Source organism: Pararobbsia silviterrae, from assembly GCF_003628125.1.
GTDB classification, from domain to species: Bacteria; Pseudomonadota; Gammaproteobacteria; order Burkholderiales; family Burkholderiaceae; genus Pararobbsia; species Pararobbsia silviterrae.
In genome coordinates this window covers 576,175-620,890 of the sequence record NZ_RBZU01000002.1, presented here as the reverse complement: position 1 = coordinate 620,890, position 44,716 = coordinate 576,175, and the positions used below count along the sequence as shown (strand labels likewise).

42 protein-coding genes (1 of these 42 cut by a window edge) are annotated in these 44,716 nt (G+C 62.7%); 14 read left to right on the top strand and 28 right to left on the bottom strand.

The features are described from left to right. Positions 1 to 2,083, bottom strand: a 2,083-nt coding sequence (locus D7S86_RS08020) for an autotransporter domain-containing protein (RefSeq protein WP_121085213.1), incomplete at its 3' end; no start/stop codon positions are given. A gap of 783 nt (positions 2,084 to 2,866) precedes the next feature. On the opposite strand from D7S86_RS08020, the gene D7S86_RS08015 reads away from it, so the two are divergent. Next, positions 2,867 to 3,139, top strand: a complete 273-nt coding sequence (locus D7S86_RS08015; protein WP_158601898.1) for a DUF4148 domain-containing protein — start codon at positions 2,867 to 2,869, stop codon at positions 3,137 to 3,139. A 154-nt stretch (positions 3,140 to 3,293) separates the two neighbouring features. On the opposite strand, the gene D7S86_RS08010 is transcribed toward D7S86_RS08015, so the two are convergent. Both D7S86_RS08010 and D7S86_RS08005 read right to left on the bottom strand, forming a co-directional pair. After that, positions 3,294 to 4,487, bottom strand: a complete 1,194-nt coding sequence (locus tag D7S86_RS08010; RefSeq protein ID WP_121085211.1) for an MFS transporter — start codon at positions 4,485 to 4,487, stop codon at positions 3,294 to 3,296. A gap of 142 nt (positions 4,488 to 4,629) precedes the next feature. Then, the gene (locus D7S86_RS08005; RefSeq protein WP_147432256.1) at positions 4,630 to 4,863 is read right to left on the bottom strand and encodes a hypothetical protein; all 234 of its coding nucleotides are present in this window, start codon (positions 4,861 to 4,863) and stop codon (positions 4,630 to 4,632) included. Between D7S86_RS08005 and D7S86_RS08000 the strand changes: the two genes are divergently transcribed. The 4 genes from D7S86_RS08000 to D7S86_RS07990 are packed head-to-tail and all read left to right on the top strand — an operon-like array spanning position 4,847 to position 8,558. After that, positions 4,847 to 5,752: an amidohydrolase family protein gene (locus D7S86_RS08000; RefSeq protein WP_158601897.1), complete on the top strand. Its 906-nt coding sequence runs from the start codon at positions 4,847 to 4,849 to the stop codon at positions 5,750 to 5,752. The genes D7S86_RS08005 and D7S86_RS08000 overlap by 17 nt on opposite strands. A 38-nt stretch (positions 5,753 to 5,790) precedes the next feature. Continuing rightward, positions 5,791 to 6,756, top strand: coding sequence for a VOC family protein (locus D7S86_RS29450; protein WP_158601896.1), 966 nt, complete (start codon positions 5,791 to 5,793; stop codon positions 6,754 to 6,756). Then, positions 6,740 to 8,026: a 3-isopropylmalate dehydratase large subunit gene (locus D7S86_RS07995; protein WP_158601895.1), complete on the top strand. Its 1,287-nt coding sequence runs from the start codon at positions 6,740 to 6,742 to the stop codon at positions 8,024 to 8,026. Before D7S86_RS29450 ends, D7S86_RS07995 begins: the two co-directional genes overlap by 17 nt. Then, on the top strand, positions 8,010 to 8,558 hold the full coding sequence (locus tag D7S86_RS07990; protein ID WP_147432255.1) for a 3-isopropylmalate dehydratase small subunit: 549 nt from the start codon (positions 8,010 to 8,012) through the stop codon (positions 8,556 to 8,558). The genes D7S86_RS07995 and D7S86_RS07990 overlap by 17 nt, the downstream gene beginning before the upstream one ends. A gap of 2 nt (positions 8,559 to 8,560) precedes the next feature. Here D7S86_RS07990 and D7S86_RS07985 read toward each other — a convergent pair whose 3' ends face one another. From D7S86_RS07985 to D7S86_RS07970, 4 genes are read right to left on the bottom strand one after another with little or no spacing between them, the layout of a single operon-like run. After that, the gene (locus D7S86_RS07985) at positions 8,561 to 9,070 is read right to left on the bottom strand and encodes a cupin domain-containing protein (protein WP_158601894.1); all 510 of its coding nucleotides are present in this window, start codon (positions 9,068 to 9,070) and stop codon (positions 8,561 to 8,563) included. Further along, entirely contained in the window at positions 9,045 to 10,028 is a 984-nt protein-coding gene (locus D7S86_RS07980) for an aldo/keto reductase (protein WP_121085205.1), read from the bottom strand. The genes D7S86_RS07985 and D7S86_RS07980 overlap by 26 nt, the downstream gene beginning before the upstream one ends. Further along, positions 10,025 to 10,990, bottom strand: coding sequence for an ABC transporter substrate-binding protein (locus D7S86_RS07975; protein WP_158601893.1), 966 nt, complete (start codon positions 10,988 to 10,990; stop codon positions 10,025 to 10,027). Before D7S86_RS07975 ends, D7S86_RS07980 begins: the two co-directional genes overlap by 4 nt. A gap of 41 nt (positions 10,991 to 11,031) precedes the next feature. Further along, complete coding sequence (locus D7S86_RS07970) at positions 11,032 to 11,889, bottom strand: amidohydrolase family protein (protein ID WP_121085203.1); 858 nt, start codon at positions 11,887 to 11,889, stop codon at positions 11,032 to 11,034. A gap of 366 nt (positions 11,890 to 12,255) precedes the next feature. On the opposite strand from D7S86_RS07970, the gene D7S86_RS07965 reads away from it, so the two are divergent. The 6 genes from D7S86_RS07965 (at position 12,256) to D7S86_RS07940 (ending at position 19,182) form a co-directional block, all read left to right on the top strand. Then, on the top strand, positions 12,256 to 13,083 hold the full coding sequence (locus D7S86_RS07965) for an amidohydrolase family protein (RefSeq protein ID WP_121085202.1): 828 nt from the start codon (positions 12,256 to 12,258) through the stop codon (positions 13,081 to 13,083). Positions 13,084 to 13,121: 38 nt separating this feature from the next. Further along, positions 13,122 to 14,531, top strand: coding sequence for an MFS transporter (locus D7S86_RS07960; protein ID WP_121085201.1), 1,410 nt, complete (start codon positions 13,122 to 13,124; stop codon positions 14,529 to 14,531). Between the two features lie 354 nt (positions 14,532 to 14,885). After that, positions 14,886 to 15,794, top strand: a complete 909-nt coding sequence (locus D7S86_RS07955) for a substrate-binding domain-containing protein (RefSeq protein WP_158601892.1) — start codon at positions 14,886 to 14,888, stop codon at positions 15,792 to 15,794. Positions 15,795 to 15,806: 12 nt separating this feature from the next. Continuing rightward, entirely contained in the window at positions 15,807 to 16,742 is a 936-nt protein-coding gene (locus D7S86_RS07950) for a VOC family protein (RefSeq protein WP_121085199.1), read from the top strand. Between the two features lie 57 nt (positions 16,743 to 16,799). After that, positions 16,800 to 17,528 (top strand): maleate cis-trans isomerase family protein, encoded by a 729-nt coding sequence (locus D7S86_RS07945; protein ID WP_121085198.1) that lies wholly within the window; start codon positions 16,800 to 16,802, stop codon positions 17,526 to 17,528. A gap of 508 nt (positions 17,529 to 18,036) precedes the next feature. Further along, positions 18,037 to 19,182: a porin gene (locus D7S86_RS07940; RefSeq protein ID WP_240648042.1), complete on the top strand. Its 1,146-nt coding sequence runs from the start codon at positions 18,037 to 18,039 to the stop codon at positions 19,180 to 19,182. 91 nt (positions 19,183 to 19,273) lie between these two features. Here the strand turns inward: D7S86_RS07940 and D7S86_RS07935 are convergent, their stop codons facing one another. From D7S86_RS07935 to D7S86_RS07905, 7 genes are all read right to left on the bottom strand, one after another. Further along, entirely contained in the window at positions 19,274 to 20,617 is a 1,344-nt protein-coding gene (locus D7S86_RS07935) for a LysR family transcriptional regulator (RefSeq protein ID WP_121085197.1), read from the bottom strand. A gap of 68 nt (positions 20,618 to 20,685) precedes the next feature. After that, entirely contained in the window at positions 20,686 to 21,543 is an 858-nt protein-coding gene (locus D7S86_RS07930) for a fumarylacetoacetate hydrolase family protein (RefSeq protein ID WP_121085196.1), read from the bottom strand. A gap of 43 nt (positions 21,544 to 21,586) precedes the next feature. After that, positions 21,587 to 22,366, bottom strand: coding sequence for an SDR family oxidoreductase (locus tag D7S86_RS07925; protein WP_121085195.1), 780 nt, complete (start codon positions 22,364 to 22,366; stop codon positions 21,587 to 21,589). Between the two features lie 27 nt (positions 22,367 to 22,393). Then, a complete protein-coding gene (locus tag D7S86_RS07920; protein WP_121085194.1) occupies positions 22,394 to 23,404 on the bottom strand; it encodes an amidohydrolase family protein in 1,011 nt (336 codons plus the stop codon). Between the two features lie 203 nt (positions 23,405 to 23,607). Continuing rightward, complete coding sequence (locus D7S86_RS07915; protein ID WP_121085193.1) at positions 23,608 to 24,549, bottom strand: ABC transporter substrate-binding protein; 942 nt, start codon at positions 24,547 to 24,549, stop codon at positions 23,608 to 23,610. A 26-nt stretch (positions 24,550 to 24,575) separates the two neighbouring features. Beyond that, positions 24,576 to 25,436, bottom strand: a complete 861-nt coding sequence (locus tag D7S86_RS07910; RefSeq protein ID WP_121085192.1) for an HpcH/HpaI aldolase family protein — start codon at positions 25,434 to 25,436, stop codon at positions 24,576 to 24,578. Between the two features lie 19 nt (positions 25,437 to 25,455). Then, positions 25,456 to 26,541: a sialidase family protein gene (locus tag D7S86_RS07905; protein WP_121085191.1), complete on the bottom strand. Its 1,086-nt coding sequence runs from the start codon at positions 26,539 to 26,541 to the stop codon at positions 25,456 to 25,458. Between the two features lie 243 nt (positions 26,542 to 26,784). Between D7S86_RS07905 and D7S86_RS07900 the strand changes: the two genes are divergently transcribed. From D7S86_RS07900 to D7S86_RS07890, 3 genes are all read left to right on the top strand, one after another. Continuing rightward, positions 26,785 to 27,021: a hypothetical protein gene (locus tag D7S86_RS07900; protein WP_121085190.1), complete on the top strand. Its 237-nt coding sequence runs from the start codon at positions 26,785 to 26,787 to the stop codon at positions 27,019 to 27,021. Between the two features lie 396 nt (positions 27,022 to 27,417). Further along, positions 27,418 to 29,412 (top strand): glycosyltransferase family 2 protein, encoded by a 1,995-nt coding sequence (locus D7S86_RS07895; protein ID WP_240648041.1) that lies wholly within the window; start codon positions 27,418 to 27,420, stop codon positions 29,410 to 29,412. A gap of 64 nt (positions 29,413 to 29,476) precedes the next feature. Further along, entirely contained in the window at positions 29,477 to 30,592 is a 1,116-nt protein-coding gene (locus D7S86_RS07890; protein ID WP_121085188.1) for an aromatic ring-hydroxylating dioxygenase subunit alpha, read from the top strand. Between the two features lie 90 nt (positions 30,593 to 30,682). On the opposite strand, the gene D7S86_RS07885 is transcribed toward D7S86_RS07890, so the two are convergent. From D7S86_RS07885 to D7S86_RS07820, 14 genes are all read right to left on the bottom strand, one after another. Further along, on the bottom strand, positions 30,683 to 32,107 hold the full coding sequence (locus tag D7S86_RS07885; RefSeq protein ID WP_240648040.1) for a Do family serine endopeptidase: 1,425 nt from the start codon (positions 32,105 to 32,107) through the stop codon (positions 30,683 to 30,685). 99 nt (positions 32,108 to 32,206) lie between these two features. Continuing rightward, positions 32,207 to 32,656: a hypothetical protein gene (locus D7S86_RS07880; RefSeq protein WP_121085187.1), complete on the bottom strand. Its 450-nt coding sequence runs from the start codon at positions 32,654 to 32,656 to the stop codon at positions 32,207 to 32,209. 45 nt (positions 32,657 to 32,701) lie between these two features. Then, positions 32,702 to 33,529: a hypothetical protein gene (locus D7S86_RS07875; RefSeq protein WP_147432254.1), complete on the bottom strand. Its 828-nt coding sequence runs from the start codon at positions 33,527 to 33,529 to the stop codon at positions 32,702 to 32,704. Between the two features lie 11 nt (positions 33,530 to 33,540). Beyond that, positions 33,541 to 34,446, bottom strand: coding sequence for a peptidylprolyl isomerase (locus D7S86_RS07870; protein WP_121085185.1), 906 nt, complete (start codon positions 34,444 to 34,446; stop codon positions 33,541 to 33,543). Positions 34,447 to 34,509: 63 nt separating this feature from the next. Continuing rightward, positions 34,510 to 35,031 carry a hypothetical protein gene (locus D7S86_RS07865; RefSeq protein WP_121085184.1) on the bottom strand — a complete coding sequence of 174 codons (522 nt, stop codon included), beginning with the start codon at positions 35,029 to 35,031 and terminating at the stop codon, positions 34,510 to 34,512. Further along, a complete protein-coding gene (locus D7S86_RS07860) occupies positions 35,028 to 35,666 on the bottom strand; it encodes a YbjN domain-containing protein (RefSeq protein WP_121085183.1) in 639 nt (212 codons plus the stop codon). The genes D7S86_RS07865 and D7S86_RS07860 overlap by 4 nt, the downstream gene beginning before the upstream one ends. Positions 35,667 to 35,696: 30 nt before the next feature. After that, on the bottom strand, positions 35,697 to 36,347 hold the full coding sequence (locus D7S86_RS07855) for a hypothetical protein (RefSeq protein ID WP_121085285.1): 651 nt from the start codon (positions 36,345 to 36,347) through the stop codon (positions 35,697 to 35,699). A gap of 43 nt (positions 36,348 to 36,390) precedes the next feature. Continuing rightward, positions 36,391 to 38,226 carry a putative porin gene (locus D7S86_RS07850; protein ID WP_121085284.1) on the bottom strand — a complete coding sequence of 612 codons (1,836 nt, stop codon included), beginning with the start codon at positions 38,224 to 38,226 and terminating at the stop codon, positions 36,391 to 36,393. Between the two features lie 129 nt (positions 38,227 to 38,355). Then, positions 38,356 to 39,066: an energy transducer TonB gene (locus tag D7S86_RS07845; protein WP_121085283.1), complete on the bottom strand. Its 711-nt coding sequence runs from the start codon at positions 39,064 to 39,066 to the stop codon at positions 38,356 to 38,358. Between the two features lie 9 nt (positions 39,067 to 39,075). Further along, entirely contained in the window at positions 39,076 to 39,486 is a 411-nt protein-coding gene (locus D7S86_RS07840; RefSeq protein ID WP_121085182.1) for an ExbD/TolR family protein, read from the bottom strand. Positions 39,487 to 39,496: 10 nt separating this feature from the next. Further along, entirely contained in the window at positions 39,497 to 41,347 is a 1,851-nt protein-coding gene (locus D7S86_RS07835) for a DUF2341 domain-containing protein (protein WP_121085181.1), read from the bottom strand. A gap of 32 nt (positions 41,348 to 41,379) precedes the next feature. After that, entirely contained in the window at positions 41,380 to 42,981 is a 1,602-nt protein-coding gene (locus D7S86_RS07830; protein WP_121085282.1) for a ShlB/FhaC/HecB family hemolysin secretion/activation protein, read from the bottom strand. Positions 42,982 to 43,236: 255 nt separating this feature from the next. After that, a complete protein-coding gene (gene cysC / locus D7S86_RS07825; protein WP_121085180.1) occupies positions 43,237 to 43,920 on the bottom strand; it encodes an adenylyl-sulfate kinase in 684 nt (227 codons plus the stop codon). After that, on the bottom strand, positions 43,901 to 44,716 hold the 3' portion of the coding sequence (locus tag D7S86_RS07820; protein WP_240648037.1) for a TIGR03032 family protein. 402 nt of this gene lie beyond the right edge of the window; 816 of the gene's 1,218 nt are visible here — the last part of the coding sequence; its start codon lies beyond the right edge, outside the window; it ends in the stop codon at positions 43,901 to 43,903. Before D7S86_RS07820 ends, cysC begins: the two co-directional genes overlap by 20 nt.

Sequence of the window (44,716 nt, the reverse complement as noted above, 5' to 3'; positions counted from 1 at the left end):
TCACACCACCCGACACGTTGACGTACCACGGTTGCCCCGTATAGCTCGCATAACCGAGCAGGCCGTAGGCGTTGACTTCCGTGCTGTCGCCTTCGGCGTCGTCGGTGTCGTTGATCTGCGTGTTGCTGTAGTTGAACACGCCGCCCACGCGCCAGTGGTCGTCGATCGCCTTGTCCGCGCCGAGCAAGAGGCCGCCGTAGTTCGCGTTATAGCCCGGCGTATCGCCGCGTTGACCCTGGCTCGCATGACCGCCGAAGGCCTGGCCCCACACGCCCCAGCCCGCCAGACTCTCGCCCGTCGAAATGCCGCTCGACTCGCCGCTGTCGTTGCCGTCGGCTTGCGCGAGGCGAAGGCTTTGCACGTGATCGGCCACGACGTTCAGCACATCGATCGTCGGCGCGGCCGCGGCTTGCGACGAATTGGCTTGCTGAATCGGGCTCAATTGCGCACCGGCCTTGTTGAGCTGTGCCGTCGTGCCCGTCGCTTCGAGCGCGTCGGCCGCGTCGAACAGGTTCAACAGCCCCGCGTTGCTGACGCCCGCATAGCGCGACAAACCGCCCAAGGACTGGATCGCGTTCGGCACCGTCGCGTTCGGCGTTCCTGTCGGCGACGACGAGCCCGTTGCGGTCGCGCTGTTGATCTGCAGCACCAGATCCGTATCGACGAGCTCGCCGTTATCGACCGTCATGCTCGACCCCGTGATCGAGCTCGTATAGCCCGCGATCGAGTAATTGAGCGCGCTCTCGTTGTAGTTCACGTTGATGCCCGTCGACTCGATGACGACAAAGCGCTGTCCCGCCGCGAACGCATAATTGCCCGTCGTGCTCTTGAGTTCGACACCCGTGCCCGCGGCGAGCGTCACGTCGCCGCTCACGATCAAGCGGCCATAGCCCGTATCGCTTTCGTTACCGGTGTGTGTCGCGCCGTCCCCGACGCCGATCACGAGCGTGCCGGCCGTCTGGTTGTAGCCGCCGGTGATCGTGACCGGGTTGTTGACTTGCAGCGTGGCACCCGTGTTGTTCACCGAAAAGCTGCCAGCATTGATATTGTCGTTGAGCAGCGTGTTGCCGCTCGCGAAGACGACGTTACCGCCCGTGTTCGTGATCTCGCCCTGCGACACGAAGTCGGCGCCCGTCAGCGTACCGAACCCCGTCGTGCCGCCTGCAAAGGTCAGATCCTGGGAGGCATCGTTCTCGATGTCGCCTCGGATGATGCCGGCATTGGTGACCGTGCCGAGCGTGGCGCCGCTTCCGTTGTAAATCGCGGTGGGGCCGCTGATGATCCCGGTACTCGTGTTGTTGATGGCGCCGATCGTGCCGTAGTTCGAAATCCCCTTGATCACCCCTTCGATCAAGCCGTCGTTGATCACCGTCGTGATGATCGTCGTGCCGGAAGCGTCGGGTTCGGGACCGGCACCGGCGTTGAAGATCCCGTAATACACGCCCCCGATGATGCCGGTCGACGTATTGTGCAGCGTGCCGATCACCGAGTCGGCCGCACCGCCGGTCGATTCATTGTTGATCCCCGAGGTGCTCGTGACCGTGCCTGCGGCATTGACGCCGAGTCGGCCCGAGTTGTTGAACGTCGTGACGGTACCGTAATTGGTGAGGCCGTAGGTCCCGTAGTTCGTGGCGATGACCCCGTTGTTGTCGATTTCTCCGATGGTGCCGAAGTTATCGAGGCCGCCCGCGCCGGTGATCGTGGCATTGTTGGTCATCGAGTCGATCGTGACGCCGCTTTCGACGATCGCAGCGTACTCGGTAGCCACCAGTGTCGCACCCGAGACGAACGTCGCGCTCTCGCCGTCCCAGGTCCAATCGGCGGTCCCCGCGCTCGGCGTGCCCACGTAGACGCCGGTACCGTTCAGCGAGACTTCGTAAGCGGTAGCGAATGCCGTGGCGGGACCGAAAACCGCACCGAGCGCGGCCATCGCCACGACGATCGCCTTGAGTGCCGGGCGATCCGGTTGGCTGCCGCTCGATACGCGATCGCATGACCCGCTGCCCGATGCGCGCGCAAGTTCAGACGCCGCCTGAAAGACGTTCAGGCTCCTGTTCCAAATGACTCGATAGACGTGATTCACAAAAATCCCCAGTTGACCGTTTTTTTTACGTTGGCGCACCCGGCGCCAGGTCGGACTAACGGCCAATTCAGGGAAAACTTCAATCATTCTGCGATGGCATTCACGCCCGCGTCATATCTGTGTGGCTGAGCGACCCCTTCCCGCGAGATCCCGCCGGTGACCGGCGCCATGCGGGCCTCGGGGCGTCGCGCCGCCGCATCCGACAGCGACAGGCTGCCTCAATCAAGCGCGCGATTCGTCGACATCCATCGGGCCGCACCAGGCCTTTTTGCGTATCAGAAAAACAGACACCCCGTAGCGCCATGACGCTACGGGGTGTCACCGCCATCCTCGTCTCGGCGCAGTCGCAGAAGATCGCGTCGGACATGCCGCGCCTACGGCACCCTTGCGTGACCTTCATGCCCGCATCGGCCTCCTTCAAAACGCCGATGACGGTTCTTCCACCCACCGCAATTGCTTCGTGACACGGTTTCTCCCGCGGCATCGCCGCTCACATTAGAGCGGGATACCTCGGCGCGGGATTAAGGTCACGCATCGTCCAATCGTCACAGCGTCCATTTGAAGACACGGTGAGCCGATTATTTCGCGAGCCGGCCCGAAAATAAAAAGTCCAATAAATAATTCGATTTTCTCATTTGATTTTGCTTAACTCGGGAATGTCTTTTGTCACTATTTATTGAGTGACGAATCGTTGCATTTAATGGTTTTCAGGTAAGTGATTTCCCTTATATAATCATTTCAACCTTCCGAAACACAACGATGTCTTCACCAAGCGAGCAAACCATGAAACAGACTCTTTTTCGTACCGGCGTGGCATTGATGATGACCTGCGGATTTGCCCTGCAGGCTCAGGCGCAAGAAGCGCCGACGCGTGCACAACGCGTCGCGGAACTCGCCAATCTTGAACAGGCCGGCTACAACCCGACCGAAAGCAGCCCGGCCTACCCGTCCGATCTTTCCGCCGCGGAACAGAAAGTGGCGGCGCGTAACGGCGTCACGCGTGTGGCCGATGGCGCGCCGGTCGGCACCCCCCCCTCCGGCACCGTCCAGCGTTGATCGCACGAATCAACGCGTCACGAGGTCTCAGGACACGAACGCGCTCTGCTGCGGATACGAGAAGGCGCCCTGCCGCGCCGCCGGCAAGCGGATCGTCCACGCCGTCCCGCCGGCGGGGCCCGGCAGACGCGTCCGTCGCCGGGCACTCGCCACGTCAGGCGACGCGCGAAGGCTCGCACGTCACACGCGAACGGGCTTCGGCAATCAGCGGAACGAGCAGCAGGATGGTCAGCAATGCAAACGGCAGGACGATCAGCATCGGATTCTCATGACGGATCGCGAAGAATGTCGGCGGACCGATCAGCACGCCGATGAACGAGCACTGCGTGACGAGGCCGGCGGTGGCGCCCGCAGCCTCGGGAGCCGGCACTGCAGCCGGAATCAGCGACCAGACCAGCGAGTTCGCGGCACCGATCGTCGCGGTGAAGATCATGATGCAGGCTAAGGTCGCCGGCAGCGCGCCAGTGAGCCCCGTGACGATGTTGTAGCCGAATACGGCTGCCACGACCGCCGTGACCGGCAAGGCCATCGCGGGGCTTTTGCGCACGCGAGTGCCGACGATCACCATCGAACCGCACCAGTTGGCCAGCATCGCCACGAGGATGGTGAGCGCCGACTGGGGTCCGGAAAAGCCATACCGCGATGCCAGGATCGACGGCAGCATGGTCATGACGCTGACCTGAAGCATGCCCGCCGCCAAGGCGCCCAGTCCGACCACATAGGGCGGAAGCGTGCTCAAAACCCGCCACGTGCCTGCCGACCGGCGCATATCGGTGCGGGAGCGCGCGTGCCGCAGCGCGAACAGCGTCAAACCGACGACCAGCGCGGCCAGCGCGTGCCCGACGAAGCTGAAGCGCCACGACAGGCCTGCGGCGACCAGTTGCGCGCCGATGAACACCGCTGCGGCGAAGCCGACCGGCGTATGCGCCGCCCAGAACGCCATCGCGGCGCGCCGCGTCTCGCCGGTCGTGGTGCGCTGGATGAAAGCCGGCCCCGCCACCGAAATGCACACGTAGCCCAACCCCTGGAACAAGCGGGCCGCGAACAGCAGCCAGAGCTCGGGCGCGAGGCAAACGCCGGCATCGCCCAGGATCACGAGCGCGATGCCCGCCAGCAGCAGCCGCACGTCTCCCGTGAGGTCGACAACCACGCCGAACGCCAACGCGCCGAGCGCACAGATCAGCGTGGGAAACGACACGATCCATCCGAGATTGGCGCCAGCGATGCCGAATTCCTTGCTGATCGGTCCCAAGATCGGCACCGTCAGCGGCACGAGCGCCGTGGCGATGCTTCCGGCCAGGAAGACGATGATCGTGTGAAGCCAGACCTTGTTGCTACGGATGCCCATCGTGTCTCCTTATATAAGTATCGCCCGGACATGGCCGGACCCCGCTCGCCGGATTATCGCCAGCGGCGGAAGTTGGCAAATAGTAGATCACTCGACGCCGGCACTCACCACGGGTAAGCAAAATCCGATGACTCCGTCATCTTTATTTATGGTGAAACCTGAATCGCAGAGGGATCGCGTCAATATCGAACGCCGCAACGGGCCATATCACTTCCGACTCAGCAAAAACAGATGATGCGTGCGCGGGTTTTATTTCAGGCTGTGCATAACGCAGTCCTAGAATCGCCTGATTAATCCGGCCAAACATCGCCGATCCATCATCGCGCCCCTCGCAGGACGCCATCATTTCGGGAGACACCGTGAGCAGGAGAATCATCGATACGCATCCCCACATCATTTCTCCGGACAAGGCGCGCTATCCGATCACGCCGCTGGGCGGCAAGCGTTCCGCCTGGTCGGAGCAGCGGCCCGTGGATTTCCCCGGACTCGTGAGGGAGATGGACGCCGCCGGCATCGCCAAGGCCGCCATCGTCCACTCCTCGACCACCTATGGCTATAACGCGGCCTACGTGGCGGATGCCATCGAAGGACAGCGCGACCGTTTCGCCGGCGTATTCTCGGTCGACGTGCTGCAGCCGGATGCGCCCGCGCAAATCCGTCATTGGGTCGATCGCGGCTTGTCCGGATTGCGTCTGTTCGCCGCGGGGAGCACGGTCAAGTCCGACCCGTCGTGGATCGCCGACCCGAGAACCTATCCCGCCTGGGAGCAGTGCCAGACGATGGACATCCCGGTGGCCTTGTCGATCCGACAGGAGGCGCTGCCGCATCTGCTCGACGTCATGTCGCGCTATCCCGGCGTACGGCTGATCCTCGATCATTTGCTGCTCTCGCCGATCGAGGACGGTGCGCCTTATGCGGCGTCGGCACCGATGTTCGCGCTTGCGCGCCATCCGCAGGTGTACCTGAAGCTGACCACCAACAACGTGCGCCGCGCGCACGATGGCCGAGCCACCGCCGAGACATTCTTCGGACAGCTCGTCGACCGCTTCGGCTCCTCCCGCATCATGTGGGGCTCCAACTTTCCCAACGAGCCCGGCCCGCTCGCGCAGCAGGTCGACGAGGCCAAGGCTGCACTGGCCTTTCTGCCGGAGAAGGATCAGGACAATATTTTCTGGCAGACGGCGGTCGCGCTCTATCCCTCGCTCGGCGAAGACGCCACACGCGCACCGCACGCATCGCACGCACCGCAAGCCAATAGGACGTAAGCCGCCATGTTCATTTCGTCAACCACGGGAGGTTCGCGATGACGCCGCGCGGCATCAAGATATCTGACATCGCCTACGTCAGGCTGCGCGCCCCCGATCTCGATACGATGGAGCAGTTCCTGCTCGACTTCGGCATGGTGCGGTCCGAACGGACGGCCAACCGGCTCTATATGCGAGGCACGGGGCCGGCGCATCACATCCACATCACCGAGAAGGGCGAATCCGCTTTCGTCAGCCTGGCCTATTACGCCGCCAGTGAGGAAGACCTGCATCGCGTCGCCGGATTTCCGGACGCGGTGTCCGGCGTGCACGACGTCGACGAGCCCGGCGGCGGCAAGCGGGTGCTGCTCAAGGAGCCGAACAACGGTTTCAACATCGAGATCGTCCACGGCATCCGGGCGCTGCCGGAGCTCCCCGTCGAATACCGCTCGCCGACATGGGACGAGGACGTGATGCGCACGGTGGGCAATCCCGGGCGGCTGCGCTTCGGTCCTGCCCACGTCAGGCGTCTGTCCCACGGCGTGATCTCGTCGCCGCACATGGAGCAGACGCTGGCCTGGTTCAGCCAATGGCTCGGATTGCTCTGCACCGACATCTTCTATATCGGCAGTCGTGACAATCCGGTCGGCGGCTTCTACCGACTGGACCGCGGCGAGGAGCTCGTCGATCACCATGTCCTCAATTGCTATCGCAATCCGCGTTCGGGCTTTCAGCACGCATCGTTCGTCGTGGAGGACGTCGAGGATCTGCTGATCGGTCACAGCCATCTGATGCGCACCGACAAATACACGCATATCCGTGGCGTCGGCTATCACCCGCCGGGCGGCCAGATCTACGACTACTGGCTGAATCCGTGGGGCACAATGCATGAACTGTACTTGCCGACGCAACGCTTCGACAGCACGGCGCCGGCGAACATCATGCCGGCACCGGGGGCGCACAACCCCACGTCCGATTTTGCCAATACGATCACGGAGGCGGCGGCCCATGGCATCGGTGATTGACAGCCCGCCGTCGCGCACGGCCGTGCAGAAGCTGCTGGCCCGAGCGGCCGGCCGCACGCACGTGGAGGTCGGTGAAGTGGTCTATCCGGAGCCGGATCTCGTCACGATTCACGACGGCTTCTCCGAAGGCGCCTACCGCGAGCTGAGCGCCCTGGGCTATCGCGCGCTGCGTCATCCCGAGCGGATCATGTTCGTGACGGACCACGAGGTGGCCTACAGTTCGCCCGCCGCCGTCTCGCGCGGCACGGTGATCCGCGATATCTCCAAGCGTTGGGATATCGGCCATTTCTTCGACGTGGGACGCGGCGGCCACGGCCATCTGTTTCCCATCGAGAACGGCATGGTGCGGCCGGGCATGGTCGTGTTCTCCTACGACATGCACTGCACCACCTTCGGCGCGGTCGGCGCGCTGGCCTTCGGCGTCGGGCCCGAAGTGACCACGGTGCTGGCCACGGGCACGCTGTGGACGCAAGTTCCCGCCACCATCCGCGTCGACCTCGTCGGGCGGCTGCCGCGCGGCAGCCATGCGCGGGACGTGGGCTTCGTGCTCACCAAGGGGCTTGCGGAAAACCGCTGGGCCGTCGATTACGACTACCGGGTCATCGAGTTCGGCGGTCCGGGTGCCGAGACGTTCGATCTCGCCGGGCGCGTGGCCTTGTGCAACTCCGTGACGGAGCTCGGCATTGCCAGCGTGCTGTTCGACGTTGCGCCGCCCGATGTCGAGCGCGCGCAGTTTGCGGCGTTCGCCAGCGATCCGCACGCGGCGTTCGAAGCCCGCATCGAAATCGATCTGGGACAGATCGAGCCCCAGGTCGCGTTGCCGGGCGGCCCCGAAAACGCGGTGCCCGTGGGCGACGCGAAGGGCCGCCCGATACAGCATGCATTCATCGGCTCCTGCGGATCCGGCATGTACGAGGACTTCGCCGACGCGGCAGCGCTGCTGCGCGGCCGTCGCATCGCGGACGGCGTGCGCATGTTCATCGTGCCGGGCTCGGTGCAGACGGCGCAGCGCCTCGCCGGAGACGGTCTGAGCCAGATCTTCATGGAAGCCGGGGCGATGCTGCTGCCCTCCGGATGCGGACCCTGCGCCAACGGACTGATGGCGCCGCTCGGTACCGGCGAAGTATCGATCTCCACGGCGGCCATCAATCACAGCGGACGCTTCGGCGCGCCCGGTGGCGAACCTTATCTAGGCAGCCCGCTCACTGTCGCCGCCTCGGCGCTGGCGGGCCGCATCGTTGATCCGAGGGATTATGTCGACACCATCTGAAACCACCGCGAACCTCGTGCGGCGCGGCATCTGCCATGTTCTTCCCGATGAGGTCTCGCTCGACGACGGCATCATTCCGGCGCGCTTCGCGGCGCAACGTGTCATGGACCCGTCGGTGTTGCGCGCGCACCTGTTCGAGACGATCGATCCGGAACTGGCGCAGCGCATCGCCCCGGGCGACATCGTCATCGCCGGCAAGCACTTCGCATGCGGCAAGCCGCGGCTGCAGGGCTTCATCGCCATGGCGGCGCTCGATCTGTCGATCATCTGCACGTCGATGCCGTACAAGATGCTGCGCCGTGCCGTCGCGCGCGCGATTCCGGTGATCACGGGCGCACCCACGCCGCACGGCATGGCCGACCCCGGCGACGAGATCGAAATGGATTTCTCGACCGGGGTACTGCGCAACTTCACGCGCGGTGTCGATCTGACCATTCCGGCGATGCCGCCCGTGCTGAGCACCATCGTCAGCACCGGCGGCACGCAGGCCGCCCTCGAGGATTGGCTCGCCCGGCATCCCGAGCAGGCCTAGCGTCAGACGGCGGCAGCGCCGTCTTCAAACACGATCGGCAACGCATCGATCAGCACGAAAGCAACGGTGCACGCTTCGTCGCCACGATTGGACCATCGATGGATCGTGCCGCGCTGCACGAGCACATCGCCGGCGGCTAACGCGACTTCGACGCCATCATCGAGCTCCAGTACGATCGCGCCGGCGACCACCAGCCCATAATCGAGCGTCTGCGTGCGATGCATGCGCCCGGAACAGCCGGCGTCATAGCGCACGATGCGGAAGCTCGCGCCGTTGGCAATGCGTGCCTCCGTCGAGCGCGTCGCCCCGTCCGCCGGGTCGAGATTGTCGGCGGGCACGCAATCGCTGGCCCAGACGACGCAGACTTCCTGGCCGGGCCGGGAAATCGTCGCGGCCATCGTCGCGTCGTCGACGACCACGGCTTTCAGCGACGCATCGTGTCCGGTGATCACGCGCCTTATGTTCAAGCCCATGTGATCCCCTCCTTCACGCGTGCGCGCCGGCCGGCGCATACGCACTGGCGCGATCCAGCAGCGCCAGCGCGTCCGCATCGAGCGATAGCCGAGCGGCGACCAGCAAGCTGTCGATCTGCGGGATCGACGTCGCACTCGCGATGGGTGCGGTGATCCCGCTCTGGGCCGCAGTCCACGCGATCGCCACCTGCGCCGGCGTCACGTCGTTGCGTTCGGCGACGGCGTCGAGCGCGTCGAGAATGCGAAAGCCACGCGCGTTCATGTAGGCCTGATTGCTGGCTTTGCGGCGGCTCGCACTCACATCGTCCGCGGTGCGGTACTTGCCGCTCAGGAAGCCGTTGGCCAGCGCCTTGAAACTGATGACACCGATATCCTCGGCGCAGCACAGCGGCGCGAAGATCTGCTCGAACTCGCGCCGATCATAGAGGTTGTACAGCGGCTGCAGCACCTCATAGCGCGGCAATCCGCGCGCTCGGCTGACCTCCATGGCCGCCTTCAGGCGATCCGGGTCATGGTTGGAAACGCCGATCGCGCGCACCTTGCCCGCCTTGATCAAGTCGTCAAACGCGCCGAGCGTTTCCTCGAACGCCACCGTGTCGTCGTTGTAGTGCGCCTGGTAGAGATCGATGTAGTCGGTCTGAAGCCGCTTCAGCGAACCCTCGACGGCAGTCTTGATGTGTTGGGCGGAGAGCCCTTTCTGCCCAGGATGCAGCTCACCGCCGACCTTGGTCGCCACGAGCAGCCGCTCTCGTCCACCGCGCGCTTTCAGCCAGTTGCCGATGATCGTCTCCGATTCGCCACCGGTGTTGCCGGGGACCCACTTCGAATACACATCGGCCGTGTCGACGAGCGAGAAGCCCGCGTCGACGAAGCGGTCGAGGATGGCGTGAGACATCTGCTGATCCGCGGTCCAGCCGAAGACATTGCCGCCGAGCGCAAGCGGCAGCGTCGTCAGACCGGAGCGCCCGAGCGGGCGCGGATTCGGGGTCGCGTTCATGATGCGGCTTTCTCCTGGTTGTGCGGTTCCATTGCGTCGAGCAGCCGCAGCGCGTCGCGCGCCATGGACATGTCGGCGACAACCTCGAACGGCAACGCACTGCGCTGCAAGTGCATGCTGATGTTGAGTTCCTGCAGGTAGCGCAACTGCACCTCCGGCAACAACAGATCCTCCGCGAACGGATGATTGTCCTGATAGAACCGCCATTGACTGCGGCCTTCCTCGATGCCGGAATCAGGAAGCGCCGTGGTCCAGGCCGCCGCGTAGGCGTCCCACGAGGCCGGGCTATGCAGCCGCCGGTAAAGCAGCGCATAGGCGGCCAGCGTGCGCGTCAGCGCGTCGCGCTTCTCGCGGATCACCGCGCAGGGGGCGAACGAAGCCTGGTTCGGGAAGTCGGGCAATTCGCGCCAAAGGACGCCGTCTTCGAGCGCGTGCACGCCGTAGTGCTGCTGATTGTCGAACACCTCGGTCTCGCCGAAGCCGGCATCGACTTCGCCTCTGAGCAGGGCTTTGAAGATCGTGCCGCTGTTGCCGATCGAGACGAACCGGACGCTCGCCGGATCGATATCATGCTTGCGCAACGCGGCGAAGATGAGCTGGTGCGTCAACGCCCCGAGCTTGCCGACACCGACGGTGCGGCCGGCGAGATCCTCGAGACGGCGGATGTCGGGCTTGCGAGAGTAGACCGCGTGCACGGTGAGCAAGTTCGAAGCCGCCACGACCCGCAGCGGCGCCTCCTTGGCAATCGCGGTCAGCGCCGGGCCGAAGCCCGCCTGCACCGCGATATCCGCCTTGCCCGCGAGCAGCAAATCGACCGCCTCCGCGCCGTTGGTCACATAGGTCCGCCGGATATCGACGCCCAGGCGCTGCGCATAGCCTTCTGCGCGCATCAGTTCGACCGTGGCCAGCTCGTGCGTCCCGCCGACGTCGATGACACGGACCGGAATCAGACCCGCGTTCATCCTCGGAGCCTGTCCGGCAGACGCCGAATTCAAGTCCGCCATTATTTATCCGCCAGGGCGGGATACAGCGTCGCCGCGGTGCGCCAGAAGATGTTTTCCTGATCTTCCTGCGGCAGGAAGGCCAGTGTCGCCTTGCCGTGCGCGACGATCTCCGGAAGGGATTGCTCCACAGCGGGGTAATTCGAACCCCATGCGATGCGTTGCGAGCCGAAGGCGCCGAGCAACTTTTCGAAGAATGACTCCGGCGTGGCGCTGCCCTCCTGGGTACGGCGGATGATGGCGCTCGTCAGCTTCAGATAAATGTTCGGATAGTGCGCCATCTCGAACATCGGCGTCGCTGCGGCGTAGGCCGGACCATCGCTGATCGGCGCATGCAGCAGATGGTCGAGGACGATGCGCACCGAGGGATAACGCTTCGCGATCTGTGTCAGATGCGGCAACCCTTCCTGGCGCATCGAAATCGCGACCGCAATGCCATGCTGCTCGCAATATTCCCAGGCCGGATAGCTCGCCGGATCGGCGATCCACGATTGATCGGTCTTGACCGTGCTGCCCGCCGCGAACAAGCGCAAGCCGGACAGTCCGCGATCGAGCCAGTAGCGGATGCGCTGGGGCGCGTCGGCGGCTCGGACATCGACCGAAAACACGCCCGTGAAGCGTTGCTGATGCTCGGCGATCGAATCGGCGAGATAGGAATTGTCGTAACCGTAGGTGGTGGAAGAATGGACGATCGCCGCCTTGGTGATCCCGGCCTCGTCCATGCCGGCGACGAGTTGTTCGAAGTCGACCGGTCGATGTGTCGACCATTCCGAGCGTTTGCCGCCCAGGGGAGAAACCGGATAGCGTTGGCTGTCCGCGGAGATGATGTGCGGATGAATGTCGAACAATTTTTCTGGCATGTAACTTCGCTCTCTCCGTTGGGCCGGAACGTGAAACTGGCCCATGTGTTGATTAAGTACGAAATCGATGATCCTCGGCGCTGCACATGCGTGCGTGAAACGCCATCGGGCAAGCGTTCCCGGCGGTTTGCATTGACGGAGAGATTCTAGATTTGCGTCACACGCGCCCGAAAATAAAACAATTGCCGAGATCATCGGTTTTTGCTGAGTACCCCCGGCGGGGTCTTGAGCGCGCCGATCTTTCGCTTAAGATGTGATCACCCAAAGCGTGCATCCGCCGCATGCGCTTGATCGGGTTAACGCCGGGGAAAGCCTCCGATCGCACAGTGCCAGCGCGCTGATTCCGCATCAATTAGAGATCCTAATATGTTGATAGTCGATGCCCAGATACATATCTGGGCGGCCGGAATTGCCTCGGCCCACCATACCCACAAACAGAATCCATTCACCACCGAGGCGCTGCAAAGCGAGATGCTGGCCGCGGGCGTGGACTGCGCCCTGCTCGCGCCGCCGGGATGGGACCCCGGTGGCAATGACTACTCGCTCGAAGCGGCGCGTGTTCATCCCGGGCGCTTCGCCGTCACGGGCGGCATCGACTGGAAAGGGCCGCCGGACCCGCGGCGCATTCGCGACTGGCGCAAGCAGGCCGGCATGTACGGCTTGCGTTTGAGTTTCAACACGCCGGAAAAACAAGCGCAGTTGGCGGGCGGCATCGCCGACTGGATTTGGACCGAAGCCGAACGCGCGGACCTGCCGGTGATGCTGCTGATTCCCGGCGGCGTACCGCTCGTGGCCGACATCGCCCGGCGCTTTCCGAACCTGCGCATATGCGTCGATCACCTTGGCATCCCACGGGGCGCCAAGGATGGCGCGGCGTTCGAGCATCTGCCGCAACTGCTGTCCCTCGCCGCATTCCGGAACATCTCGGTCAAGGCCGGCGGGTTGCCGACCTATTCGACGATCGACGCCTTTCCGCATCCGTCGCTGCATGGCTATCTGCGGCAGGTCTATGACGCCTATGGCCCGGAGCGGATGTTCTGGGCATCGGACCTCACGCGAATGTCCTGCCGCTATCGCGAGGTCGTCACGCTGATGACCGAAGGCATTCCCTGGCTGTCACAACAAGACAAGCGCCTGATCATGGGTGAATCCGTGTGTCACTGGCTTGGCTGGAGCCCCGCAACGGGCGCATAACCATAAGCCTCCGCGAGAGGCATGAGAGGAGAACGTGAATGGCAAACAGTCCGTCGGATATCGGCGCGGAGTTGCAGTTCCATCCGCATACCCATGGCGCGACGCGATCACCACCGCTGACCGCGAATCAATGGCGGGTGCTGGCCTTCTGCGCGATTGCGGGCATGCTCGAGACGATGGACATGTACGTCATCGCCTTCGTGCTGGCCGTCATCACCCAGCCCTGGCATCTGAGCTACGGCACGTCCGCCGTGATCCTGTTTTCCTCCGGAATCGGCGCAGTGTGCGGCTCGTTCGTCTGGGGGCATGTGGCTGATCGGATCGGGCGCAAGAAGACGGTGATCGCCACCATTTTCACGTGCTCGGCGGCGAGTCTGGCATTGGCCTTCGTGCCGTCCGGCAACTGGGTTCTGCTTGCGGCGCTGCGGACCTTGCTCGGCTTCGGCACCGGCGGCTTCTTCATCTTCGTCATGCTCGTGCAGGAATTCATGCCGGCCGGGAATCGCGGCTTTGCCTGCGGCGTGGTGTCGACGGCCGCGGGCGGCGGCCTGCTGCTCGGCGCGCTGTGCGCCTCGTTCCTGATGCCGCACATCGGCTGGCGCGGCATGTTCGGCATCGGCGCGCTGCCCGCGGTACTCGGTTTGCTGGGCCAGTTTTTTATTCCGGAATCGCCACGCTGGGCCCTCGCGCATGGTTACACCGACCTGGGCCGGCGCACGCTGGCGTGGGCGCTGGGCCCATCGGCGGAGATCGAGCGCATCGTGCAGGCGCACGGCGCGGTGCCGCAGCGCCCGCGCTGGCGTCAGATGCTCGCGCACAGGCGCAGCTTTTTCTCGGGTGCCCTGATCAATTTCGGCGTCGTCACGGGCTACTACGGCACCGTGCTCTGGGCCCCGACGCTGCTATCGCAAGTGCTCGGCATCCCGGGGTCGCAGGCGGCGAAGCTCATGATCGGCTTCAGCCTGGCCGGACTCCTGTGCCGCTTCGCCACGGGCTGGCTGTCCGACCGCATCGGCCGTCGCGCCTGCGGCGCGGTGGCCGCCTGCGGCACGACGCTGTGTCTGCTCGTCGCAGGACTCGTCGGTCATGGCGATCTGTTCGTCAGCGCCCTGTTCTGGTTGCCGTTCGGACTGGCGTTCGTGCTGGCCGACAGCAGCTTCGCCATCATGGCCATGTACACCTCGGAAATATGGCCATCGGGTCTGCGCGGGCGCGGTTCGGGCATCAGCTACGCCATCGGCAGCATCGGCAAGATCATCGGTCCGCTCGGGCTCTCCGTGGTGGTCGGATCCGCCAGCCTGATCAGACCGGAAGCCACCATCCAGTCCATCGTCACGGCGTTCTGCTACCTCGGTGCAATGTTCCTGCTTGCCGGTCTCGTCTATGTGCTCGTGGCACGCGAAACCAAGGGCCGGACCTTGGAGCAGATCGATCAGCAACTGCACTGATCGCAGACGTCGACTTCAGACATCGACCGCGGGCCGACCGACATCGCAATTCGTAATTCGCAACTTGCAACTTGCAACTTGCAACTCGCAATTCGCAATGCGCGATGCGCAACTCGCAATGCGCGATCGTCGAGCGCCCGGACGAAACCGGAAGGGTCTGAAAGCAGGGTTGATACGGACGGCTGATCGAGGTTAAGCAAAATCATATGAGCCCTGCAGATTTCAGATAACCTCGTTCAACCCAGCGCCTCTACACTGATTCTCGTCGCTTTGACCGTCGCGCCGGATGACCCCCGCCGCCGCGCTTTTCGACCCACGTCAATCCTGATTATCAGCGTCAGACGCAAAGGTACATTGATGCCGCAACAAACACTGATCCGCCTTAGCACGCTGCTGGGCACCTACCCCAAAACCAGCGCGCTCAAGACTGGGGCCGTGAAAGTCGAAGGCGCGGAGCTCGATATCGCACCCTTCGACGACGCCATGAAGGGTTTCAAGCTTGCGGTGCGGGACTTGAAATTCGATCTTTCGGAGTTGGCGCTGTCGACCTTCCTGCAAGCACGATCCGTCGGCAAACCGTTCCTGCTGCTGCCGTTCGTGATGAACGGCAAGTTTCATCATGCGAGCCTGCTGCGACGCACCGACGATCCGTTCAAGGCAAGCGAACTGCACGGCCGCAAGGTCGCCATGCGCTCGTATTCGCAAACGACGCCGACCTGGGTCCGCGGCTTTCTGATGGATGACTTCGGCATCGAGGTCGACAAGGTCCGCTGGCTCGTCAAGGAAGGCGGCCACGTCGCCGAGTGTTCCGATCCGGCGTGGGTGTCGCGCCTGGAAGGCGACGAGGATCTGTTTCAGGCACTCGTCGATGGCGATGTCGATGCCATTCTGTATGGCGCGAAACGCGTAGGCGATGATCGCGTGACCTCCGTCATCGACGATCCGGCCGCCGCCCAACGTGCGTGGCATGCTCGCTACCACGCCGTGCCGATCAATCACATGGTGGTGATCCGGCAAGAGCTCGCGGACGAGCGGCCCGATATCGTGCGCGCCGCTTACAAGGCCTTGGTCGAAAGCCGCCGAGCCGCCGAAGGGGAACCGAAATCCGGAGACCTCGTACTCGAGCCGCATGGCTTTGCCGCCGTGCAATCCGCGGTCGAAATCGGTGTGCGTTATGCCGTCGCTCAAGGGCTGATTCCAAAAGCCTTTACGATGGATGAACTCTACGGATCTGTGCGCGACGCCCTCGCCGGCATCGCCTGAAGGCAAAACATCATGCATTCCCCTATTACAGGCATTTCCTACGCGCGCTTGAGCGTCCCCGATCTCGACGTGATGCAGACGTTTCTGACCGATTTCGGCTTGATTCTCGTGCATCGCGACAGTAAGCGACTCTATATGCGCGGCACCGGTGACGCACCGTTCATTCACGTCTGCGAACTCGGCGAACCCGGCACGATCGCCTTCGGCTATGACGCCGCCGACGAATCCGTGCTGCACGACTTCGTGGCCGCGGGCGACGCGAAGTCGGTCGAGCCGATCGACGAACCGGGGGGCGGCCGGCGCGTAGTGCTCAGCGCGCCGGACGGCTTCGAGATCGAAATCGTCAGCGGCCGTGAAAAGGCGCCGCCGCTGCCGCTACGCGAATTCGTCCGCGGCAGCAGCGGCGCCAGCATCCTGCGCGGGCCGTCGCGCGTGCGCCGGGTCAGCCACGGCGTGCTGACCACGCCGAACATGGATGCCACGCTCAACTGGTATCACCAGAAGCTGGGCCTCATTCCGTCGGACGAGATCTATGCCGGGACACCCGACAATCGCCTGGGCGTGTTTTCGCGTCTGGATCGAGGCGAGGAGCCGGTCGACCACCATGTGATCTTTGTCGTGCGCCACGAGAAATCCGGCGCGCATCACGTGTCCTTCGAAGTCGAGAACGCCGACGACATTTTCAAGGGCCACGACTATCTGCAGCGGCTGGGCAAATACGAACATATCCGCGGCATCAGCCGCCATGCACTGGGCTCGCAGATCTTCGATTACTGGATGAGCCCGTTCGAGCAGATCCACGAGCACTGGATTTCGTCCGAGCAAATGACGCGTGACAGCGCGTTCGGTGCACATCGGGTCGATTCCGACATGGCACACGATCACGGTGACAAGGTCACCCCCCGCTTTTCGAAGCATGTTTCGCCGTTCACGCGCCGGCTCTCGTGACGCGGGTGATGTTGCTGACGGGCGGTATGCAACCCAGGCCATAACTTGAACGAACACATGAGCGAGATGGAGACATTACGCGTAGGGATGGTGGTGCCGTCGCTGAACACGATCGCCGAAGACGACTTTCGCCTGTTCTGTCCCGACGAGGTCGCGTATCACGTGCATCGCATTCGACTGCGAAAGGAAAGCGGCCGCGTGACGATGGAGAGCCTGCAGCGCGCATGGCTCGAAGCCGCGGAAGAGGCTGAATATCTGAAGGACCTCTCGCCGCACGCCGTGGTTTTCAATTGCACGGGGGCGAGCGTCGCCAACGGCGCGCACGGCGACGCCGCGTTGGCGCAGCGTCTCACGGAGCGCCTGGACCTGCCGTCGACCAACACGATGGTTGCGATCAAGGATGCCCTCGTGGCGCTGAATGCCGCCCACATCCTGCACGTGTGCCCGTTTGCCGATGTGTTCTCGCGCATCGAGCGCGAGTCGCTCGAAGCCTCGGGATTCTCGATCGCCCGCACGGTCTCGCTCGGCTTCACGGACGCGAAGGAAGCCGCGCGGATGACGCCGGCACGTATCGCGGAGATCGTACGCGAACAGATCGACACGACAATCGGCGCGGTATTGCTCTCCTGCGCGAACGTCCGTGCGTTCGAAGCGGTGCATGAACTCGAAGCCTCACTGGGCAAACCGGTGGTGACAAGTAATCAGGCAACACTCTGGTCGGTACTGAAACTCGCGGGATGGCGGGGGCGCATCGAGGGCGCAGGGCGTCTTTTCGCGGGTGAGTGAATGCACGACGACATCGGGCCATGACCGCGCCGCTCGATCAAGCACGCGCGGCGAAACGGTGTCGACGGACTCGGGGCACACCCTGACGCGCGGGAGAACGCGCGCTTGCGCCTTCTCCCCTGCTATCGCCTGCGCATGGTGCCGTTCAGCGCCGGACCTGCACGGCTGTCCGATGCAGGCCGAACCGCGAGCATGGGCGTGAACCGGTTCCAGTTTCACCACCCGCAGGGGGCTGCAACACGCGCACGGTCTTGCGTACGCTGGCGGGCGCGTGTCAACGCTGCGGCGATGTGCGTGCATTCGCGCCGTGCGCAGCGTGTCCAAGGGCTTGATCCGAAGTCCGGGACAGTGCGTGAGCCAGACGGGCGATCCAAGCCCGATCGCGGCAAACGGACGCTGAAGCTGAAGCTTTACCGGCCCCAAGTGCAAGCGTGTACGGCAGCACCCCAGGGTCAAAAAAAGGAAGTTCGACGCTGACACAACAATAAGGAAACCTAAAGGAGACAACATGAAGCACAAAAAGCATTCTGCGCGGAAAATCCGCCTTCTCGGTCTGAGCATGGCGCTCCTGTTCGGCGTTGCGGGCAGTGCGCACGCGCAGAGCAGCGTGACGCTGTACGGCGTGCTTTCCGAATCGCTCGTGTATGTGAGCAATGCGAAGGGCCATGATCTGTTTGCCCTTCAGAACGGCGGAATGATGCCGGCGCGCTTCGGCTTGCGCGGCTCCGAAGATCTCGGCGGCGGGACTCAAGCCATCTTCACGCTCGAAAACGGCTTTAACATCACGAACGGCGCCGCGAGCGGCGGCCTCATGTTCGGTCGCCAGGCCTTTGTGGGGCTGAGTAACGACAGGGCCGGCACCGTCACGTTGGGACGTCAATATGAAGAAATGTCCAACACCCTGTGGTTCGTCACCGCAGCGAATATTTTCGCGGGATATGGCGCGCACATCGGCGACAACGACAACCTCTTCCTCACGGACCGGTTCAACAATGCCGTGCGCTATGCCTCGCCGGTCCTCTCAGGCTTCCAGTTCGCGGGCAGCTATGCGTTCTCGAACTCGACCGATTTCGCGATCAACAACGGATACAGCGGCTCGGTCACTTACACGCGCGGATCGATGAAGATCGGCGCGGCGTTCACGGAATTCAATCGGATGAGCAACGCGTTGCCGTCGAATACCGCGAGCGGCGCCGTGGACAGTTCGAGCTGGGGCTACAGTTCGCCGTTCGTCACGAGCACCACCGGCGCGGGTACGAACCAGCAGCGCATGATGGGTATCGGCGGAAGTTACGATTTCGGCTCGTTCCATGTGCTCGGCAACTACACGAACGTCCTGTTCAACTATTCCGATTCGACAGGCCTGCGGCTGCAGAACCTCGAAGCGTCAGCGTACGATTTCGTCACGCCGTTCATAGAATTGGGCGTCTCGTACGTCTATACGCACGGCGATTATTCGATCGGGCGCGCGACGCACTACAACCAGATCGATCTCGCAAGCCACTACCTGCTCTCGAAGCGCACGGAGCTGTTTCTGATCGGCATTTACCAAAATGCGAGCGGACCCGACACGTTCGCGCAGATCTACACGACGTCACCATCGACGGGGCATAGTCAGACGCTGATCGAATCGGGGATCATGACGAAGTTCTAGCAGACGCCACTGGCGCCGTCACACGATGGCGCCAGTGACTCGACGCAGGGAGACGGCGTTGGTGCAACACTCAACGCTCAAGGCTCAAGGCTCAATCGACGTTTTCGGTGTCACTTTCCGCGTTGGGATGTCGCGCGAGGCCGCCCGGCTTCTTGTCCGCGCGGCCTCTTTTCTTGGGCGTCTCCGGCCGCGATTCGCCGCTGATCGCCGCCGCGTGGCGGCGCAGGCTGCGCATGAACGTGTCCTGGACCTCGTTTGGCGTCCATTCGCGCCGGGTCGTGATGCCCACCACGGGACCATCCCACGGCACCTCGACCATGAGCGGCACGAGCAAGCCGAAACGCCGTTCGCTCAAAACCTCGGTCCAGCTCAGCACGGTCAACATATCGCTGTCGACGAGCATGATGCGGATCGTCGACAGCGAAAAAGTTTCGATACTCGCGAACGGCGGCGCACCGTCGGAAAACACGTGCTCGTATGCCTCGCGGCGCGGCGACCTTTTCGGCGGAAGCACCCAGTGATATCGCCTGAGCGATTCGACACCGACCGACGCCTCGCGCGTCAGGGGATGATCGCAACTGGCCACCACGCGGTAGCGCTCGCGGTACATCGGCTCTTCGACGAAATCGAACGCCGTATCGGGCTTCTTGAGCACACCGAGCATGAAATCGATCTCGCCGCGCAGCAGCTTGGTCAGCAATTGATCGTAGGTACCGTTGATCACGACGACGCGCATGTCGGGGAACTGCGCGCTGACTTCGCGGATCGCGCTCACGATCAGGATCGAGGGGTCGAGCATCAAGACGCCGACCGTCACACAGCGCTCTTTCGGCACGTCGTAGACGTTGAGCGCATCGACCATGGCCGTGATCTGGTCGACCACCGATTTCAGACACCGGGCGAATTCCTTGCCCGTGTCCGAGGTCGTCACGCCCAAGGCCGTGCGCCGGTAGAGCTGCGCACCGAGATTCTGCTCGAGTGTGCGCGCCGCGCGCTGCAGTGATGCCTCGGTAATGCCGAGCAGGCGGGCCGCCGCGCGAAACGATCCGCATTCCTCGATGGCAATCAGGCTGCGCATCTGCGTCCGCGTGATGCCGACGGCGAGCGCGAGCGGCGCAACGTGACGCGTGCTGCCGATCTGCGCCACGGCATCCTCGGCCGCCTTGAGGATCCTGCGGATTCTGACCAGGGCGGCGATGCCCGCCGGCGTCAGGTACGTGCCTGTGGTGGAGCTTTCGAAAAGGCTGACGCCGAGTAGACCTTCAAACGCGGAGAGCGACAAGGTCGTGGCCGGTTGCGAACGCAGCAGCTCACGCGAGGCCTGCGTGACATTCTCGTGCCGCGCCACCGCTTCGAACACGCGCATTTGCCAGAGGCTGGGCTGCTCCGGCGCGGTTTCCTTCGGGTCGACGTGGGACGCGACGGGCGATGTCATGTCGATTCTTCCTGTAACGGGGATGCTTTCATATAGCACACGACCCCGGCCCGACGCGACCCGGTATCCTACTCAGTCACGCGATTTCGCAACGTGCCGATACGGTCGATCGTGATCTCGCAGGCGTCGCCGGGCTTCATGAAAACAGGCGGTTTACGCGAAAAGCCCACGCCGCTCGGCGTGCCCGTAGCAAGAATGTCGCCGGGGCACAGCGGCGCAATCGATGAAACGTACTCGATGAAGCGCGGGATTTTATGCACCATGCTGGCCACGGTATCGTCCTGCATGAGCTGACCGTTGAGCCGCGTCTGGATGCGCAGCGATTCGACGTCGCCCACTTCATCGCGCGGCACGATCCAGGGACCGATCGCGCCGCTCTGGTAGAAATTTTTTCCGGGCGTGATCTGGCGTGTGTGGAATTGCCAGTCGCGCACGCTGCCCTCGTTCATGATCGTATAGCCCGCCACGTGATCGAAGGCGTTTTCCGCTTTGACGCGGTAGCCCGGCTTGCCGATCACGACGACGAGTTCGCCTTCGAAGTCGAATTGTTCGGAAACGCCCGGATGGCGCAGCGGCTGACCGTGCGCCGCCAGCGAATCGCTGACGCGCGCGAAGAGCGCCGGCTGCTTGGGCAGTTCCTGCACGCGTCCGGCGCTCTGTACTTCATTGTGGTGCTCCACGTAGTTGAGCGCGAGACACCAGATATGCGTCGGGTCGGCAATGGGCGGTAAAAACGTGATGTCGCTCAGCGCGTGATCGGCCTGCCCCTCCGCCGCTCGTGCCGCTTCGGGCGGCAGGCCGGCGGCGCAAAGCGCCTTGAGCGTGGGGTACTCGGCGCCAAGGCGCGCGCCGAGATCGACCACTTGATCGCCGTCGATGATGCCGTACGTATCGCGGCCATGAACCGAAAAGCTCGCGTATTTCATCGAAAATCTCCCCCGAATGTGTGACGTGTGCGGTGCGTGTGCGTTAGACGAGGCCGGCATAGGAGCCGCCGTCGAGTTGCAGGTTCTGTCCGGAGATAAAGCCCGCCTGCGCGCTGCACAAGAAGGCGCAGGCGTCGCCGAACTCCTCGGGGTCGCCCAGACGCTTGGCGGCAATCGTCGCGGCAATACGCTGCTTGGCCTCGGCGACCGTGATGCCCTCCTTCTTGGACATCCGGTCCGCCATATACCGCTGCCGATCCGTATCGAACCGCTCGGGCAGCATGTTGTTGATCGTCACGTTATCGACCACGGAATCGCGCTGCACGGACTTGCTCAGCGCGGTCACGCCGGCCCGCACGGCGGCGGACAGCCCCATCGTCGCGCTCGGCGATTTCACCATGGCCGACGTGATATTGACGATGCGGCCGAACTTGCGCGCACGCATCCCCGGCACGTAGTGCTTGATCAGGAAAATCGGCGCGAGCATATTGCCCTCCACCGCCGCGAGCCAGTCTTCGCGGCTCCAGTCGGCGATCTTGCCCGGCTCCGGCCCCGCGTTGTTGTTCACGAGAATATCGGGCTCCGGGCACGCCGCGACAAGCGCCTCGCGCCCCGCCTCGGTATTCAGATCCGCGACGACGACCTGCGGCCGCTTGCCCGTCGCGGCCTCGATACGCTGCGCGGCGGCCTCCAGCGCGTCGGCATGACGTCCGTTGATATAGACACGGCAACCCTCGCGAGCGAGCGCCGTGGCGCAGGCGAGGCCGAGCCCCCGTGATGAGGCGCAGACGAGCGCCGTCTTTCCAGCCATTCCAAGATCCATGTGCTTTCTCTCGCTTCGTGCTTCGGGTCAGTCCTGGCAGCGGTACTTCAAGCCGGGATACACGCTGAGCGCGTTATTGAAGAACACGTCGTGGCGGTGCTCGCGGCACAGGTGCGGCGTGGCCGTGACGTAGCGTTTTGTGTCGTCGTAGGCGTGGCCGGTGCGCGGGTCGATCCCCTTCACCGCGCCGATCATCTCCGAGCCGAACAGAATGTTCTTGTGCGGCACGACTTCCGTGAGCAGGTTGACGCCCGACTGGTGATACACGCACGTGTCGAAGAAGATGTTGTTCATGAGACCCTCTTCGAGCGCCACGAAACCCATGTCCTGCGCGAGGCCGCGGTAGCGTCCCCAGTGGTACGGCACCGCGCCGCCGCCGTGCGGAATGACGAAACGCAGTGTCGGGAAGTCCTTGAACAATTGCGGCGCAAGCAGGAACTGCATGAACGCCGTGGTATCGCCGTTCAAATAATGCGCGCCGACGTGGTGGAAGCAGGGATTGCACGAGCTGCTCACGTGGATCATGGCCGGCACGTCGAGCTCGACCATCTTTTCGTAGAGCGGGTAGTAGTGCCGATCGGTGAGCGGCGGGTCCGTCCAATAGCCGCCGGAGGGGTCCGGGTTCAGATTGCAGCCCACGAATCGCAGTTCCTTCACGCAGCGCTCGAGCTCCGCCACGCAGGCGCTGACGTCCTTGCCCGGCGCTTGCGGCAATTGGCACACGCCCGTGAAATTGTCCGGATAGAGCTTGACCACGCGGTGGATCAGGTCATTGCACACGCGCGCCCATTCGATGCCCTGCTCGAGCGTGCCGAGGTGATGCCCCATCTGGCCCGCGATCGGCGAGAACAGCGTGAGGTCGAGTCCGCGTTCGCGCTGGGCCTTCAATTGGCCGTTTTCGAGCGCTTCGCGCAGTTCGTCGTCGCTGATTTCGAGCGGCGCACCGTACACCGCGCCGGCGTGTTCGAGCTGTTTGCGCCGCCATTCATGCAGCGTTTTGGGAACCGTCGTGAAGTGACCGTGACAATCGATGATCATGAAGCGCTACCTGGTTCGTTGAATAAGGAATGCGCGGCGAGCGGTCTAGCGCGGGAACGGGCATGGCCCGCTTGATATGCGCTCGGGCGGCATTTGACCGGTGTCGTCACGCACGCCATCGCCATGGCGGGCAGACGCCCGGCATCGTCGGGAAGGCGCGCGTTCGAAACGGATGCATCGTGTGTCTCGAACGGCATGCGGGGTTACGCGGTGACGGCCGGATCGAGAAAAACCGACGCGATCGCGGGACGGCTCGGAATCAGACGCTGCGTATGCGCATAGCGAACGAGCGCTTCGAAAGACGGCGCATTCTGTTCGAGCCCATAAGGCAGCGGGTCGCCGACGAGCGACGACAGCCGCCGATAGCGCTTGTCCTCGGCCTCGTCCGCCGCGCCGCTGCGCATGCGTGTCAGATAGCGCTCCTTCGCTTCGGTGAAGGCCGCGTACAGGCGTTGCGGCAATTCGGGCATGCGCGCGAGCACATCGTTACGCACCACGATGACGCCGTGCAGCGGATAGATGCCGGTGCGCCGATACCAGTCGGCCTCCCGGGCCGGGGCGTCGTCGACGAGGTCGACCAGACGCTCGTCCAGCTCGGCACCCACGCCCGCGAGCCCGCCGAACGCCGCACTCAAGTCGCCGGCCTGCAGCATCTGCGCGAGCGACGTGTCGCTCGCGGCGCGCCGTACGTTGGCCGGCGGCACGAAGCTTTCGACGTTCTCGTCTTCCTCGGTGAACCACGTCACCTTGTCGAAATCGACGCCGTACTCGTCGGCGAGAATGCCGCGCGTCCAGACCGCTGCCGTGACCGAGTAGGCACGCACGCCGATCGCGCCGCCCTCGAGCTCGCGCGGCTCCCGAATCGGCGATTCCTTGAGCCGCTGCAGTCCGGCGTGGCGAAAGCGCCGCGTCATGGGCAAAGCGAGCGCGGTGATCGGTGCACCGGCCGCGACGGCCATCAAGTACGACGTGGGCGCCATCTCGCAGATTTCGTAGGGCTGATTGCGCGCCATGCTGCGATACGCGTCGGGCATGCGTCGGATCTCGACGAAGTCGAGCTCGACGCCTTCCACCTTGACGGCGCCGTTACGCAGATCTTCAACCTGTCCGTGGCGGCCAAGGACGATGGAAAGCTTTTCAGTCATAGTGAGTATTCGTATTGGGCGTCCGTTCAGACACGGCCCGCGAGTTGGCGGCCCTTGTCGAGTGCCGAGAAGTCTCGTTTCGGGAACGTCATCAGAAAACGGTAGCCCTGCTCGATCACGTCAGCCACGTTGTGCTCGTTGACGTGCGGGTGGCCCACCGGAATGTTGAACGCCTTGCCGATCTCGCGCACGTGGTCCATCAGACGCAGCAGTTCCGGGTTGTCGTATTGGCGCGGGCAGCCCAGTTCCTGCGTGAGGTCGCCCTCGCCGATCAGCAGCACGCCGATACCCGGCACGCGCTTGACCATCTCTTCGAGATTCTCGATCGCGGCAACGTCCTCGATCATCAGCGTGACGAGAATCTCGCCTTCGGGCGCAAGCGGCCAGACGTCGGCCTTGCGGTAATACTCCTGCTGCGACAGGCCCCAGTAGCGCGCAGCGGGCATCGGTGCGTCGCCGCGCAGGCCGGCCGGCTCGTAGAGCGGCGCGCGGGGCAGTCGCGGATAGCGGCACGCCGCGACCGCGTTATAGGCCTGCTCGGGCGTGCTGATGCGCGGCCACACGATGCCGTAGGCGCCGAGATCGAGCGCCTGCTTCGCGAACCACTGGTTCATTTCGCTGCCGCTCGGCGGAATGCGCACGATCGGCGTCATCTGGCAGGCCAGGGTTCCCGCCTGAACGATGCGTTGGCGCAGCAGCAGGAACTGCATGGCGTTGCGCAGCGCGGCGATGTCCCAGGGCGTGTGCTCCATTTCGAACACGACGCCGTCGTTCGATGACTGAGCGAAGCTGACCGCGTTTTCGATCTCGGCCTGAATAAAGGAAGTGAATGCGATGCCGCGTCCGGTTTCGAGCGCGCGGATCACGCCGTTGAGTCGTTCTGCCATGTCGTTCGGCCCCGCCGTCTTAAAGAATCGCGCCGCAGAATGCGTCACCCGCATTGGCCGGCAATTGTTTTTCGGTCCATGTCTTGCTGCCGTCCGTGGTGCAGAAGACCTGACCGCCTCGCGTGACCGTGATGACGCCGTTCGGATCGCTCACGTGCGTGCCGAAGCCCATCATCGTGCTGCGCGCCTGGATCTGCGAGTCGGCGCGATACCAGGTCTCGCCCAGGTCATCGCTGCCGTAGAGCGCGCCGGCGGTACTGCGCGAGGAGATGCTGAAACACGCATACATCTTGCGCGGTTCACCGAACACGAATCGGCATTCCCGTGAATAGGAAAACGGCGCGTATTTGCCGACTTCGAGGTCGCGGAAAGTCTTGCCGCCGTCGTCGCTCTCGAAGATCCCCATGCGGCAGATATAGAAGATCGAGTCCGGGCGGCTCGATGTGGTCGACACCGCGTGCGCGTCGAACATGCCCTCCGTATCATCGTCGGTCAGTTCGGTGTTCTTCAAATGGGGCATCGCCGCGAGCACGGACAGGCCGCGCGATTCACCGCGCCAGCTCTCCCCGCCGTCCTCGCTGACGAAGAGGCCGTTGATTTCCGCCACGGCATACAGCAGCTTCGGGTTGGTCGGATGGAACGCGACGCGCATCGCACGCGACCCGCCGAACGAGATCGCGTAGCGTTCCGAAGGATCGGCCTTGCATTTGCGCCAGGTGTCGCCGCCGTCGTCGCTGCGATAGAAGCCGACCGGCGACGTGCCGGCGATGAGCACGTCCGGATCGTGCGGGCTCACTACCACGCTCCAGAACGGCACGCCCTCTTCCGCCGCATTGAGTTTGTGCCACGAATCGCCACCATCGGTGGAGCGGTACAGGCCTTTGCGGGTGGCCAGGAAAATCACGTTCTCGCGCGTCGGATGCGGTGTGATTGCCTGGACCGACGCGTCGGAAGGAATGTCGCTGACCTGTTGCCACTCGCCGTCGCCTTCGGACCTGAACAACGAGCCAATCGCCTCGGGCCGCGTGGTCGCGGTACCCACCAACATCAATTTGCGCATAGAGCCTCCATCGCTTTCGTGCCGGACGCGTTGCGCGTCGGTCATCTATCGATTTATCCGGACGGTTGTCGCATCTGCGTTCAACGGACGGGAGGCAGTGTAGGACGGGCGAGCTACGCTTTGTTATTAGAAGATCGCGGACGCCATAGCTTTTTGCTGAGTGAATATGACGGCACAACGTCGAGGCAACGCGCGCGTATCGGGAGCGCGATGGCACGCCCGTCGTTGAGCATTGCGCAACCATGCCGGAGCGGTCCACTCACGAACATATCGAGGAAATCCGCTGTATTGTTCGCGACGATTCCCGAGTCCGGCATTCCATTCCATCATCCCCTCGCAGGGCATGCCGCGCTCGCGCTTATCGTCACGCTCGATATCATCGTTGATGCGGTCGAAAAGAAAACCGAATGCCCCAAGCACGTGGTGGCGCGAACATTTCGCGAGACGATCTGTGCGTTGCACACACGATCAAATGACATCAAAGCGCGAGCGATTGACGCGAACGAATTTGGCGCAGCTCATTGAGTTTATTCGTCTTCGACTCGACCCGTGAATCAAGGTTAATCGTCGATGCCGGCGGACTCGGGTGTACAGTATTGTCGCGACGGGGCTAAGCGGGCTCTCGCCCATTGTTTGGACGCTTGTGTTTGATCATGCAGGGCTCGAGCCTTACACGCGTTCCGAGGGGACAGAGAAGCGTGCGCTTAAAGCCATTTCTTACCCAATAGGAAATATAAATTTTCCTAAGAATAACTGCATATGATTTTCCTGCATCTACATCGCACGGGCGGATCGACCGTCTGGCATTCGCTTACGCGTGCCGCGGGCACGCAGGGTCGGGAGTGGGTCGATCTTTACGGCGCCTCATTTCTTGCGTCCGGCACGCCTTTCAATGCGCTGGGCGTTTTACGCAAACGGGCCTTGAAACAGCCGCCCGGCGCGCGGCAGTCGGAGCCCGTGATCTATCACCACCATACGCGCGAGCATATTGCCGCCGCGCTGCCGGAGAACGAGCGCTTTTATACGACCATCGTGCGCGACCCGGTCGAGCGCATGATTTCGGAACTGTTTCATATCCGGCGCCTGGTCGCGCACGGCGCCCAAATGCCGGAAGTCTATATGTTGTACAAGGGCGAGATCGGGTTTTACCGGTCGGTGCTTGGGGAAGCGTTATTCGAACTCATGCGCACGCCCGGAGCGGACCCGAACGAGATGGCTCGGCTTGCGATGCAGCGCGATTACTACAAGAATTTCTATTTCAATGTGTTTTGGTCCGTCTTGTTTGGACCGTCCGCCGATGGCACGCCTGCCGCGCTCGGGCCCGTCGATGATGCCAGGCGCTGGCAGCTTGCCAGCGAGGTGCGGCGACGGTTTCTGTATGTCGGCCGCTTTCCCCAATTGCTCGAAACCGTGCAGGCCATCACGTATCTGCTTGGGGTGCGATTCGATGCGAGCACGCAATTCGATCATGTCCGGAACGGCAGCGAGAAACTGCCCTTAAGCGACGAGACGATGGAGATGCTGTATCGAGCAAACGAGGACGAATATCGCTTGCTTGAACTACTCGTCACGCCCGTACCCGTGACACGCAGTCTGGTTCATGCGTCTGCGCTCCACACCGAAGCGACGGATCCCACGGAGGTCGTCGATGAATCGACATCTGGGATTCAGGCGCTTAGACGCGCGCTGCGCAAAGCTCGCGAGGCCCACACGCAAGCGAGCGCCGAAGCGAAAATCTACGCCGGCCAGATCGAAGAACTGCGCACCTCCACATCGTGGCGCATCACGTCGCCGATTCGTGAGATCAAGGCGCTGTTGCGCCGGTACGCTGCAGCGTCGCCCATCGCGGCGCTCGCCAAGGCCGCTTCGCTCGTGCGACCGCAGCCCCTGCCGCACGCCGAGGCACCGCCTCAGCCCATTCGGCGCCCCGTCGCCGATCTGATGGCACAGGCCGATCACGGTCGCGGACCGACCGTGGCCGTCATCTTGCCGACATTCAACTCGGCGCGCTATTTGGCCGAAGCCATCGAAAGCATCTTGTCACAGACGTGGACACGACTGGAACTCGCTGTGCTCGATGGCGGTTCGACGGATGGAACGCTGGAGATTGCCGCCGCGTATGCCAGGCAAGACTCACGCGTCACGATTCACGACTACCCGGGCGTGCATCCCACGCTGCGTGTCGACGATTTTCTTCAGAAGACGCAGGCTCGCTGGATTGCGATGCAGCATTCCGACGATATCAGCTATCCGCACCGCATCGAGCGGCAAGCGGCGGCCTTTCTCGACGATCCGACACTCGGCGTGACGAGCGCGGTCTATCGTTCGTTCTGGCACGTCCGCACGCATGGCTCGACGACCGAAGGCATCCATGTCCACGCATTGCCCGAAACACACGATGAAATACAGGCCAACTTGCCGTTCTGGTGGTCCATGCATGCGGCGTCGCTGTTTTTCGATCGCGAGAAAGCCCTTGCGGCAGGTTTTCGCTTCTCCAACGAACATGCGCTCGGCAACGACTATTGGGCGACTGCGCTCAATATCGGCCGTCTACGCTACTACAACATTCAGGAAGAACTGACCGCCATTCGCATTCATTTCGAAAGCGACGGTAATTCCCAGCGCGAACAAGTCGCGAACGAAGTCGCCCAGATCAAGACGAATGTGCTGCGTCAGATGGGCTTCGTCTTCACCGACGAGGAGGCGGCGATCCATTGCGGCATTGACCTGCTGGTCGAGCGCACGCTGCGTGGCGCCGCGCAGGATTGCGATGCCACGCTTGCGTGGCTCGAGAACCTGCGACGCCAGAACGAAACACTCAAAGTCTTGAACGTGTCGGTTTTCAACCGCCTGCTCGATCGCATGAGCGAACTGACGAAGGACTATCGCAGACTGCACAAGTCCGTTGTCGGCTGAGCGCGCTCGGCGCGTCGTCCCTTCGTGCTAGGCTGACAGCCAGTCACGTACAACGCGGTCCGCCATGCTGAAGAACCTCTGGTACGTCGTTGTGCCATCCCGTGAACTCGGCACGGCGCTCATGCCCGTCAGCTTGCTCGGGCAATCCTTCGTCGCCTATCGCGACAGCCGGCACGTCGCTCATCTGCTCTCCGATACCTGCGTGCATCGCGGCGGTTCGCTGTCGGCCGGGGTCAAGACAGGCGACACCGTGCAGTGTCCGTACCACGGCTGGCGCTTCGGCAGCGACGGTGTCTGCACGCATATTCCCGCGCAGCCCGACGCGCGCATTCCCGCCAAAGCGCGCGTCGATGCCTATCCCGTGATCGAACGCTTCGGCTGGATCTGGGCCTTTCTCGGCGATCTGCCGGAAGCCGAGCGTCCGCCGTTGCCGGATCTGGGCTGGGTCGACCATCCGTCATTTCACATCGTATCGGGACGCTTCGATTGGGATGCGAGTTGGGATCGCGTGATCGAAAACGGTCTCGACTTCGCCCATGCGCCGTTCGTGCATGGCTCGGTGTTCGGCGATCGGGAGCGTCCGGAAATGGATGCCTTCGATGTCGTGGCCGACGACTGGCAAGGCACGGCCACCATGATCATGCATCGCCCGGTGCGCAAGGGCTGGCTGCGGCGCAAATCGACCGGCGAACGCGTGCACGTCGAAACCCGGCCGGGCTTTCACATGTCCGGCCCCTGCACGACGTTGTCGCTGCGGCCGCGCGCCGGTTGGCGCATCGAAATCGTGTCGGCCCATACACCGATCGACGCGACCCACACACGCACGTGGTGGATGATGGGGCGCACCTTCTTCCGCTCGGCCCTGTTCGACCGACAGGCTGCGCGCCGCAATCTGCTCGTCTTCGAACAGGATCACGAAGTGCTGCGTCGCGTGAAGCCCGAGCGCGTGCCGGACGACTGGCAGCGCGAAGTATCGGTGAAGTCCGACGCATTGCAGATCGCGTTCCGGCAGCGCTTGCATGAACTCGAGGCGCGAGGCTGGGCGATCGACGAAGCCCGTGTCGAGCGCGACTTTCGCGGACGCATCGCATGCGTGATACCGAGCCCCGCGCGACGCCATATCAAGACCTGGGCAATCGAACCGATCCCGATCAGGGAGGGGGCTCATGATCCGTCGTGAGTCGTCTCGCGGCCAGGCGCAGTCAGACGCGCGAGCGCAGCACACGTGCGATCCCTCGGAGATCGATTCGCAAGATGTGCCGCCGCGAACTCAGGAATTCCCGCTTGTCGCATCGAGTTCGATTGGAAAGTATTGCCGCACCGTGCCTCGCTGAATCAGGAGTGCCGCATTACCGTGTGCCTGCCGAAGTTGTTCGGCGAGGTCATCAACCGTCGTGATGGGTGTGCCGTTGACGGACAACACCACATCGTTGACCTTGAGACCGATGGTCGACGCGCGCCCGGTGACCTGTTGAATCAGGAGCCCATGATCGACGCCGACCTTTTGCTGCTCCTGTTGCGTCAACGGCCTGACCACGATACCCAGGCGCGGCGGCGATTGCGCGGCTGTCGCAAGGCCGTTGCCACTGCCCAGCTCACCGATTGTCACGTTCACAGGCGTTGCGGTGCCGGAACGCCAAACGAGCAATTCCGCTGGTTGCCCGGGCTGAATCTTAGCGATCGTCATCAAAAGATCCGCCGATTCCGCCACGGCGTGCCCGTTGACCTGCAGCACGACGTCTCCGGGCTGCATTCCGGCCTGTGCGGCAGGCCCGTTAGGCTCAACGAAACTGATCAGTGCACCGGCAGGCGCATCCAGTCCAAACGATTTTGCGAGCGCCTGGCTGACCTCCTGCACTGCGACACCCAATCTGCCTCGGCTTACGTGCCCGGATTTAAGCAATTGGTCTTTGACGTCCAACGCGACATCGATCGGAATGGCAAACGACAGGCCCTGGTAGCCACCTGTCTTGGTATAGATCATTGAATTGATCGCGATCACATGCCCATTCAGATCGAACAACGGTCCGCCGGAGTTCCCGGGGTTGATGGGAACATCCGTCTGAATAAAGGGGATATAGGCCTCCCCCGGCAGAGATCGGTTCTTAGCGCTCACGATGCCGGACGTCACCGTATTGGCAAATCCGTAGGGCGAACCGATCGCCATCACCCAATCGCCGACCTCCGTATGGTCCGGATTCGCGGTGACGGCGACCGGCAGGTTGTTCGCGTCGACTTTGATCAGAGCGACATCGGAAAGCGCGTCCGTACCGACGACCTTGCCCGAATACTCACGTTTGTCGATCAACTTCACATCGACGACCGTTGCGTCGCCCACGACGTGCCGGTTCGTGAGAATGTAGCCGTCCGCGCTAATGATGAATCCCGAGCCCAGGCTGACTTCCTCTCGATTGCCGATGACGCGCCGCGCAAGAAAAGGCGCCAACGGATTGCCCGGCTCGACGCCCGGCGGCAACTGTATTCCCATCTGCGTCACTTCATGCGTGACGCTAATGTTCACGACGACCGGACCGTCGCGCTTGGCAAGCGCCGCAAAGTTCGGAACCACCATTTGCGCTATCGCACCCGTTTGAGCATGGGCAGCGTGAAGCACTAAGAACAGCGAGACGAAAAACGCGAGCCGAGTCCGAATGGGCGATCCGTTCATTCGCCTCGTTTCGTTGAGTGCCTTCATCGTACGATCAAGCTTCATGTCATATAGGGATGAGGTTCGCCTAGCGACTTCCTGCCGTTGCCCACGCACCGCACTCCGTGTGGCGACGCATGCAAGCCGCTAGCGCGGGGGTACGACCACCAGCGGAGCAGGACGCTGTGGCTCGACCGATTTACCCCAGGCCGATCCGAACCGAATGCTCTCGGCCGAGTAGCTGAACGTCCCGACCCGGTTCGATGGCGCCGTCGCGAGTTCCTCCGCCGTACCGGGTGTATCGCCCGACGCCGCGCGAACAGGTGCCAATCGCTGAGTCAGGCAATCGTACGACAACGCAATCTCGCCATTCACTTCCGCGCTGACACAGACCCGCTTTGATCCGATCGCTTTCGGCACCGCCCCCTGCCCGTGTTCGGTATCGGCAACCGAGTCCGCGTCGGACGTCGAGACGTGAGCGCCGGACACCGGATCTGCGCCACTCGCAGCCGAATCGACCGGAGCGCGCACGCCCTGTCCATATGTCGAACTCATCACCAGCATCGCAATCATCAGCGTCAAAGCCGGCTTGCTCATGGTCAATCAAACTCCATCAGATCCGTTCGGCGTGTGCACACCGCATCAGATGCTCACACGCATGCTGCCCCCATCTGTCTTCTCGTCGCGCCTGATCAGCGCGCAGTCAAATTCATCGGAATCCTCAATCGATGCAATCGGGTCGGCTTGGTTCGTAAAACCGAGCGTTCGCTCGACAGTCTCGAAGCGCACGAGCTCGCGCGAAGTCGGGAATGGGGTTCCGATCGGGGGGCGGTACACCATCCGGAAGAAACGCGATACGTGAGCGGCCTCCCGCCATAGATCGGAGACATCGCGCACCGCGCCGTCGAAACAAAATCGCACCCAACAGACCTCGCCGCTTGAATCCCGGTCTCGAATGAATCCGGCCAGCGCGAGCAGTACATAGGGCAGATCGTGTTGCACGAGCGCAGGATAGGACCACAAGTTCGCCACATCGGCGATGCGAACGAGCAATGTCAGACGTCGTACCGTCAACGACGGCGCGAGACTTTTCATCGCGAGATAGTGGTATTGCCATCTGTCCATGAACGCACTCCGCTGCGCCGCTTCGCGCGCTTCATCTCGGATGTGCCGCACGTCCATCCACTCGGGTTGATAGGACGAGGTGGTCAACGGGCACCGCTTGTCGTCGTCGCTCGACGCATGCCGGTAGTGATGCGTGTGGGTATCGACGTCCGATCCCGGCGCAAGCCTCGCCAGACACACGACACAACAGGGATGTTTGCCCACCATACGTTTGCGCCCTTCTGACGTCTCTTGCGCGAAGGAAGGCTGGCTGCGCTTCTCGGACATCGGCACCTTCGTTGTTCGAGTCGCTTCGCCTTCAACACGTCGAAAGCGCGGCGTCGAAGACATCGGGACACGGCTCATGACGCGCAGTCCTATTTTGCGGCGGCCAAGGCGTTTTTCAGCGCGGCCTCATCGATCTTGACCGAGGCGGGACCGACAAGCTTGGCCATATACGCCTGCGCGTTCTGCTGTTCGCGCTGCTTCCTCATTTCCTCGCGAATACGGTCCTTGACCGCGCTAAGCGGAGCGACGCCGGCCGGCCGGATCTCGGCCAGCTTGATGACGTGAAAGCCCGCACTCGTCTGGATGGGTCCCGCGACATCGCCCGGCGCAAGCCCGTCGGTCGCCTTGCGAATTTCCGGCAGCATGGTCGATTCGGCCACAAACCCCATATCCCCGCCTTGGGCCGCATGCATCTTGTCGTCCGATTGGGACTGAGCAAGCGCCGCAAAGTCCGCGCCCTTCGAGTGAGCTTGTTGCGCGAGGCTCGCGGCGCGCGCACGCGCCTTGTCGAGCGTGGCGGCATCGGCGCCCTGCGGGACCGCAACGAAGATCTGCGATAGCCGAATCGCGCGCGGCATCTGAAATGCCGCGGCGTTGTGATCATAGGTCGCTTGAATTTCGGCATCCGACGGATAGTCGGCAGGCGGTACGGACACCGACGCCAAATAGCTGCGCAGGATGACTTCCCTTTTCGCTTCCTCGAGCATCGCCTGCACTTGCGGCTGCTTGGTCCATCCCTTTTCGTCGGCCTCCGCCAGCACTGCCTGCGCGGCAAGGCGCGAGCGCACGGCCTGGTCGACTTGTGCGGGGTCCGCAGCCAGCGCTTGCCGAACCGACGGGCTCACGGCCTTGAGCATGGCCGTCACATCGGCCTGCGTCACCGTCACCTGGGCGCTGCCGACCGACATCTGTGCAACAGGTCCCGTCTGCGCATGACTGAGCAGCGGCACACCCAACGCGATACCGCACAGCACGTTTGTAAGTTTCCTCACCATCACTCCCACTACAGTTGAATAACCGGATACGCGACACGCCGGCACATTGTCAAAGACGTCGATTCAAAGCTGAGCCCCGGGCACAAGTCGGATCACGACCGGCTGCTTCATCATGCGCGGAGGCGGCGCGTCGACCGATTGCTGCAATAACAAAGCGCGAAGGTCCGCGACGGCGCGTTCACTGCCGATCGCCGCTTCATCGAAGCCGACCTGCGTGACGTGCCCGGAACGATCGAGCCAGACACGCACTTTGAGCGTCGGCAACGTCACCGCTGCTTGCGACGCATCGCCGAACGTCAACGGTCCCTCATCCGTCGACGCCGTCGTTGCAGCACTCGCCTGACCGTTGCGCGTCACCCACTCGTCAAAGAACGCGCCGAACTCCTGCGCGAGCGCTGCGTCTGCGGATAACGCCGACTGCAAACGCTCGGCCACACGCTGGGCATAGTCCACCCACGCCTGCGGCGCCTCATCGACCACCACCGGCTGCGATTGCGTTCCCGCCCATACGCTGCCGGTGAGCGCCAACAGCGCTGCACCCAGCGAGCCGACAAAACCCAAACGGCCGGACTTCACCGGCTTCATTGCGCGCCGGCCTCTGCATCGTCCGCCTGATCGGCATGCGTTGCATCCGCTTCGCCTTGCCCGTCCGTCTCGACACGCTGACTTCCCGCATGCGTCGCCGGCTGACCGACCGTCGATGCGTTTGCGTCGAGCGTCGCTTGCTCGTGCGCCATCGTCGGCCGGCGGCGAATGTGCAGCAGGAACTCCTGCAACAACCGGTCCCAGAGCTCGATGGTCGAGCGAAGATGCCGCTCGGTGACGCCGCCGCTGACCATCACATCCATTTCCAGCAACAGGAACTGCTGATGAGCCGCCAGCCGCGCAAAGCGCTTTGTACGATTCCAGCTCGGCACCATATCGACGGGTAACTCGCCTTGCACTTGCAAAGCGCAACTGAGCGTGTAGTCGATATGCGCTCCGGACTCGCCGCCCGGATTGCCGAAGCGCACCACGAACCCGATACCCTGGCTCGCACTCATCAGTTGCAGGCGACCGTTCTGCTCGGCCAACGTGACGCGGTATCCCGCGTTCCTGAAAATCTCGGCGAGCCTCTCGGGGCTGATGGCGTCGACGACGAGGGTCCCGGACGCACTGACGGGCGCTTGCACCGTCTTTTCGATGCGTTCTTGCTTGTCACTGTCTTTTGCTGTGCTCATGGAGATTCCTTTAACCGGTTTCAAATATCGCTACTTCGACGCCGCGGGCGCCGACGATTCAATCGCCGCGGAGGCCGCCGACGGCGGCGAGGCTCGCGGGTCGTACTTGTTCTCGTAAAGCGAATCGCCGTACGCCTGGGCGATCGAGTCGTACTTGACCCGTTCGCGCTCGGCGAACGGCTCGCGTGACTGAAGCACCGAAACAATTCCCGCATGCGCGTAGGCGTCGAGAATCTCGTGACCCACCTGATAGAGCTGCTCGTTTTTCGCCTGACAGTTTTGCAGTTGCGTCTGCTGAGTCTTCAGCGCGGTCTGCGATTGTGTCCGCTCTGTATCACGCACACGTGACACGTTTTGAAGTTCCGCGTAAGACGCCTTGTATTTCTCGAGCTCTTGCTCATCCTGCGAGCGACGCACCTTTTCGCTTGCCAGAGCACGTTCCGTTTCGCTTTGCGCGCCGCTTTTCTGCTTTGCTTCGGCAAGTTCCTGCTGCGCCTGCTTCAGGTCCGCCAAGGCCTTGTCACGTTGCTGATTGGCGGCCGCACTATCGGCTTGAAGCTGTGACTGACTGTCCTGAAGTTGCCGCAACTGCAGCGTGGTCTCACGCAACTGGCTGCGCAAGCGATCCTCGATGCTTTGCGCCGCGACAGGCTGCGTCGTAACAATCGATACGCCGAACATGACCGCGGCGATGACTTTGAAATAACGTACGTTCATGGCGGCCTCAGAACCGGGCGTTCATTTCGAGCTGCAGCACATCGATCGACAGCGGGGCTCCGTAGACTTCACGCGCGCTCAGATATCGCGCCTGTAGCCAGGCATTGTTCGCCACCGCATACTGCACGCCGAGAATGTAGCCCTTGGCGTTCGTACCACCCAGGTTGAAGTCCGGGTCGTTGAGCGCATCGAGCACGGCGTCGGGCTGCAGATACTTGTACGTGAGCGAGAAATTCCATTGACCCTTCTCGAGCGTGTTCGGCTCGCCGATCGTCGCCTTGAACATATAGCCGTTCGCGCCGCTTTGATAATCGCCGGTGGTCACGGTCGACGACGTGCTGTTGTAGTTGTTGACCGGCAGCGAAGCCGCGCTGAGCGCCGAGTTCGCGTTGTACGCGAGGTTGCGCACGTATTCGCCGTCCAGACGCAGCTTGTAGCGATCCGCCAGCTTCGTATCCCACTCGAGCTTGGCGTCGAACAAGCGGAAGTTGTACGCAAGGCCGAAGTACTGCGGGTCCGGCGTCAGACCCGGCGCCAGTGCCGGATTCTGGATCACGTCACGCAGCGCGATCAGCGTATTGCCCTTCTGCATGCTGGCAGGTGCGTCGTTGTCCGTACTGCAGCTCGTCGCGCCCAAATAAAGCGCGCATGGCGCGGACAGGCTGCCTCGCAGATTCATGAAATCGTAGTAGGCGATGGCACCCTTGAGCTTGTTCTCGTCGTTGATCTTCCATTCGGCGCCGAACTGTCCGCCGAGCATCCACCGAATGGTGCCGCCCGGCACGTCGGGGTTCTGCGCCAGGAAGCTATCCGAGCTGTATTGAATCGGGAAGGCGCCGAGCGTTCCGAACAGCGTGATGTCGTCGCGACCGGGCAGCAAACGCTTGAAGTTCGCCGCGACACCGTCGAACTCGAGATCGTTCGAGAACACCAGATCCGATGAGAAGAACGGGTTGTCGAAGCGACCGCCCGTAATGCTCAGCCACGGCACCGGCGCGTATTTGAGGTAGGCCTGATTCAGCCAAATATTGGCGCGCGCAAAATCGGCGCCCAAGGTATTCGTGGTCGATGTCGGTCCGTCGTTGTCCCCGCTCGCCAGCTGAATGCCGGCGGTAATCTGATCGGAGATGACCGCCGTGACCCCGAGGCGCGCACGCACGCTCAACACGTTGTCGCGATCATGCGTCGTATTGAGCGTGGGCGGCAAGCTCGTGCTCGTGTTCGGGTTGATATCGTAAGGACTTCCCGCGTTGATCGCCGCGAAATTCGTTACCCCCGTCACGTTGCGCGGCGAAAAGAATTCAAACTCGTCACGCACGCGCATGTCGCCGCTAAACGTGAGGCGCGAAACCCAGTCGGGAAATGTGTTCGGTTGCGCCCAGTTTTCGGCTTTGGCCTGCGCCACGACTTCCTGTTTGACCTGGTCACGAATCTGGTCGCGCACGACTTGCGGCACATACGGAACCGCTACATCGCCCGGTTGCGTCGGCGCATTCACGACAGCCGCGTTGGGAGCGGCGCTCACCGCTTGCGCCTGTGCATGCTTCGCTTGTGCCGCTTCCGCCTGCGCTTCGGCGATCAAATCCTCTGCGTTTTTCTCCGTCAGGACGCCGCGTTTGACGAGCAAATGAATCAGGTTGATCACCGTGCTCTCGGTCGCCGGCGCACCCTCGCCGGCCGTCTTCGCCATCGCGTTTTGCGTCGCGATCGACTGTGCCTGCGTCAAACCCGCGCAGCTCATGCCGAGCACAAGCAGCGCAATGCCACGGCTGATGCGCGAGCGGCGTAACGCGGCGTCGGCCCCATACCCGACGCGCCCCCGTTTGTTTGTCGTTTGATTCATCAAATTCTCCGCGTGATGCCGTTTTTTCGTTGACCTGTGCGATTCGTTCAATTTCATGCGCACGCGCTCAGACCGCGATGTCCGCGTGCAAGCGCGCCGCGCATGACCCCACGTGTTCCGTTCGTTTCCTTACCCCGGTTGGCGTCCCTGCAGGTTCAGGCGCACGGGGTATTGCCAAGCGGGCGGCGGCGCCTCGTCGAGCCGACCCATCGTCTGAATCGCATCGATCACCGCGGCGTCAAGCTTCGGGTCCCCTGTCGATTGCCCGAGCGCGACCTTGGTGATGTGCCCGGACGTGTCGAGCCATAGATTCAATCCCACCGAAAAGCGCGATCCGCCGCCCGCGTCCTGCACGCGTTTGTCGTGCTCCACGGCTTGCTGCAACGTGTAGGAGAGGTACTGCGAGTAGGTCGCGTTGCCGAACGCCCCCCCGCCGCCGCTTCCGGCCATACCCGATCCGTCGCCCGCGCCGATGCCGAAGTTGTCCGTGCCCGCCTGCGCAGGCGCGTTTTCAGTCATCGACTTCGGCTGGTTGTCCGACGGCTTCGGTGCGTCCGCGGGCTTGGGCGCCACGGTGGGCTTCTGCGTCGGCGTCTGTACGTCCGGTTGCTTCTCGGGCGGCGGCTTCTGCTCACGCGGCGGCTGCGGAGGCGGCGGCAACGGAATGACGGTCGTCACCTGCGGCGCCTCGCTGCGTTTCACGCCTGCCTTGTCGTTTGCGAAGTGCCACACCAACGCAGCCAGACCGACCAGCGCAACGACCGCGACGGCCGGCTTGACCCAGCGCCGGGTACCCTCTCGCGGGTCGTCGCCACGCCCGTTGTCGTAGGTCATTCCCATGTTCATTCCCTAGCTGCCCTTCGACGCCTTGCCCGTGACCAGGCCCACTTGCGACAAGTCCAGGCGACGCAGGAGATCGAGCACATCCATCACGCGCTGATACGCCACCGTCGAATCGCCCTTGAGCACGATCGGTGCGTCAGGAGTGGTCGCCTTGATCGTGCGCAGTCGACTCTCGAGTTCATCCATCGACACCGGATACGCGTCGAGATAGATCTGCCCCGAGTCGGATACGGTGATCGCCTTGGTCTGCGGCTTGGCAAGACTCGCGGACGAGCTCGCCTTCGGCAGATCCACTTTGATCCCTTGTACCGAGGCAGTCGTCATGATGATAAAAATGACGAGCAGCACGTACGCCAGATCCAGCATCGGCGTGATGTTGATGTCGTCGTACGGCTTTTCTTCGTCCTGAACTCGCATCGCGCACTCCTTATTCGCCAGCCAAGGCGTGGTCGGGATTGCGATGCGCTTCAGCCAGTCGCGTGACGAATTCGTCGACAAATACCTGCATATTCGCCGTGACGTTTCGGTTGCGGATCAGCAGGTAGTTGTAGCCAAAGAGTGCGGGAATCGCGACGAACAGACCGACCACGGTAGCCAGCAACGCGGCGGAGATCCCCGGCGCGATCGCATTGACGTTCACGTCGCCCGCTGCCGCAATCGCCGCGAAGGTGATCATCACGCCCACCACGGTACCGAGCAGCCCCAGGAACGGGCCGCCCGAAATCGCGATCGTGAGGAGCACCATCGATTTGGAGAGCTGCTGGTTTTCACGCACGAGCGTGGCGTCCATCGTCGCGCGAATCGCCTCGATCGACTCGGTGGTGATCACGGTGCGGCCGTGTTTGTCGACACGGCTATGAATTTCCGCGACACCGGCGCGATAGAGGCGGTACAGCGACGACCCGCGCAAACGACGCGCGTCTTCGGAGCGTTCGTCAAGGTGCGCGAGACCGACCAGATGCCGGCCGGCCACTTCGCGGAAGCGCTTGACGAACCAGGCGTTCGCGCCGTCCACGCGATTCACATAGGCGGCCTTGGTGTACATCACGAGCCACGAGATCGCCGCCATCACGAGCAGAATGGCGATGACCACCCACGCATCCACGGTGACCGATTTCACGATCACGCCGAAATAACCGAAGCCGAAGCCCGACTGCTTTTCGTCGGCGCCGTAGCTCACAAGCTTCGACTCCGAACCTTGATTGATGACATCGATCGCGATCTGACTCGGCGAGCGCGCGACCTTCGACAACCGGACTTCGTCGAGTTCGCCTGTAAAGCCGTTGGCTGCGGGGGCGGCTGTTCCACTTGCCGCGGTCGACGCGCTTGCCACGTCGCCGCCGATCGCGGCGGCGGCATTCAAGGCCGGCAGACTGGCCTCGGCTTGCGCAACCCGCTTGCCGCCGACATACAACGCAAGGCTGCGGCCTTCGAACGTCACGGCAACGTGAGTCCATTGCCCCTGGGCCACCGGTTGAGAAGCCACGGTGCGAACCGGTGCGCCCCCGCCGTCGACTTCGACGAACGGCACGCCGTTGTCGAGTCCGATCAACAACGCGTTCGCGCCGTCTCTGCGGCTGTACAAAAGCGAATTGGGTGCAAGTGCGGCCGGCTTTGCCCATGCGCTGAACGTGAACGCGCCTCCGGCGGAGATCGCCAGCGACGGGCTCGCCGCAATATTGATCGGCGTTCCATTGAATTGCGCGGCCTTGCCGACGATGCCGTCCTCGGCCAGCCGAGCCGGCGCATTCTGGGCGTTGTTGCGGTAGGCCGTGACATCCTTGGGCGGTGCGTCATTCGTGCCGTCGAAGTGATACACGAGCGTATAGTCCGCATCGAACGTCTCCGCGGCCCTTGCGCCGTCGGGGGCCTTCTTGTTGCCGTAGTACATCCAGATCGATTGCGTCGTTGCAGCCGGAAAATGCGGAACATCGACCCAAATCAATGCGACACCCAACACCGGGTCGTATTGCTCGACGTGATAGTTCAGCGGTGTTTTGTCGTCAGCCGCAACGAAGCGAATATCGGCGCCGCTATCCTGCAAACCATCGAACTGAAAATTTCCCGAATGCAGCCGAATCAGCAGCGGCACGCGGCCGGCCGACTCGGCGACATCGCCGCCCTTGGGCGTCGTGTCGATCGTGATCGCCTTGCGATAGGACCAATCGTTCTGCCACCAGGCGTTCGCGACGCCCGGCAGGCATCCCAATAGCGCCGTCAAAAGAAGAAACAAAACTCGCTTCACAATCCACTCCCCGGATAAGCGACCCCTGTGCATCGGGTCGGCGCAGCACAATAGAAAGAAGCCGGTCAGAAACTCGCCCGCACAAAGAAATCGAGGTGTGGGCTATACGCCTTCGTAAAAGTCATCGACTTGAGCGGGAAAGCCAGCTCGAGATCGGCATTCGTGTACTTGAACATCTGCACGCGCGTACCCACGCCTGCGCTGGCCAGCGTGAACGTCGAAACCTGCTCGGGTAGCGGACTCAACAACCACAGATGCGCCACATCGAAGAACGCGTGCATGCGCCACTCATTGACCGCACTGCCGACGTATTTCGCAAGCGAAGGACCGCGCAACTCCATCGAGCCGATCACGCCGCTATCGCCCGTCTCTTCCGCCTCGAGATAGCCACGGACCGTATTGATGCCGCCCGCGGAAAATTGCTCGCTCGACACCAGCGGTGAATTCGCGAACTGACCGCTGACATGGCCATTGACCTGCACGTCCTGAGGCAAGTCTTCGGTATGGTTCACATCGAATTTGCCGTAGATGAAGTCGGCGGTGGCGTCGTAGCGTTTGTTGTCCCACGCATCGGCATCACTGCCGACGCCGCGGACATTGGTCGTGACCGACGCGGAAATCGACGTCTGCGAGTGCTCGCGGTTTAATTGGCCGTTGTATGCGAGCGTCACCGGCAGGTAAGTCAACGGTGCGGCCGAACTGCTCCCCGCAATCGTGTCGGTTTCGTCGAAATGCTTATGGTCGATCTCGATACTGACCGAGTGCGTGTAGGTATCGGTCGGCGGCAACGTATAGGTCGCGGTGAGTCCGAACGAGGTCCCCTTGCCGAGCACGTTGGTGCCGCCAATCGACGCGACGTCGCTGTTCGAGTGATACACCGTACCCAGCAAGCTCCAGTTCGTGCCTTGCAGCGGCGCGAGGTACGACATCGAATACACTTCGGCGTCCCGCGGATGCTGAGGCGCGACCACAAAGCTTCCCGACACCACGTGGCCGAGTTGCCACAAGTTCGAATAGCTGAGTGAAGCCACCGTACGCAATACCGATGTGTCCGGACTCTGATCGTTATTGAGCTCGAGACTGCCATGGGCCGCGCTCTGATCGTCGACCTTCAGATCGACGTCCACGGTTTGCGGCAAGGTACCCGGCTTGAGCACGGGGACCACCTGGCGATCGGGCGACTTGTTGAGCTCGGTGAGTTGCTGCTGCGCATCGTTGAAATTCGGCACGGTCCCTTCGGTCAGCGCGGGCACCGCATCGCGGATTTCCTGCGGCGAGTGATACTGCGCCCCCTCCACACGCACGCGACCGACCTTCGCTTCGACCACCTGCAAGACGATGACGCCGTCCTTCACCTGTTGCTGCGGCAGTTCCACCACGACAGACTGGAAGCCCCGATCTTGATAGACCTTCTGCAACGCGTCCCGAGCATCATTGACGTCCTTGAGCGTGCGTCCCGGCCCCTCGAACGGATAGACAGCTTTTTCGATATCGAGGCTCGGCAGCGACGAATTGCCCCGCACGATAATTTCGTTGACATCGAAAGACGACGGGACGCCGCGCGAAACCGCGGCTGCGGCCTCGGGCGCCGGCGCATTTTGCGCGGACCCGCGCTTCACTTCGCTATCCGGCTGTGCCGAGACCTGCGCACCGACATCGCAAGACATGGTCAGGCCGCTCAGAATCAAAGCGCCGGTCATGCATTGAACAATCCGGCTCAATGCCGGATGAGGCATATCGACTTTGAAATCCCCGGTCGTTTCAAGCTTCGTTCGCCGCTTATTTTGATTGCCTAACATCGTGAGCTTTGTGTGGTTTGATCATCGAGGCTCGCCCCGTACATGCCACGAATGTTATTTTCGTGACAATTGTTTAGCTTTCCTATTTATTGACTCGATGAAGATGGATTTCTCATGCCGTCACTACGCCTCGTTGATGCTTCGAAACCCATTCCATTCGCTGCGGCCACGCGTATCCCAACTCGCAACGAACTGCAGTTCGACATAGCTTGCAAGCGCCGACACGCACTGCCCCACGGTCTGAGCATCGGTGTCGAGCACCAAGTCGGCGTCGAGCGGCGCTTCGTAGGGTGCGGATATTCCGGTGAATCCCGCGATTTCGCCGCGACGAGCCTTTGCGTAGAGCCCCTTGACATCCGCGGCTTCGCATCGCGAGAGTTGCGCCTTCACGTAGATCTCTCGAAACCGATCGCCGATGATCTCTCGCGCATGCGCGCGCATCTGCACAAGCGGCGAAATCAAGGCGACGATGGCAATCAATCCTTCGTTGGCCAACATCGAGGCCACTTCCGCCGCCCGCCTGACGCTCTCATGGCGATCGCATGCGGAAAAATTCAAATCGCTATTCAGTCCGCGTCGCAGTATGTCGCCATCGAGTACGGCCGAACGCATACCGTGTGCGCTCAACGCTTTCGCCGCCGCGCTCGCCAGCGTGGACTTGCCGGATCCGGAAAGGCCCGTCAACCAGACCACGCCACCTTCCGATGTGAGTTTTCTAGACTTCGGTTCGCCATGAAGCGCGCGACGCAATGGCAAGAACATGCCGTCGCGCGCCTCGTCAATGGTGCTATCTTCGACCCGCTGCATCTTCCTCGTCCTTTTCCCGGGATTGGGTTTGCCAAAAGCCGCCTCGCATCGTCACGATCGAAGGTGTGCCTGCCCATTGCTGCGGATTGAGAATCTCGGCGCGCCGAATGCCAGGCATCACCTGCACATCGAAAATCTCGTCGACGCCGTTATAGAAATCGAGAATGCCGAGTAACGCGCCGCTGGCCAGATCCACCGCGGCGACACCGGCCACGAGGCGATCTCGTTGCGTCTCGATCGGCAGTTCTTGCGGGCCGCGCTTCTCACGCAGTTTCGACAAGCCGATGAAGAGCACTCCGCCGTATTCGGCGAGACCGTGCGCAAAGCCCGGCAGCGCGGTCACGACCGTTTTCAGGCCAGTTTTCGGATCGATCTTGAGCACGTGCCCGCGACCGCCTTCGAGTACGTACAACGCGCCATGGATAAGCCGCGGGGAATGAGGCATCGAAAGCCCTTCGGCGACGATTCGCCCCGACGGCACTTCCATGACGATGCCGCCATGAGCCATGTTCTTGCGCCAACCGAAGGGCTCATCGGTATGTCCGAGCGCGGTCGCGTAGCGCACCTTTCCCTCATGAAACGCCATGCCGTTGAGGTGACAGCGATCGTCGGGGCCGAAACCCGTCACGAAAGGGGGTTGCCAGATCGGGGTGAAGTTGAAATAGCCGTCGATCACGCTGATGCACGAGTAGCGCGTATTGACGGCCAGGACGACCTGTTTGTCGAACGCCATATCGTGCAGATCGAGGTCGCCGGTGAAATGCGAGATTCGCGGCACGAAAACGGCATCGTAGTA

Excerpts from the sequence above, each read along its gene's own strand:
- D7S86_RS07945 (WP_121085198.1), top strand. The coding sequence starts at position 16,800 with ATGAGCGAGATGGAGACATTACGCGTAGGGATGGTGGTGCCGTCGCTG.
- D7S86_RS07890 (WP_121085188.1), top strand. The coding sequence starts at position 29,477 with ATGCTGAAGAACCTCTGGTACGTCGTTGTGCCATCCCGTGAACTCGGC.
- D7S86_RS08010 (WP_121085211.1), bottom strand. The coding sequence starts at position 4,487 with ATGGGCATCCGTAGCAACAAGGTCTGGCTTCACACGATCATCGTCTTC.
- D7S86_RS07880 (WP_121085187.1), bottom strand. The coding sequence starts at position 32,656 with ATGAGCAAGCCGGCTTTGACGCTGATGATTGCGATGCTGGTGATGAGT.
- D7S86_RS07920 (WP_121085194.1), bottom strand. The coding sequence starts at position 23,404 with ATGATCATCGATTGTCACGGTCACTTCACGACGGTTCCCAAAACGCTG.
- D7S86_RS07885 (WP_240648040.1), bottom strand. The coding sequence starts at position 32,107 with ATGAAGGCACTCAACGAAACGAGGCGAATGAACGGATCGCCCATTCGG.
- D7S86_RS07855 (WP_121085285.1), bottom strand. The coding sequence starts at position 36,347 with ATGTTCGGCGTATCGATTGTTACGACGCAGCCTGTCGCGGCGCAAAGC.
- D7S86_RS29450 (WP_158601896.1), top strand. The coding sequence starts at position 5,791 with ATGACGCCGCGCGGCATCAAGATATCTGACATCGCCTACGTCAGGCTG.
- D7S86_RS07875 (WP_147432254.1), bottom strand. The coding sequence starts at position 33,529 with ATGAGCCGTGTCCCGATGTCTTCGACGCCGCGCTTTCGACGTGTTGAA.
- D7S86_RS07995 (WP_158601895.1), top strand. The coding sequence starts at position 6,740 with ATGGCATCGGTGATTGACAGCCCGCCGTCGCGCACGGCCGTGCAGAAG.
- D7S86_RS07850 (WP_121085284.1), bottom strand. The coding sequence starts at position 38,226 with ATGAATCAAACGACAAACAAACGGGGGCGCGTCGGGTATGGGGCCGAC.
- D7S86_RS07905 (WP_121085191.1), bottom strand. The coding sequence starts at position 26,541 with ATGACCGACGCGCAACGCGTCCGGCACGAAAGCGATGGAGGCTCTATG.
- D7S86_RS07845 (WP_121085283.1), bottom strand. The coding sequence starts at position 39,066 with ATGGGAATGACCTACGACAACGGGCGTGGCGACGACCCGCGAGAGGGT.
- D7S86_RS07835 (WP_121085181.1), bottom strand. The coding sequence starts at position 41,347 with ATGCACAGGGGTCGCTTATCCGGGGAGTGGATTGTGAAGCGAGTTTTG.
- D7S86_RS07960 (WP_121085201.1), top strand. The coding sequence starts at position 13,122 with ATGGCAAACAGTCCGTCGGATATCGGCGCGGAGTTGCAGTTCCATCCG.
- D7S86_RS07975 (WP_158601893.1), bottom strand. The coding sequence starts at position 10,990 with ATGAACGCGGGTCTGATTCCGGTCCGTGTCATCGACGTCGGCGGGACG.
- D7S86_RS07925 (WP_121085195.1), bottom strand. The coding sequence starts at position 22,366 with ATGGATCTTGGAATGGCTGGAAAGACGGCGCTCGTCTGCGCCTCATCA.
- D7S86_RS07865 (WP_121085184.1), bottom strand. The coding sequence starts at position 35,031 with ATGAAGCCGGTGAAGTCCGGCCGTTTGGGTTTTGTCGGCTCGCTGGGT.
- D7S86_RS08015 (WP_158601898.1), top strand. The coding sequence starts at position 2,867 with ATGAAACAGACTCTTTTTCGTACCGGCGTGGCATTGATGATGACCTGC.
- D7S86_RS07830 (WP_121085282.1), bottom strand. The coding sequence starts at position 42,981 with ATGTCTTGCGATGTCGGTGCGCAGGTCTCGGCACAGCCGGATAGCGAA.
- D7S86_RS07915 (WP_121085193.1), bottom strand. The coding sequence starts at position 24,549 with ATGACTGAAAAGCTTTCCATCGTCCTTGGCCGCCACGGACAGGTTGAA.
- D7S86_RS07870 (WP_121085185.1), bottom strand. The coding sequence starts at position 34,446 with ATGGTGAGGAAACTTACAAACGTGCTGTGCGGTATCGCGTTGGGTGTG.
- D7S86_RS07950 (WP_121085199.1), top strand. The coding sequence starts at position 15,807 with ATGCATTCCCCTATTACAGGCATTTCCTACGCGCGCTTGAGCGTCCCC.
- D7S86_RS07860 (WP_121085183.1), bottom strand. The coding sequence starts at position 35,666 with ATGAGCACAGCAAAAGACAGTGACAAGCAAGAACGCATCGAAAAGACG.
- D7S86_RS08005 (WP_147432256.1), bottom strand. The coding sequence starts at position 4,863 with ATGATTCTCCTGCTCACGGTGTCTCCCGAAATGATGGCGTCCTGCGAG.
- D7S86_RS07930 (WP_121085196.1), bottom strand. The coding sequence starts at position 21,543 with ATGAAATACGCGAGCTTTTCGGTTCATGGCCGCGATACGTACGGCATC.
- D7S86_RS07970 (WP_121085203.1), bottom strand. The coding sequence starts at position 11,889 with ATGCCAGAAAAATTGTTCGACATTCATCCGCACATCATCTCCGCGGAC.
- D7S86_RS07980 (WP_121085205.1), bottom strand. The coding sequence starts at position 10,028 with ATGAACGCGACCCCGAATCCGCGCCCGCTCGGGCGCTCCGGTCTGACG.
- D7S86_RS07985 (WP_158601894.1), bottom strand. The coding sequence starts at position 9,070 with ATGCGCCGGCCGGCGCGCACGCGTGAAGGAGGGGATCACATGGGCTTG.
- D7S86_RS07935 (WP_121085197.1), bottom strand. The coding sequence starts at position 20,617 with ATGACATCGCCCGTCGCGTCCCACGTCGACCCGAAGGAAACCGCGCCG.
- cysC (WP_121085180.1), bottom strand. The coding sequence starts at position 43,920 with ATGCAGCGGGTCGAAGATAGCACCATTGACGAGGCGCGCGACGGCATG.
- D7S86_RS07910 (WP_121085192.1), bottom strand. The coding sequence starts at position 25,436 with ATGGCAGAACGACTCAACGGCGTGATCCGCGCGCTCGAAACCGGACGC.
- D7S86_RS07940 (WP_240648042.1), top strand. The coding sequence starts at position 18,037 with ATGAAGCACAAAAAGCATTCTGCGCGGAAAATCCGCCTTCTCGGTCTG.
- D7S86_RS07965 (WP_121085202.1), top strand. The coding sequence starts at position 12,256 with ATGTTGATAGTCGATGCCCAGATACATATCTGGGCGGCCGGAATTGCC.
- D7S86_RS07990 (WP_147432255.1), top strand. The coding sequence starts at position 8,010 with ATGTCGACACCATCTGAAACCACCGCGAACCTCGTGCGGCGCGGCATC.
- D7S86_RS07840 (WP_121085182.1), bottom strand. The coding sequence starts at position 39,486 with ATGCGAGTTCAGGACGAAGAAAAGCCGTACGACGACATCAACATCACG.